Source organism: Pirellulales bacterium (genome assembly GCA_019636335.1).
Classification (GTDB): Bacteria; Planctomycetota; Planctomycetia; order Pirellulales; family JAEUIK01; genus JAHBXR01.
The window spans coordinates 1-57671 of the sequence record JAHBXR010000031.1 but is presented as its reverse complement, the minus strand read 5'-3'; the positions used below and the strand labels follow the sequence as shown (position 1 = coordinate 57671).

At 63.9% G+C, this 57671-nt stretch carries 44 protein-coding genes (1 of these 44 running past the window's edge); 26 read left to right on the top strand and 18 right to left on the bottom strand.

The genetic code is table 11. The features are described from left to right. A protein-coding gene (locus KF708_22335) for a glycosyltransferase family 39 protein (GenBank protein ID MBX3415439.1) crosses the window boundary here: on the top strand, positions 1-1498 show its 3' portion. Its footprint begins 164 nt before the window's first position; 1498 of the gene's 1662 nt are visible here — the last part of the coding sequence; its start codon lies beyond the left edge, outside the window; the stop codon is at positions 1496-1498. 198 nt (positions 1499-1696) lie between these two features. Here KF708_22335 and KF708_22330 read toward each other — a convergent pair whose 3' ends face one another. The 3 genes from KF708_22330 to KF708_22320 form a co-directional block, all read right to left on the bottom strand. Then, positions 1697-3373 carry an AMP-binding protein gene (locus KF708_22330; protein ID MBX3415438.1) on the bottom strand — a complete coding sequence of 559 codons (1677 nt, stop codon included), beginning with the start codon at positions 3371-3373 and terminating at the stop codon, positions 1697-1699. A gap of 905 nt (positions 3374-4278) precedes the next feature. Beyond that, positions 4279-5415, bottom strand: coding sequence for an LptF/LptG family permease (locus KF708_22325; GenBank protein MBX3415437.1), 1137 nt, complete (start codon positions 5413-5415; stop codon positions 4279-4281). Positions 5416-5446: 31 nt separating this feature from the next. Then, positions 5447-6772, bottom strand: a complete 1326-nt coding sequence (locus KF708_22320) for a PLP-dependent aminotransferase family protein (GenBank protein MBX3415436.1) — start codon at positions 6770-6772, stop codon at positions 5447-5449. A gap of 246 nt (positions 6773-7018) precedes the next feature. Here KF708_22320 and KF708_22315 point away from each other — a divergent pair, with 246 nt between their 5' ends. The 19 genes from KF708_22315 to KF708_22225 all read left to right on the top strand — a co-directional run bounded on the left by KF708_22315 (position 7019) and on the right by KF708_22225 (position 36935). Beyond that, on the top strand, positions 7019-7828 hold the full coding sequence (locus KF708_22315) for a ComF family protein (protein ID MBX3415435.1): 810 nt from the start codon (positions 7019-7021) through the stop codon (positions 7826-7828). A 28-nt stretch (positions 7829-7856) separates the two neighbouring features. Then, a complete protein-coding gene (hemC, locus tag KF708_22310; protein MBX3415434.1) occupies positions 7857-8777 on the top strand; it encodes a hydroxymethylbilane synthase in 921 nt (306 codons plus the stop codon). Between the two features lie 284 nt (positions 8778-9061). After that, a complete protein-coding gene (gene flgF, locus KF708_22305; protein ID MBX3415433.1) occupies positions 9062-9817 on the top strand; it encodes a flagellar basal-body rod protein FlgF in 756 nt (251 codons plus the stop codon). A 78-nt stretch (positions 9818-9895) separates the two neighbouring features. Next, positions 9896-10702, top strand: coding sequence for a flagellar basal-body rod protein FlgG (gene flgG / locus KF708_22300; GenBank protein ID MBX3415432.1), 807 nt, complete (start codon positions 9896-9898; stop codon positions 10700-10702). A gap of 54 nt (positions 10703-10756) precedes the next feature. Then, positions 10757-11962: a flagellar basal body P-ring formation protein FlgA gene (gene flgA / locus KF708_22295; GenBank protein ID MBX3415431.1), complete on the top strand. Its 1206-nt coding sequence runs from the start codon at positions 10757-10759 to the stop codon at positions 11960-11962. A 1-nt stretch (position 11963) separates the two neighbouring features. Continuing rightward, entirely contained in the window at positions 11964-12650 is a 687-nt protein-coding gene (locus KF708_22290) for a flagellar basal body L-ring protein FlgH (GenBank protein ID MBX3415430.1), read from the top strand. A gap of 25 nt (positions 12651-12675) precedes the next feature. Then, positions 12676-13767, top strand: a complete 1092-nt coding sequence (locus KF708_22285; protein MBX3415429.1) for a flagellar basal body P-ring protein FlgI — start codon at positions 12676-12678, stop codon at positions 13765-13767. Positions 13768-13816: 49 nt separating this feature from the next. Further along, entirely contained in the window at positions 13817-14152 is a 336-nt protein-coding gene (locus KF708_22280; protein ID MBX3415428.1) for a rod-binding protein, read from the top strand. 116 nt (positions 14153-14268) lie between these two features. Then, complete coding sequence (gene flgN, locus KF708_22275) at positions 14269-14751, top strand: flagellar export chaperone FlgN (protein MBX3415427.1); 483 nt, start codon at positions 14269-14271, stop codon at positions 14749-14751. Between the two features lie 40 nt (positions 14752-14791). Next, positions 14792-16489, top strand: coding sequence for a flagellar hook-associated protein FlgK (gene flgK / locus KF708_22270; GenBank protein MBX3415426.1), 1698 nt, complete (start codon positions 14792-14794; stop codon positions 16487-16489). A gap of 54 nt (positions 16490-16543) precedes the next feature. Next, positions 16544-18874 (top strand): hypothetical protein, encoded by a 2331-nt coding sequence (locus tag KF708_22265; GenBank protein ID MBX3415425.1) that lies wholly within the window; start codon positions 16544-16546, stop codon positions 18872-18874. 266 nt (positions 18875-19140) lie between these two features. After that, positions 19141-19584 carry a flagellar assembly protein FliW gene (gene fliW, locus KF708_22260; protein MBX3415424.1) on the top strand — a complete coding sequence of 148 codons (444 nt, stop codon included), beginning with the start codon at positions 19141-19143 and terminating at the stop codon, positions 19582-19584. Between the two features lie 251 nt (positions 19585-19835). Next, the gene (csrA, locus tag KF708_22255; GenBank protein MBX3415423.1) at positions 19836-20099 is read left to right on the top strand and encodes a carbon storage regulator CsrA; all 264 of its coding nucleotides are present in this window, start codon (positions 19836-19838) and stop codon (positions 20097-20099) included. Positions 20100-20661: 562 nt separating this feature from the next. Beyond that, positions 20662-23058 (top strand): flagellin, encoded by a 2397-nt coding sequence (locus KF708_22250; protein MBX3415422.1) that lies wholly within the window; start codon positions 20662-20664, stop codon positions 23056-23058. Between the two features lie 372 nt (positions 23059-23430). Beyond that, on the top strand, positions 23431-30306 hold the full coding sequence (locus tag KF708_22245; GenBank protein ID MBX3415421.1) for a tetratricopeptide repeat protein: 6876 nt from the start codon (positions 23431-23433) through the stop codon (positions 30304-30306). Between the two features lie 8 nt (positions 30307-30314). Continuing rightward, positions 30315-32138, top strand: a complete 1824-nt coding sequence (locus KF708_22240) for a tetratricopeptide repeat protein (GenBank protein MBX3415420.1) — start codon at positions 30315-30317, stop codon at positions 32136-32138. Between the two features lie 101 nt (positions 32139-32239). After that, the gene (gene fliD / locus KF708_22235) at positions 32240-35686 is read left to right on the top strand and encodes a flagellar filament capping protein FliD (GenBank protein MBX3415419.1); all 3447 of its coding nucleotides are present in this window, start codon (positions 32240-32242) and stop codon (positions 35684-35686) included. 54 nt (positions 35687-35740) lie between these two features. Further along, complete coding sequence (fliS, locus tag KF708_22230; protein ID MBX3415418.1) at positions 35741-36169, top strand: flagellar export chaperone FliS; 429 nt, start codon at positions 35741-35743, stop codon at positions 36167-36169. Between the two features lie 31 nt (positions 36170-36200). After that, on the top strand, positions 36201-36935 hold the full coding sequence (locus KF708_22225; protein MBX3415417.1) for a hypothetical protein: 735 nt from the start codon (positions 36201-36203) through the stop codon (positions 36933-36935). A 30-nt stretch (positions 36936-36965) separates the two neighbouring features. Here KF708_22225 and KF708_22220 read toward each other — a convergent pair whose 3' ends face one another. Next, positions 36966-38075: a glycosyltransferase family 4 protein gene (locus tag KF708_22220; protein MBX3415416.1), complete on the bottom strand. Its 1110-nt coding sequence runs from the start codon at positions 38073-38075 to the stop codon at positions 36966-36968. A gap of 17 nt (positions 38076-38092) precedes the next feature. Further along, positions 38093-40390 (bottom strand): tetratricopeptide repeat protein, encoded by a 2298-nt coding sequence (locus KF708_22215; protein ID MBX3415415.1) that lies wholly within the window; start codon positions 40388-40390, stop codon positions 38093-38095. Positions 40391-40708: 318 nt separating this feature from the next. Between KF708_22215 and KF708_22210 the strand changes: the two genes are divergently transcribed. The 3 genes from KF708_22210 to KF708_22200 all read left to right on the top strand — a co-directional run bounded on the left by KF708_22210 (position 40709) and on the right by KF708_22200 (position 42429). Continuing rightward, positions 40709-40918 (top strand): cold shock domain-containing protein, encoded by a 210-nt coding sequence (locus tag KF708_22210; protein MBX3415414.1) that lies wholly within the window; start codon positions 40709-40711, stop codon positions 40916-40918. A gap of 297 nt (positions 40919-41215) precedes the next feature. Continuing rightward, positions 41216-42088: an ABC transporter substrate-binding protein gene (locus tag KF708_22205; protein MBX3415413.1), complete on the top strand. Its 873-nt coding sequence runs from the start codon at positions 41216-41218 to the stop codon at positions 42086-42088. Further along, complete coding sequence (locus KF708_22200; GenBank protein ID MBX3415412.1) at positions 42085-42429, top strand: hypothetical protein; 345 nt, start codon at positions 42085-42087, stop codon at positions 42427-42429. Before KF708_22205 ends, KF708_22200 begins: the two co-directional genes overlap by 4 nt. A gap of 205 nt (positions 42430-42634) precedes the next feature. On the opposite strand, the gene KF708_22195 is transcribed toward KF708_22200, so the two are convergent. Continuing rightward, on the bottom strand, positions 42635-43570 hold the full coding sequence (locus KF708_22195) for a DUF4349 domain-containing protein (protein MBX3415411.1): 936 nt from the start codon (positions 43568-43570) through the stop codon (positions 42635-42637). A 145-nt stretch (positions 43571-43715) separates the two neighbouring features. Here KF708_22195 and KF708_22190 point away from each other — a divergent pair, with 145 nt between their 5' ends. After that, a complete protein-coding gene (locus KF708_22190; GenBank protein ID MBX3415410.1) occupies positions 43716-43973 on the top strand; it encodes a hypothetical protein in 258 nt (85 codons plus the stop codon). A gap of 37 nt (positions 43974-44010) precedes the next feature. On the opposite strand, the gene KF708_22185 is transcribed toward KF708_22190, so the two are convergent. From KF708_22185 to KF708_22130, 12 genes are all read right to left on the bottom strand, one after another. Beyond that, entirely contained in the window at positions 44011-44589 is a 579-nt protein-coding gene (locus KF708_22185; GenBank protein MBX3415409.1) for a thioredoxin family protein, read from the bottom strand. Positions 44590-44786: 197 nt separating this feature from the next. Beyond that, positions 44787-45548 (bottom strand): thioesterase, encoded by a 762-nt coding sequence (locus KF708_22180; GenBank protein MBX3415408.1) that lies wholly within the window; start codon positions 45546-45548, stop codon positions 44787-44789. Further along, a complete protein-coding gene (locus KF708_22175) occupies positions 45545-46315 on the bottom strand; it encodes a TatD family hydrolase (GenBank protein ID MBX3415407.1) in 771 nt (256 codons plus the stop codon). Before KF708_22175 ends, KF708_22180 begins: the two co-directional genes overlap by 4 nt. Positions 46316-46331: 16 nt before the next feature. After that, a complete protein-coding gene (locus tag KF708_22170) occupies positions 46332-46766 on the bottom strand; it encodes a hypothetical protein (GenBank protein ID MBX3415406.1) in 435 nt (144 codons plus the stop codon). A 32-nt stretch (positions 46767-46798) separates the two neighbouring features. Beyond that, positions 46799-48505: an NADH-quinone oxidoreductase subunit N gene (locus KF708_22165; protein MBX3415405.1), complete on the bottom strand. Its 1707-nt coding sequence runs from the start codon at positions 48503-48505 to the stop codon at positions 46799-46801. 66 nt (positions 48506-48571) lie between these two features. Further along, complete coding sequence (locus tag KF708_22160) at positions 48572-50350, bottom strand: NADH-quinone oxidoreductase subunit M (GenBank protein MBX3415404.1); 1779 nt, start codon at positions 50348-50350, stop codon at positions 48572-48574. A 92-nt stretch (positions 50351-50442) separates the two neighbouring features. Next, entirely contained in the window at positions 50443-52866 is a 2424-nt protein-coding gene (gene nuoL / locus KF708_22155; GenBank protein MBX3415403.1) for an NADH-quinone oxidoreductase subunit L, read from the bottom strand. Beyond that, positions 52866-53210 (bottom strand): NADH-quinone oxidoreductase subunit NuoK, encoded by a 345-nt coding sequence (gene nuoK / locus KF708_22150; protein MBX3415402.1) that lies wholly within the window; start codon positions 53208-53210, stop codon positions 52866-52868. The genes nuoL and nuoK overlap by 1 nt, the downstream gene beginning before the upstream one ends. 29 nt (positions 53211-53239) lie before the next feature. After that, complete coding sequence (locus KF708_22145) at positions 53240-53863, bottom strand: NADH-quinone oxidoreductase subunit J (GenBank protein ID MBX3415401.1); 624 nt, start codon at positions 53861-53863, stop codon at positions 53240-53242. 2 nt (positions 53864-53865) lie between these two features. Further along, positions 53866-55026, bottom strand: coding sequence for an NADH-quinone oxidoreductase subunit H (locus tag KF708_22140; protein MBX3415400.1), 1161 nt, complete (start codon positions 55024-55026; stop codon positions 53866-53868). 328 nt (positions 55027-55354) lie between these two features. Next, positions 55355-55864, bottom strand: coding sequence for a GNAT family N-acetyltransferase (locus KF708_22135; GenBank protein ID MBX3415399.1), 510 nt, complete (start codon positions 55862-55864; stop codon positions 55355-55357). Further along, complete coding sequence (locus tag KF708_22130; protein ID MBX3415398.1) at positions 55861-56145, bottom strand: DUF1778 domain-containing protein; 285 nt, start codon at positions 56143-56145, stop codon at positions 55861-55863. Before KF708_22130 ends, KF708_22135 begins: the two co-directional genes overlap by 4 nt. Positions 56146-56775: 630 nt before the next feature. Between KF708_22130 and KF708_22125 the strand changes: the two genes are divergently transcribed. After that, complete coding sequence (locus KF708_22125; protein ID MBX3415397.1) at positions 56776-57444, top strand: hypothetical protein; 669 nt, start codon at positions 56776-56778, stop codon at positions 57442-57444. Further along, on the top strand, positions 57441-57671 hold a 231-nt coding region (locus tag KF708_22120; GenBank protein MBX3415396.1), incomplete at its 3' end, for a hypothetical protein. The genes KF708_22125 and KF708_22120, both read left to right, overlap by 4 nt.

Sequence of the window (57671 nt, the reverse complement as noted above, 5' to 3'; positions counted from 1 at the left end):
TCGCTGGACCAAGGTCATCGTCGGCTTCTGTCTGCTGCACTTGCTGGTGTGGACCCTCATTCCCACGCTGACGCAACCCAACCTGCCGGTCGATGCGATCGAGATGTCTTTCTGGGGCCGCGAATGGGAGTTGGGATATCACAAGCATCCGCCCCTTCCCGCGTGGGAGGCCCAGTTCATGCTCACGGCGACGAACTACTCGCCTTGGAGCTTGTATCTGATGGCACAGATCTCGATCGTGGCGTGCTTCTTCGCCGTGTGGCGGCTGGCTCGCGAGGTCGCCGTGCCGGGCGTCGCCGCGGCCTCGGTCGTGCTGCTCGAATCGGTTTATTACTATACGTTCACCAGCACCGAGCTGAACCACAACGTCGTCTTGATGCCGGCCTGGGCCTGGTCGGTGACGTTGTTCTACCTGGCACTGACGCAGCAGCGGTGGCACTACTGGCTGCTGACCGGGTTCGCCGTCGGCTTGGGGCTGCTCACCAAGTACAGCGTCGGCTTTCTGCTGATCCCGATGACGCTGTTCTTCTTCCTGCGGCGCGAAGGTCGGCAGACGCTGGCCACGCCGGGGCCCTGGCTCGCTCTGGCCGTGGCCTTGGCGATCTTTGCTCCGCATGGCTGGTGGATGTGGGATCGGGACTTCATGAGCATTCGCTACGCCTTGGGGCGTGCCGACGACGGCTCGGAACTCTCGGACCATCTGCTCAATCCGTTGCGATTTCTGCTAGGTCAGGCTGGCGCGGCGGTTCCACTGTTGATCGGCTGCTGCGGCCTGCTCGGCTGGCCCTGGCGCAAGCGAAGCCCGCTCGCGCCGTCGCAGCGATTCGCGCGCGACTATCTCGCCGCCATGGTCCTAGGTCCGCTTGTCATGCATGTGGCTATCGCGTGCCTGTTCGGCATGCAAATGCGCAGCATGTGGGGTGCCCCGCTCTGGTCGTTCGCGGCCTTGGCGCTCTTCGTCTCATACGAAGTCCAGCCGACCCGCAAGGCCTTGCGCGACGTCTTCGCCTGGAGCGTTTTGGCTGGCGGAGTCTTCGTCGCAGGCACCCTGGTGAGAAACGGGCTCGGTCCCTACGCCACCGACAAGGCCAGCCGCGTCCATTTCGCTGGCGATGAGCTTGCCGAGCAGATCGAACGGGAGTGGCACGAGCGCTACGCTCGCCCGCTCGAACTGGTCGCGGGAGACTGGTGGCTGGCCGGCAACGTGAGCTTCTACGGCAACGAGCACGCGCGCGTGTATGGCAGCTTCGCGCCGGGGAGCTTCGATTTGCCTGCCGAGTTCAATCCCTGGACTGACGATTCTGAGTTGGCTCGCACCGGCGGAGTGATCCTGTGGGACGCCCGCTCCTGGGGAGACGAGCTGCGCGATGCGCTGCGCAAGAGGTTCCCCCAGGCAAGGGTGGCAGCGCCCCTCGTGCTCGACCCCGCGACGTGCGCTGATGTGGCGCCGGCGCGTGTGGGAGTGGCCTTTATTCCACCGGCCGACGCGCGCGAATGACGCCTTGCAACGCCAAGTCATGACGCTGCGCGTCATGACTGACGCGCGCAACAAAAAGGGAACCCTTCTGCAGCAAGGGTTCCCCTCACGTAAATTTGCCCCGTCCCTCCCATACTGGAGGTGATTGTTACCTTAAGAATATCGCTTTGCGCGCAGGTGTCCAGAAAAAAATCGGACATGGCGGAAAACCGGAAAACCTCAGGCCGTCTCCTGCTCGCTGAGTCCCAGCTCGTCCATCATCACTTCGCGGATCTTGAACTTCTGGATCTTGCCCGTCACGGTCTGCGGAAACTCTTCGACGAATTTCACATACCGCGGCACCTTGTAGTGCGCGAGCTCCGCACGACAGTAGGCTCGTACCGCGTCGGCATCGAGCGTGGCGCCCGGCTTGAGCTTGATCCACGCGCAGAGTTCCTCGACGTATTTTGGATCGGGCACGCCCAGCACGCTGGCCTGTTCGATCGCGGGATGCCGAAAAAGGAACTCCTCGATCTCGCGGGGATAAATGTTCTCGCCCCCGCGAATCACCATATCCTTGATGCGACCGGTGATGCGGAAGTTTCCTTCGACGGTGCGCAGCGCGAGATCGCCCGTGTGTAGCCACCCCGCGGGATCGATAGCGCGGGCCGTGGCCTCGGGATTCTTGTAATAGCCCAGCATCACGACGTGCCCCCGCGTGCAAAGTTCTCCCTGCGTGCCGTCGGGCAGGGGTTGGCCCGATTCGGGATCGACGACCTTCACCTCGACACCGGGCAGTTCGCGCCCCACGGTTTCCACGCGCCATGCCAGGGGATCGTCGGTACGCGTCTGCGTGATGACGGGTGAGGCCTCGGTTTGCCCGTAGGCAATGGTCATCTCGCGGGCACCCATCTGGTCGATCACCTGTCGCATGATCTCGATCGGACAGGGACTGCCGGCCATGATCCCCGTGCGCAGGCTCGACAGATCGCGGCCGGCGAAGCTGGCATCCTGCAACTGGGCGATGAACATGGTCGGCACGCCGTAGATCGCCGTGGCGCGGGCCTGCTCGATGGCGTCGAGCGTGGCGGTGGGGTGAAACGACTCGGCGGGCACGACCATCGCCGCGCCATGCACGGCGGCGCAAATCGTGCCCATGACGCAGCCAAAGCAGTGATAAAACGGCACCGGAATGCAGATGCGGTCCACCTGGGTGATGTTCTGACAGGCGCCGACATAGAATCCGTTCATCAACAGGTTGCGATGCGTGAGCATGGCCGCCTTGGGGAATCCCGTCGTGCCCGAGGTGTATTGAATGTTGATCGGATCGGACGCTTTCAATTCGCGTTCGCGTCCGACCAATTCGCTGGCGTCGACGTTTCTTCCCTGATCGAGCATTTCGCTCCACGACAGGGCGCCGCGCGGAGTCGCTCCCTGGATCGCCACCACGGCGCGTAGCTTGGGAAAGGCCTTCGAGTTGAGCATTCCCGGCGTCGAGTTGGTCAGCTCGGGGCAGGCCTCGTTGAGCAGGGCGAAATAGTCGGACGTCTTGAAACGATCGACGAGAAACAGTGCCACCGCGTCGCTTTGCTCGAGCACGTACTTCAACTCGAACGCGCGGTAAGCCGGATTGATCGTCACGAGCACCGCGCCGATGCGGGCCGTGGCGAATTGCAAGACGACCCACTCCGGAACATTGGTCGCCCAGATGGCGACGTGCTCGCCTCGCTGCACGCCCAAGGCGAGCAGGCCCTTGGCGGCCTCGTAGACGGCGCGGTCGAACGCAAAATAATTGAGTTGCAGCCCCAGCACGGGAAAAACCAGCGCATCGCGCTCGCCATGCCGCCGCACGGTGGCGGCGAGCACCTGGCCGATCGTCTTGCCGTCAACCCACGGCTGCTCGGACATGTCCGTCATAGTCGTCCCCCCTCGCTGCGCGCGCTGTTCGACACCCTACCTGCTCGACCGCATCTTAACCCGAAGCGTGAGCGAGGCGGAGTGTCGGGAACGCATCGCGCCAGGCAGTGCCCCGCAGGGGCAAACCAAGTTAGCCCAGGGCAACGCCCTGGGGCCTTGGATACGCGACGCCAAACATTTGAGCCCTGAAAGGGCGATCCAAACATCGAGGGACCATCGTGGTTGTGCCGTGCGTGGTTGGCGCGCCCTTTCAGGGCTTGTTTGTTTGGTTCCGCACTTTCACCCCCAGGGCGTTGCCCTGGGCTAGCTTGGGTTGCCCCTGCGGGGCGTTTTCCACGTTCACCGCGATCGAGGTGTTTTCCACGTTGACCCGATCGGCCGTTCGGCCAGAGAAACTGGCTTGCTAAGTGCGAAGCGTGCGTTTTGAAATTGTGTTGGTTCGCGCACCATGCGCACCATCGCGGACCACTCGGTCGCCGCAGGAGCAGCGGATTCTTTGCAAGCGGTGCGGTGGTGGGCACTTGCGTATCGAGGACCAGGCTGGGCGCTCGTGCTTCTCAACCGGGTATTGGTGGCCTGGTAGGAGGCGCTGGTACGCGCACCATCGCGCGAGGGCGAAGACGTTCGATGTGGCCGAGTCGAACAAGTGTCAGGTACAGGGTACCTGACTTACCACTGTACGCGAGTGCGCGGCTTGTTGCGCCGTCGATTTTCGGCCACCGCGCTGGTTGTGGGTTTTTGCGCGTCGCCACGCCTGGATCGAATCGGGCTAATTCGAGAAGCGTGAGCGAGGAAAAATACAAGGGCGATGCAACAACAATTTTGTAGGTCAGGTACGTGCGTACCTGACCTTACACACTTTCCTCGCTTACGCTTCGCGCTTGGGATATGCGTCGCCGGGGAGTCTACTGGCGCAGCGGATCGGACATGGCCACGGCCACTGGCACGAAGATCATCAGTGGCATCCAGGCGGCCAGCGCCGGATCGACCAGATAAACGGCGCCGAGGTGCTGCAGGCCGAACACGACCAGCATGAAGACGCTGGTCACGGCCACGCACATGCCCACGGCCAGGAAGACGTTGCGGTTGTCGCGCCGCATGATGAGGGGCAGCCCCAGAAAGAGCAGCGTGCCGTCGAGCAACGGCTGCACGAAGCGCGAGTGGATCGCCACGCGGACATCCGCGCCGTAATCGAGGCTCGGATTGCTCAGCCCGGCGATCAATTGCCGCGTCGAGGCGAACTGTCGCCAATTTCGGCCCCCGGCAAGCTGATCGAAATCGACCTCGCTCACGACGAAGCATTGATCGGGCTTGAGCCAGTCGGGGGCGTCCTGCGGGGTGATGACCACGCGAAGATCGGCCAGGCTGATCGACGGCAGGTTCGCGATGCCGGCGGGCAGCGTCACCTTGTCGAACAGGTAGCCCCCCGGGCGGCCCTCTTGCGGCGGCTGATAGTAGGCGTTCTCGGCCGCAAGATTCTTACCCCAGTAGTTGAGCGACGGGGGGAAGAGGAAGCTGGGGGCGACGATCCGCTTTTCGGCAGCGATGGTGGCCTGGCCCCGGATCAGGATATCGGTGTTGTTGTCGTAGCGAGGCTCGAGATCCTGCCCGGCCGTGCCGACGAGGTCGGAGGGTGTACGGCTCAACTGTTCGCTCAATCCCGGGATGACCAACTCGCGCACGCACGCGGCGCTGAGGCTGATGAGGATGGCCGCCACGATGACCGGCATGACGACGCGGCGGTTGGCGATACCCGCCGCCGCCAGGGCGGTGAGTTCGTTGTGGCGTTGGATCCAGGTCACCGTGAACATGGCCGCGGTGAGCCCGAGGACGCCGCTAGTGCGATCGAAGAAAAAGATCGAACGGTAGGCGTAGAACTGGCCCATCAAGCCCAGCAGGCTGCCGTTGCCCTCGGCATAGTGCATGAACTCGTCGAGATTGCTGAAGGCGTCGAAGACGATGTACAGACCCGTGAGGCTGCAGAAGCAGATCAGAAAGACCTGCAAAAACTGCCGCAACAGGTAGCGATCGATGATCTTCATGAGGGACGATCTTCCATGATCTGCCGAACGGTCAGGTCGCGTCTTGCAAGACTCGCTGCACGGCGCGGGCCAGGGCCTCGATGCCCAGGCCGATCCGCAACGTCGACTGGACGCCGAAGCTCAACCGAATCTGGTTGCGCGGTGGGTCGCGCGGCTCGGCCGGATGACAGTACTCCCCGGGCACATAAAGTGCCCCTTCTTCCAAGGTGCGATCGAACAACGTGCCGTGGGGTCCGGTATCGACCGACGGGGGGAGACTGAGCCAGACATAGAGCCCCCCCAAGGGGCGCAGCCAGCTCGCCCCTTCGATCGGCCGCAGAAACTTCTCGGCCGCGTCGAGCATGGCGTCGCGTTTTTCGCGATAGCGCTCGCGGAGCTGCGCCACATGCGGCTCGTAGAGTCCGCGTTCGAGCACGGCATGCACGATCTGCTGGCTGAAGTTCGGCGCGCCGAAGTCGATGTTCCCCTTCTGATTGAGCACCGCCTCGATCAGCGCGGGGGGCAAGACGCCGAAACCGACGCGGAGGCCGGGGGACAGCGATTTGGAAAACGATCCGGTCACGATGACCGTTTCGCCCGACTCGTCGAACGCGCGCAGCGAAGGGACATCGTCTCCCTCGTAGCGCAGCTCGCGATAGGCGGCATCCTCGAGGATATAGATGGGGGCCGTGCGGCTCTCGTGGCGCGACCAGCGCTGGGCGATCTCGACGAGCTGGGGGCGTCGCTCGCGACTGACCGTCACGCTGCTGGGATTATCGAAATAGCTCGTGACGTAGATCGCCTTGACGCGATTCAGCTCGCCCACCGCGGCCAACCGTGCCAGCTCCGCGTCGACCGACTCGGGCACCATGCCATCTTGATCGACCTCGACCGCAACGGCCCGTCCCCCCTGGTTATGCACGATGCCCAGGAAGACGAAATAACAGGGGGCTCCGCAGAGGACGATATCGCCCGGATCGATCAATGTATCGGCCAGCAGGAATAACAACTCGTTGCTACCCGCCGTGACGAGCACCTGTTCGAGCGCGAGACTCGCTTCGCAAGGGGGATGGCCATCGGCCGCCTTCAATCGGGCGAGCAACTGCTCGCGAAGGGGCTGATAGCCGGGGGTCGTGCCGTACTGCAACGCGGCCCGCGCACGGACGGGGTCGGAGAGCACCATGTCGGCCGCGACGTGTACGGCCTCGACCGGTAGCGATTCTTGGTCGACAAATCCCGCGGCGAGCGAGATCAACTCGGGATGGGCAAGGGCCCGGTGCATCAGATCGCTGATCGGTTGGCCGGCCGCCCACTGCGCACGCTGACTCAGGGATTGCGGCGGATCGGACACGGCGTTGGACGAGCGCTGGCGTTTCAAGGATGGCCGCCTTGCGCACCGCGGCGCGGCTGGGTCGGCGAGGCGCGGCGTGAGCTGGGGAGGTGATAAAGGAGGTTGTCTGTCGAGCCGTGGCAGCATAGGGAAACCTCTTGCGGCGGGTCAAGGTCGGACATACCGTGGCGGTGTCGATTCGCCTGCGGCTTCGGAAAGTTCGCAGGCGAAACAGGCAGGCGGCTGGCGTTGGCGCCAACGACTGCTAGCATGCGTTGACGCGAGGGGGCAGGCATGGGTTCGTCCTGGGCGAACAAAATCGCGGAGCGCGCTCGAGCTGGGGGACCATTCGGGGCCGAATATGCCGCGAAACGTGCCAGGCAAATCGGCAGCAGTGCCTTGAGCCTGCTCTTTCCGGCCCGCTGCACCTTCTGCCGGGCCGATCTCGTGGACCGCTCGGCACAACCGTTCGCCTGCGAGTCATGCGAAGGCGAACTGGTAGAAACAAACGTGCCGCGTTGCGTCCGCTGCGGCGCCAAGGGGGCGGATGCGGATGCCCAGGCGTGTGCCGATTGTCGGCGGACGAAGCTCTGGTTCGATCGGGTTGTGACGCTGGGCACCTATGACGGTCCCCTGCGCTCGGCCATCCTGCAGACGAAAACGGCCCGCGTCGATCTGTTCGCCGTCACGCTCGCTTCGCTGCTGGCGCGGCATCGCCGGGCGCTGTTGGCGGCTGCCGAGGCGGACGCGATCGTGCCGATTCCCATGCACTGGCGGCGATGGCTGCGTCGCGGCACGAACGGCGCGGCGATCATCGCCGCCCGGTTGTCGCACGAGCTAGGTTTGCCTCTGGCTCGCGATGCCCTCTCGCGTCGGCGTTCCACCCGGCTCCAGAGTGGGCTGCTGCGCACGCAGCGCTTCGAAAATGTGCGAGGTGCGTTTCGGTCGACCGGCCGCTATCATTTTCGCGGGGCAAATGTTCTGCTGGTGGATGACATTCTCACGACCGGCGCCACGGCCAGCGAAGCGGCCCGCATCCTCAAGCGTGCTGGCGCGAGCCGTGTCGTGACGGTGGTTCTGGCCCGAACGTCTGGGCTGGATTGAACGCCCTAGAAGCAATCGCGAGTACGCTGTGACGCCCACGGTTCGGATCGGAACGCGCGCCAGTGCCCTGGCACGCTGGCAGGCAGAATGGGTGGCCACCCAATTGGCCGCTGCCGGCGTGAACGTCGAGTTGATTCCCATTTCGACCATCGGCGATCGGGAGCAGACGGGCTCGATCGGCGCGATGGGGACGCAGGGGGTCTTTACCAAGGAGATTCAGCGCGCGTTGCTCGACGGGGTCATCGACTGCGCGGTTCATAGTCTGAAAGATTTGCCGACGGATCCCGTCGCGGGACTGACCTTGGCGGCGGTGCCCGAACGCGAATCGCCGCGCGACGCGCTTCTGGGCGCTCGGGCGAGCTCGCTCGCAGCGATCCCTCCAGGGGCGCGCGTGGCAACGGGGAGCCTGCGCCGCCGCACGCAGCTCTGGCATCATCGGCCCGACCTGGAGATGGTCGACGTGCGGGGCAATGTCGATACGCGTCTGCGCAAGCTCGACGAGGGAGAGTTCGATGTGCTGGTGCTGGCCGAAGCGGGGCTGAAGCGATTGGGGCTGGCCGAGCGTATAGCCTCGCTATTGCCGCTGGACGTGATGCTGCCCGCGATCGGTCAGGGGGCCTTGGGGATCGAGGCCCGCACCGACGACAAGGGGACGCGCTCGATTCTGGCGCAGCTAGACGACCATGCCAGCCACGCCTCGGTGACGGCAGAGCGATCGCTGCTAGCAACGCTGCGCGGCGGTTGCCTGGCGCCGGTCGCCGCGTGGGGCCGATTGCACGAGGGCGTGCTGCAACTCGACGCCGCGGTGCTCAGCGCCGATGGCAAACAGCGTCTGTCTGCCCGGGGAGAAGCTCCCGCCAAGGATGCCACCTCTCTGGGAGAACGCGTGGGGCAAGAGCTGCTCTCGCGGGGGGCGGCCGAATTGATCGCCGCCAGCCGCACGCGTTAAAGACTGCGCTCGGCAATTCGTGCCGAAGCGCTGCCGACACGGCGGATTCTGCGCCTCGATCGGCAAGAGCGGCGCTTCGCGCGATCTTTGCCGATCGGAGACGCGACTCGCGTCGCATGCTGTCACGCGAGGGTTAAATCTTTGTGCAACGCGACTTTTTTCGTGCTAGCACGGGGGCGTGCGAATTTCTTCTCGCGAGTTGGCACGCACCTTGCTTTCGTGCGGCCGTCATTCGTCGTTCACACGTTCCCTCTCAACTTGCTCCCCAGCAGAGCCGACGCCCGATGCCCTACGGTTTTTACATCTCGGCCGAAGGAGCCACGATTCAGAGCAAGCGGCTGGACGTGCTGGCCAACAACATGGCCAACGTCGACACGCCCGGCTTCAAGCGCGATCTGGCCGTTTTCCGTGCCCGCTACGCTGAAGAGATTCAGCAAGGAGGCGCGATCCCCGGCACCGGCACCATCAATGACATTGGCGGCGGCGTGTTGATGCAGGAGACGAAGACCGACTTCTCCGCCGGCCCCTTGCAGCGGACGGGGAACACCACGGACCTGGCGATCAACGGCGACGGGTTCTTCGTCGTTCGCAAAGACAATCAGAATTTTTTGACCCGCGCCGGCAACTTCATGCGAACCAACAACGGCGCGCTGGTCACCCCGGACGGTTACTCGGTGCTCGACGACGGCGGATCGCCGATCGTGATCGACGACGCCTTGGGCCCCTGGCAGATCACGCCGAACGGTTCGATCCAGCAGGCGGGCACGCTGGTCCCCCTGGCCATCGTGCATCCCAAGTCCTACGGCGATCTGGCCAAGGTGGGTTCGAACCTGTTCCAGCCGCTCGCTCCCACGACCGCCGTCGAAGACGAGCAGCGCCAGGTGCTGTCTGGATTTCTCGAACAATCGGGGGTGAAGCCCACGAACGAGATGATGGGGCTCATCGAGGCCTCGCGGGCCTTCGAGGCCAACGTGAACCTGATCCGCAACCAGGACGAGATGCTCGGCACGCTCATCAACCGCGTGCTGTCCGTGAAGTAATCCAATCATCAATCAGACGCCGGGCATCGCCGGCGGTTCCACTACTCCCCTCAAGCGCCACACGTCGGAAAGAGAATCATGAGTGTCCAAGCACTGTATACCGCTGCCACGGGCATGGAAGCCCTCCAGACGAAGCTGGACATCATCTCGCACAACATGGCGAACTTGAACACCACGGCGTTCAAGGAATCGCGTGCCAACTTCGAGGACCTGTTCTACCAGCACGAGATTCTGCCCGGCATTCAAGACTCGATCGGCAACGTTACGCCGACCGGTATCTCGATCGGCCTGGGTACGCGCATCCAAAGCACGCAGTTGAACTTCACGCAGGGTGCGTTCATCGACACCGGTCGCGAGCTGGACATGGCGATCGCGGGGGATGGCTTCTTCCAGATCGTCGATCCGTCGGGGCAGATTCTCTACTCGCGTGCGGGCAACTTCTCGATCAACGCCAACGGCGACGTCGTGCTCGGCTCGGCCAGCGACGGCCGCTTGATCGAGCCGGCCATCAATATTCCGCAAGACACCACCGAGATCAGCATCAGCCCCGAAGGGCTGGTCTTCGTGCGCCAATTCGGCCAGCAGCAGCTTTCGCAGATCGGCCAGATTCAGCTTGCCAAGTTCATCAACAACGAAGGTCTGCTGCCGCTCGGCGAAAACCTCTACCAGCAGACCGATGCCTCGAATCCCCCGACCGTGATCGGCAACCCGGGTCAGAACGGCCTGGGGCTCATCCGGCAGACGTTCCTCGAAGCGTCGAACGTCAACGCGGTCGACGAGCTCATCGACCTGATCACGACGCAACGCTCGTTCGAGCTCAACTCGCAGATGGTGCAAGCGGGGGATCAGATGTTGCAGCTCGTCGCCAACCTGCGCCGGTTCTAAGTCGGTTACGGCCTCGTCGTTTTACTCGCTCTTCGAACTCGCACGCTGCCCAACATGCACGTTTATTCCCGACAACTCGCGACGACGCTGGCCGCCCTGTTCGTACTGGGCGCGCCGCTGGCCGTGGCGGCCGAGATTCGCCTGCGACGCGACTGCGTTCCGGCAACGTCGCTCGTGACGCTGGCCGACGTGGCCGACATTCACGCGGCCGACGGCGCGGAAGCCGACACGCTGGGCAATATCCCACTGTTTGCCGCGCCGGCCGCCGGCAAGAATCGCTTTCTGCCGATTCGCGAGCTACAAGACTTGCTGCTGCTGCGTGGCGTAAATCTCACCGGTCACACGCTGAGCGGCGCGTCGCAAGCGGTCATCCACACGCCCATCGAACCGAAGGCCATGCCGCAGCCTGCGGCCCCCCCGGCGCCCGCCGAACGCCCGATCGCGCGTCACGAACGCGACCGGGCCGTCGAGCAGATCACCGACGCCTTGATCGACTATCTGACCGAACAGGCTGGCGCCGCCGCGTGGCAGGTGAAGGTGTCGGGCATCCAGGGGGAGCTTCGCCCGTTCCTCGCGGCATCGGTCGACCATCCTCTTGCCGTCTCGGGTGGCACCGCCCCTTGGGTCGGCGTGCAGAAGTTCACGGTGCGCCGTTCGAGCGAAGAGGGTGAGACGAGCGTTAGCGTCTCGGCCGAGGTCTCGCTGCCGGCGATGATTCTTGCCGTCTCGCGCACCTTGCCGAGAGGTTCGATCGTGCAGGCGAGCGACTTGCAGTTCCAGCCCCGTCGCTCGAACGATACGAACATCGTGGGGCTCGAGATTCCCGAAGACGCCATTGGCCGCCAGGTGACACGCTCGATTCCGGCGGGGGCCGTGCTGGCCGCGAGCGATCTTCGCGAGCCGATCGTCGTGCGACGTGGCGACGCCGTCACGGTGTACTCGCGAGCCCCCGGCATCCGGGTTCGCACGACAGCCCGCTCGAAGCAGGATGGCGGCATCGGCGACCTGATCGAAGTCGAGTCCTTCGGCACGCGAAGCACGTTCTTCGCTCGTGTCAGCGGCGTGCAAGAGGTGGAGGTCTTCGCCCAGGCCGTGTCGATGCCGCGTTCGGCGGCTGCCCCGCTGGCGACGACGGCCACCACGAGCGCCACCACGGCGAGCGCGACGACCGTACTTCCGCCACCGGCGACGACCGTTCCGACCAAGACCGTCGGCTGGCGTCGATCGACCGCTTCCCAGACGCCCACGATCGGAGAGTGATATGCGGCGACATCGTTCCAACCTGCGATCGACCTGGCTGGCCGGCCTGGTCGTGGCTGGCAGCGTGCTGCTGAGTAGCGAGGCCCGCGCTCAGAGCTCGAGCATGTTCGGCGATCCGGCGCGTCGTGCCCCGTTGACGCTCGCCGGCACGTCGTGGGGTTACATCGAGGTTCAGCCGCCCCGCGAGCTGCGGCTGCACGACCTGGTCACGGTGATCGTCGACGAGAAGTCGCAGTTGATCAGCGAAGGCGAAGTCAACCAGCGCATGCAGTCGAACATCAACGCCGTGTTGATGCAGTGGATGAAGCTCGAGAACGGCGATCTCAAGCCCGATCCTTTCTACGACGGCACGCCCGGCATTCAGGCCATCTTGAACGCCCAGCGTCGCGGGCAATCGGAATTGGAGGCCCGCGACGGCTTGAAGTTCTCGATCGCGGCCGAAGTGGTCGACATCCGGCCGAACGGCAACCTGGTGCTCGAAGCTCGTAAAGAGATCAAGAACAACGAAGACGTGTGGAACTACTCGCTCACCGGCATCGTGCGGCCGCAGGACATTCTGCCGAACAACTCGGTGTTGAGCGAGGATCTGGCCGAGCTGCGGATCAACAAGTACGAGACCGGCATGGTCCGCGACGGCTATCGTCGCGGTTGGCTGCTGAAGCTCATCGACGAGTATCGCCCCTTCTAGTTGCCTGCGAATCCACGAGCCACCGATGAAGATGAACTGCACTCTGCGAATCTCGCTCTCGAGCCTCGTTGCCTGCCTGGCCGCGTGGCTGCTGATGGCGCCGCCGGCCACGGCCGCCACGCGTTTGAAGGACATCTGCCGCGTGAAGGGGCAGGAAGAAAACACGCTGGTCGGGCTAGGGCTCGTCGTCGGCCTGAATGGCTCGGGGGATGGGGGCAAGTTCCTGCCGGCCATTCGCAGCCTGGCCACCGCCCTGCAGTTGATGGGCAACCCGATCGGCCCCGGCGGAGCGATCGAGCTCAAGGACGCGAAGAACATCGCGCTGGTGACGGTGATGGCCAGGATCCCCGCCGCCGGCGGTCGCCAGGGGGATCGCATCGAGTGTACCGTCGCCTCGATCGGCGCGGCCAAGAGCCTGGCCGGCGGCCGACTGATGCTCACGCCGCTGCAGGGTCCCGACGTGGAAAGCACCCGCGTGTACGCGTTCGCCTCGGGGGCGATCGAATTGGACAACGACCGCATGCCCACCACGGGCCGCATTCACGGCGGCTGCCAACTGGAAGAAGACTTCTTCCACCAGTACATCCGCGACGGGCTGATCACGCTCGTGCTCGACGAGAGCCATGCCGATTTCGAAATCGCCCAGGCCGTGGCCGACGCCGTGAATAAGACTCCCTTCGGCGTGCAGAGCGAACGCGGCTACATCGCCCGTGCCGCCAACCAGCAGAACGTGCTCGTGATGTTGCTCGACCAGTATCAGCAGGATCCGGTCGACTACATCTCGCAGATCATGGGACTCGAGATTCTGCTCGGCCCCGAAGTCACGACCGACTCCCGCGTCGTGATCAACGAACGGGCCGGCAGTATCGTAATCGACGGCGATATCGAGATCGGCGCGGTTGCCGTCTCACACGCCAACGTCGTGATCGACACCGAGGCGCCGCCGACGCTCGATCGCTTCGTGCCGATCAGCCCGCAACAGGAACAGACCCCCACGAAGCTGAAGGCCCTGGTCGATGCCCTGAATGCCGTGAAAGTACCGACCGCCGACATCATCGAGATCATCAAGCAGATCGACCGCAGCGGCAAGCTGCACGGCAAGCTCATTATCCAATAGTGGCGTCAGCCTCGCAGACCGTATCGCGCCCGCTAGCCAGAAGATCGCCATGCAAGTCACCGCAGCCAACAGCGCCGCCATGCTCGACCTGAACAGTTCGCCCCGCCTGGGCGAGCGCGTTCGCGCGGAAGAGTCTCGCCGCCAGGGGGCCGACGATCCGCGGCTGCGCGAGGTCTTCGACGAGTTTGTCGGCGAAGCCTTCTTCAGCACGATGCTCAAGTCGATGCGCTCGACGCTGGGCAAGACGCCGTACTTCCACGGTGGCCGCGCCGAGGAAATGTTTACCCAGCAGCTCGACCAGACGCTGACCAAGGAAATGACCAAGGCCAGTGCTCACCAGATCGCCGACCCGATGTACGACCTGTTTGCCTTGTCGCGGAAGTAAAGCCTCGCGGCGCGAGCCGCGCCACGATCGCCGACGCCGCCCCCTCGAACCGAATCCGAAAAACGATCCACCGCCGCGATCCCGCGGCGATGACGACCGGTGCAAGGAAGTCGCGTATGAATGCAGACTGGGAAGCCGAGATCGCCTCGCTCTTGAACGATCTCTCGACGGTGCAGTCGGAGCTGCTCGAGTTCCTCGGCGAGAAGCAGCGGCTGCTGGCCGCCGTCGACCTGCCCGGCATGGCGGCGCTCGACGAGCGCGAGCCGCAGATGATCGAGCGACTGCAGGCCTGCCACCGTCGCCGTGGCGAACTGCTAGCGCAGGCAACGGAAGCAGGTCGCAAGGTCGAGAGCCTGCGCGAGCTGGCCGACTCGCTCGACACCGCCGCGGCCCATCAGTTGAAGCAACCGTTGCGCGATTCGGCCCAGCGGGCGCGGCTGCTGCAGCACCAGAGCCTCACGAACTGGGTCATCGTGCAGCGCACCATGCTCCATCTCTCGCAGATCCTGGAGATTATCGCGTCTGGCGGGCGCCCCCAGCCGACATATGGAATGGACGCCGCGACGAGTTCCGGTGCATTGGTTGACCAGGCAGCGTGAGCAAAACACACAGGCCACGGCGTTTCGATAAGGTCGGTGCATGTCACTCTCGGGATCCATACGACTGGGCGCCAATGCCCTACAGGCCCAACAAATTGGCCTGCAGGTTATCGGCCAGAATATCGCGAACGCGAACACCCCGGGATACATCCGCGAAGAGGTGGTGTTCGCTCCCGCGCCCACGCAACAACTGGGTCGTTTGTTGCTCGGCCTGGGCGTGCAGGTCAACGGCATCGTGCAGAAGATCGATCACTTTCTCGAAGAGCGTCTGCGCGGCGCCACGAGCGACCGGGCGAACGCCTCGACGCAGCGCGACAGTTACCTGCAACTCGAAGGGCTGATCGGCGAACTGTCGAGTACGGATCTCAGCTCGTCGCTCAACAACTTCTTTTCCAGCATCTCCGAGATTCTCACGCAGCCGGAAAGCGTTTCCGTGCGCAATCTGGCCGTGTTGCAGGGGCGCACGCTGGCGGCCGACATTCAGCGGCTCGACTCGCGCGCCAAGCAAATCCGTTCGGACCTCAACGATCGAGTGATCGCCATCGGCAACGATATCAATCGCCTGGTGGAAGAGATTCGCACGCTCAACGTCCGCATCGCGCAGATCGAAGGGGGGGACGGTTCGAGCAGCGACGCCGTCGGTCTGCGCGACCAGCGTCAGCAGGCGCTGGCCAATCTGGCCGAGTTGATCAATTTCGACGCGCAAGAACAGTCGAGTGGCTCGGTCAACCTCTTTGTGGGGGGCGAGTTCCTGGTCTTCGAGGCCACTTCGCGCAAGGTCGAAGTCAACTACGCCTCGGATCGCGGGCTCTCGGTCGCGGAGATTCGCATTCGCGAAACGAACTCGCCGCTGCGCGTCTCGTCGGGCGAGCTGGCCGGCCTGTATGAATCGCGCGACCAGATCCTGGGCAATTTCATCGATCAGATCAACTCGTTCGCCACGAGCCTGGCCTTCGAGTTCAACAAGCTCTTCTCGTCGGGGCAGGGGCTGAAGGGGTATAGCAGCCTGACGTCGGGCTATGGCGTCAGCAATACGGCACTGCCGCTCGATGCCGTCGGGCTGCCTTTCGGCGTCGAGCATGGTGGCTTTCAGGTGCAGGTGTACAACACCGATACGAAGCTCACCGAAACGACCAACATTCGCGTCGATCTCGATGGCCTGGGGACCGATACGTCCTTGGCCGATCTGGTGGCGCAGCTCGACGCGGTGCGCGGCATCTCGGCCACCATCACCACCGATCGCCGCGTGCGCATCACGGCCGATTCGAACAACCTGCAGTTCGCCTTTGCCGACGACACGAGCGGCGTGCTCGCCTCGCTTGGCCTGGGCGTCTTCTTCTCGGGTAGCACGGCCGCCGACCTGGGCGTGCGCGGCGAATTGCTGCAGGATGCCGCCCTGTTCGCGGCCAGTCGCCAGGGGATCGGCGCCGATACGACCAATGCCGTTGAGATGGCGAACTTTCTCGACAAACCGCTCGCCTCGCGAAACGGCGTCTCGCTTGCGACGCTCTACGATCGGCTCACGAGCGAAGTGACCCAGGCCTCGGCGGCGGCCCGCGCCACGACGAATGGATTTACCGTCTTCGAGGAAACGCTCAAGGGGCAAAAGCTCGCCATCAGCGGCGTGAGCCTCGACGAAGAGGCGGTCAAGCTGATCACGCTGCAACGCGCGTTTCAGGCCACCGCCCGTTATATCACGACCATCAACGACCTGATCGGCATCCTGGTCACGGTCTGACGCGACGAACTACCGAAACACCGTTTCGCCTAGCCTCCAGAGTCTCGAGCGGTCATGGGCACGATCATCCCCGTTCCAACGACGCGCATCAGCGACCAGCTCGGCCGCCAGCGACTCCTGGCGCAATTGCAGTCCGACCAGCTCGAGCTCTTTCGTCTGCAGACGCAACTCAGCTCGGGCAGACGGATCATCCTGCCCAGCGACGACGCTCCTTCGGCCTTGCGCGCGGTCGGGCTGCAGCAGTTGCTCGAGCGCAAGACGACGGTGCAAACGAATCTCACCACGAACGCCTCTTATCTGCGGGCCACCGATACGAGCCTCGGCGGCGTGTCCGACTTGCTGGCCGAGATCCGTGGCATTGCACTCTCCGTCTCCGATTCGACCGCCAGCGATCTGCAGCGCCAAGCGGCGGTCAGCGACGTCAATCGCGCCATCGCGCAGTTGATCGATTTGGGCAACCAGCGCTTTCGCGACCGCTATCTCTTCGCTGGCACGCAGACCGCCGATCGCCCCTTTGCCATGCGGGGGGAGCATGTCGAGTACCGCGGCAACGAAGGGACACTGCTCAGCTACGCCGATCTCGACGTGCTGTTTGCCACGAACATCACCGGTCACGACGTGTTCGGCACGTTCTCGAGCTCCGTCCAAGGGACGGCGGACCTGAATCCCGTGGTCTCGGCCGACACGCCGCTGGCCGATCTTTTCGACGGCGAAGGAGTGCCGCTCGGGAGCGTGCAGATCTCGAACGGCACGACCACCTCGACGATCGATCTGAGCGGCGCGAAGACGCTGGGTGACATTGCCCGACTGCTCGAGGCCCATCCTCCGGCGGGAAGCGTTGTGCGCGCCGACCTGACGACGAACGGGCTGCGCGTCGCGCTCGACAGCGGCGATCTGCGGCTGGTCGACGTCGGGGGAGGCACGACCGCCACGCATCTGGGAATCGCGCGCGCGGGGGGCTCCGGGCCGGGCCCGGTCGTGAGCACCGATCTCGCGCCGCGCGTCACCAAAACCACGCGGCTCGACGACCTCCTGGGCGTGCGGGCGACGGCCTCGATCACCTCGACCGGCACGAACAACAATCTCGTCTTCCAGGCCAGCCAGCGTGGCCCCGAGTTCAATGATGTCACGATCCTCTACGTCGACGGCGGGCCGGGCGCCGCTGGCGCGGAGACGGCCGTCTACGACGATAGCGATCCCTCGAACAAAACGCTCACCATCACGATCGCCTCGGGCACGACGACCGCCAATCGCGTGATCGAGGTCGTCAACGCCGAGGGGACGTTCCGCGCCAGCCTCGATCGACACGAAGGCGCGAACAGCGGCGAAGGGGTCGTCACGGCGACCACGCTCGATCCCGGCGCAACGGCCACGACCAGCGGCGGCAGCGGAGTCGAATTCGATCAGGCGTCCGGGCTGCGGATCGTGAATGGCGGCGTGACCTATAACATCAGCTTCGCCGGCGCCGTGACCGTCGAAGACCTGCTCAACCAGCTCAATGGCTCGCAGGCGGGCGTCCTGGCCGAGATCGCCGCCGACGGCAAGAGCATTAGCATTCGCTCGCGGCTGAGTGGCGCCGATTTCTCGGTAGGAGAGAACGGCGGAGCCACGGCCTCGCAATTGGGCGTACGCACGCTCACCGGCGCCACACGGCTGAAGGACTTGAACTACGGCATCGGCGTCATTCCGCTCGGCCCCGACGGCGCACCGGTGCCCGACGCGCTGGGAGCCGACTTCGTGATTCGCCGCAAAGACGGCGTCGAGCTCGAGATCGACGTGAACGGCGCGACGACGATTCAAGACGTGCTCGACCTGATCAACCTGCATGCGGATAACCAGGATCCCGCCACACGTGTTACCGCACGGCTGGCCGCATACGGCAATGGCATCGAGCTCGTCACCACCGATGCGACGCCCGGGGCCTCGATTACGGTAACGTCGACGAATCTCAGCCAGGCAGCCGTGCAGTTGGGGCTGATTCCCGCGGGCGCGACGTCGGCCAGCTCGAACGGCACCGACCAGCTTACCGGTCGCGACGTCAATCCGCAGCAAGTGGATGGCGCGTTCACGGCGTTGATCCGCTTGCGACAGGCGCTCGAAGTGAACGATACACGCGCGATTGCCCGCTCGATCGAGATGCTCGACAATGCGTCGACCGCTTTCTCGTTCGCCCGGGCCGAATTGGGGGTTCGGCAGCAATCGCTCGATTTGATGCAGGCACGTCTCGAAAACGAGGTGATCGAGCTGAAGTCGACCCTTTCGGACGAAATCGATGCGGACCTGGCGGCGGTCCTTTCGGAGTTGGTCACGCGGCAAGCAGCCATGCAGGCCTCGCTGCAATCGATTGCCCAAACCTTCCGTCTTTCCCTATTGGACTTTCTGTAAAAGTTTTTTCTGGCCCCACAGATTGGCTTTTTCCGATGAAACCAATGTGCGCCAGTGATAGCTGACGCTCGCCAGGTGTTTCTTCGCGGATCCAACCCGAGGTGGCGTTCTCGCTCACCTGATAGGGTGGGTGATATGCCAACGAGCACCGGGTGACGTGCCGCGAGGCGGAGCCAAGGACAAAAGGCTGCCCTCGAGGCCACACGCTTCGCTCCTTACGGAGCCCATCGACGCCAGGCTTTCCGAGGGCGGACTTGGGGACGAGCATGATGCAGATCCAAACTACCCGCTTCGGTGCGGTCACGATCGAGCCGACAGATGTGCTGCGGTTTCCCGCGGGACTCTTCGGGCTCGAGCTGTGCCGCCACTGGGTGCTGATGTCCGATGCCGAGAACGACTTGCTCGGCTGGTTGCAGAGCACGGTCCAGCCCGAAGTGGCGCTGGCCGTGGTGAGTCCGCGCCGTTTCGTGCCCGATTACCAGGTGCGTGTCCTGCGTCAAGAACTCGCCTCGCTGGAGCTGTCCGGCGTGCAGGATGCGCAGGTGCTGGTGATTGTTGGGCAGAACGACCGCACTATTACGCTCAATCTGAAAGCCCCGTTGCTCCTTCACCTCGAACGGCGTCTAGGCCGACAAGTGGTGAACAATGCCGAGGTTGCCATTCAGCACGAGTTGTTCGAGCCCCGACCAACGCTCCGCAAGAGCGCCTGACGACGGCGCGAGGGGCTAGCGTCCCTTTCGCCACCCCGCCGCACGACGCCCCGACCGACGACGACCTGCCCGCCCTAGCTCGATCCGAGCGTTGCTCGATCGACGCAGACCGATACAACCCCACCCCCGGCCCCCGCCGCCAGGATATCCATCGCTTGCCCCGCGCGAGTGGCGCCGTTCTCGAGCTTCGTCGAGAGCAGGATTGCCCGCCGGCGGTGAGCAAGAGGCGCCCGACCAACAAGGAGTCCTCGATGCTGGTCCTTTCCCGACAACGCGATGAGAGCATCATCATCGGTGACAACATCGTGATCACGATTGTTGACATCCGGGGGGACAAGGTGCGTCTGGGAATTAACGCCCCCACCGAGATTCCCGTTCATCGACGCGAGGTGTACGAAGCCATCCAGCGCGAGAATCTCCGCGCCAGCCGCCTCGATCCGTCCGACACGAAGGACCTGGGCAAGAGCGTTTCGCGCGGCACCGGTCGAACCGGTGGTACGAACAATAACGAATAGCGCGATGCGGCGGGCCTTGCTCGGCAGGTCTTGCTGGTTCTTCCGAGGGAATCGACCAGGGGGAATCTCAATCTGCGCCGTCGCGGCCAGATTTGTTTACCTGACTGGCCAAAGATCCCGAGAAGGACCATAAGGACACATTCGGACGACAGGCACCGCCGGCCACGAATTGCCTAAAGTGCGCAATCTGTCTGGACGATAGTGTCTAGCAGCAGCCACGGCTAGAGATCGGTCTCGCCCCCGTGGTGCGGTGCATGAAGGTGGGATTAGCGCGACGAGCCAAAATTTTTGGTGCCTGCGCGACCACCTGCGTCCAACCGTGAGCTATCCGTTTTAAACCGGTTTGCGATACCGGCGAGAGACGAAAGCTCCTGCCCTTGCGAACCGACCCTGCCTGAGCCCCACCCGACCCCACAAACCCGACGCAGAACCTCTGCGAGTTCCGCTGCCTGGCTCCCGGTGAGCTAGCGGCGAACCACCGACAAGCTGATCCGGAACGTCCGACTCCCCGCTCTCCGGTCGCGCTTGAACAGAGCCGTCCTACCCTGGAGGATTGTCTGGCATGACGCGTATCAACACGAACATTAGTTCTATCGTGGCCCAGAAGACCTTGGCACGGTCGAACGCCGAGTTGCAGGTCGCCCTGACGCGACTCAGCACGGGCTTGCGGATCAACGTCGGCAAAGACGATCCGGCCGGTTTGATCGCCAGCGAAGTGCTGCGCAGCGACATCATCAGCGTGCAGCGTGCGATCACCAATAGCGAGCGAGCCAATCAGCTCATTGCCACGGCCGATAGTGCCCTGGGCCAGGTCAGCGCGCTGCTCAACGATATCCGCGGCCTCGTCTCCGAGGCGGCGAACACGGGTGCATTGAGCGACGCCCAGATCACGGCCAACCAGTTGCAGGTCGACTCCTCGCTCGAGTCGATCGACCGTATCGCCCGGACGACGGCCTTCCAAGGCAAGCGTCTGTTGGACGGTAGCCTCGACTTCATCACGACGTCGATTCCCACGATCGGCACCAACGCTTCGGTCACGGTCGGTACCGACACGAGCACGCGTGCCGCCGGTTCGGGGGGCTCGGTCGACAACGCCTTCGCGGCGGCGACTTTTTCGCTGGGGACCACGGACAGTGACATCGCCATCACGGCCAACACGGCCGGGACCGCCCGCAACGACGTGACGATCATTTTCCAGAGCGGTGCCGCCTCTGGTTCGGAAACCGTCACCTTCACGGGTACCGCGCTGACATTCACCATCGCCAGCGGCACGACCACCGCCAACACGATTATTTCGACGCTGAACGCCAACGGTGGCGCCGCCCAGGCGGCCTTCACCGCGACGACCGCGGGGGGTGGCGCCGGCACGGGCGTGTACAGCGCGTATTCCACGGCCGTGACGGCTGGCGGCGTCGACGGCGACAAGTTCCTTCTCAGTGCCCGCACCACGGGCTCGGCCTTCTCGGGCGTCAGCCTCGTGTTCGCCAGCGGCGGCACGGCTGGCGCGGAAACGGTCAGCTATGACTCCGGCACGAAGGTCCTCACCGTGACGATCGACGACGGCGTCAGCACGGTGAACCAGGTACTCTCGGCCATCAATGCCGCGAGCGGCGCCAACGGCGTCTTCAGCGGGGCGTTGGCCTCGGGCAGCAACGGCCTGGCGGTCGTGTCGGCCTCGACCACCGCGGCGGCCGTGACGACGGGTGGCACGAACGCGAACAACCTGTTCATCCTCAGCGCCCAGAACGCCGGTAGCACCTATAGCGGCGTCTCGGTCCGCTTTACCAGTGGTGCCACCGCCGGTTCGGAACAGGTCAGCTATAACAGCTCGACCAAGACGCTCATCGTGCAGATTGCGGAAGGCGCCTCGACCGCCAGCCAGGTGATCTCGGCGATCAACGCTCAGAGCAGCGTGTTCAGCGCCGGGCTCGCCACGGGTAGCGACGGCACGGGCACCGTCAACCTGGCCGACACGGGGCTCACCAGTGGCGGTTCCTCGGGGCCCTCGCTGCAAGGCTTGCAGATCGATCAGGCGAACTTCGGTACGCAATCGTCGATCACGGTCACCGTCGACATCGACACGCAGGCCACTCGCGGCGAGCTCCGCTACTCGGGCGGTGCCCTGACGGCCGAGCTGAACCTCGAGATCGGCGGTCAGGATGGCTTTGAAGTGTTCAACTTCGGCAACGGCAGCACGATCTCGCAGATCGCCGACGCCATCAACCTGGTCTCCGATGCGACGGGCATCAGTGCCACGGTGTCGGGCTCGGACCTGGTCTTCACCACGAACGACTACGGTTCCCGCGCCTTCGTCTCGGTCAAGGCCCTCACCGGCACGTTCAGCACGAACGATGGCGTGGGCAACGGCAGCACGCGAGAAGTAGGCACCGACGTGTCGGCCCGTATCAACGGCGTGCAGGCCAAGGGTGACGGTCTGTTGGCCTCGATCAACACCTCGACGCTCGACCTGAGCTTCACGGTGAGCCAGGATTTGGGCGCCGGCTCGTCGGTGAACTTCAACATCACCGGCGGTGGTGCGAACTTCCAGCTCGGTCCGGACGTGGTCTCGAACCAGCAGGCCCGCCTCGGCATCCAGGGCGTCAGCACGGCGACCTTGGGTGGCATCAATGGCACGCTCTTCGAACTGCGTAGCGGTGGCTCGAAGTCGCTGGCCACCGACGTGATCGGTGCCGCCAACGTGGTGGAAGAAGTCATCACCCGCGTCACCTCGCTTCGCGGTCGACTGGGTGCCTTCCAGAAGACGACGCTGGAAACGAACATCTTCACCCTCAACGACACCCTCGAGAACCTGACCGACGCCGAAAGCTCGATCCGCGACGCCGACTTCGCCGCGGAAAGCGCTCGACTCACGCGGGCACAAATCCTCGTGCAGTCCGGCACCACGGTGCTCTCGATTGCCAACTCGAACCCGCAGAACGTGCTGGCCCTGCTCCGCTAAGCCAGACGCGTTCCTCACGAACGATACCTCAACCGTCGGTCCGCCTTTCACGAGGCGGGCCGGCGGTTTTTTTATTGACTGATCCGCAGCGTGGCCGGCCCGAACCGCTACACGTCGAAGACAGATACCCGATTCTGCCAGCACTCTTGCGCTAGCATCGGTTCGGACCATCACTGGCGAACAGGGCGCAATGCTGGCGAACACCACTTTTAGCGAAAGCGACCCTCTAGTCCGCAAAACCGGAATTCCCGGTCGAGTCGCTCCCGCGCCGAGGCCGACCCTCTTATTGAAGTGCGCGCTGAGCGCGCCCTGTGGCGAGCCCTGGATACGGTCGTCCCAGACAAGGCTTCACCGCGTTCGGGAAGAAACATCGTGACGCACGACGAAGCACTACGACAGGCCCGAGATTACCACCGTGCCCGTCAGTATCATCTGGCGGAAGGTCTCTACCGACACCTGCTGCGAACGGAACCCGAATATGCCGGCGCACACGAAGGGCTGGGGCGTCTCGCGCTCGAGACGAAACGCCCCGAGCTCGCCGTCGAGCATCTGGCGCGCGCGGTCTCGCTCGATCGTGGCAATAGCCTGAGCGCCGCGCTGCTGGGCATGGCACACGCCGCGGCTGGCCAACTCGGCGAGGCCGAGCGTCATCTGCGCCGTGCTCTCGAGATCTCGCCCGACTTGCCCGAGGCGCACATCAACCTGGCCGGCACGCTCGAGCGACAGGGGCGCTTTGCCGAGGCCCTGCCCTTCGCCCAGCGCGGCGTGCAACTGGCGCCACACCACCCCCGCGTCCACTGCAACCTGGGAAATATTCTCTATCACTTGGGAAGGGTAGAAGAATCGATCGCCACCCAGCGGCGGGCCGTCGCGCTGGATCCGAGCTTTGCCAAGGCACATTGGTCGCTGTCGCAATCGCTGCTGGTCGCGGGGCGTTTCGAGACCGGCTGGGATGAATACGAGTGGCGCACCGTCGAACATCGCCTTCCGCGGGGGCTCTCGCCGGCCCCCGCTTGGGATGGCTCATCCCTGGCAAACCAATCGATCTTCCTGCACGGCGAGCAAGGCATTGGCGACGAGATCATGTTCGCCTCGTGCCTGCCCGACGTGCTGCAGCAGGCCGCTCGGGTAACGATCGCCTGCCGAGACCGGCTCGTACCGCTTTTTGCGCGTTCCTTTCCGCAGGCCAAGGTTTGTGCTCTGTCCGCCAGCGGTACGGGCATGTCGCTCGATATACCGGCGAGCGACTGGCAAAGCCCGCTCGGCAGTTTGCCGCGCTGGTATCGTCGTTCGTGGGAGAGTTTTCCGCGCGAGCGCACTTATCTCGTCGCCGATCCGCAGAAGATCGCCGCTTGGCGCGAGAAGTTTTCCGCGCTCGGCCGTGGATTGAAGATTGGCATCGCGTGGCGTGCCGGTGGTCTGGCCAAGGAGCAATTGCGCCGCACTACGGAGCTGCGGGACTGGCGTCCCCTGTTGACCATACCAGGCGTACAGTTCGTCAACTTGCAGTATGGCGACTGCCGCGAGGAACTGACTCGTGTTTCGCAAGAATTCGGTGTCATGCTCCACGACTGGCCCGAGTGCGATCCGCTGCGAGATCTGGACGAGTCGGCGGCGCAGATTGCCGCGCTCGATCTGGTCATCGCGGTGGGCAACACCACGGTGCATCTCGCTGGCGCCCTGGGTGTGCCGACTTGGGCCATTGTCCCGCGCGTGCCCGGGTGGCGGTGGCTGCTCGAAGGGGGCGAGCTGCCGTGGTACTCGTGTGTGGAGCTGTTCCGACAATCGCGCGATGGCCAGTGGCAAGACGTCTTCGCCGACGTCGCCGTGCGTTTGCAGCAGCGTCTTGCGCCGGAGAACACCCGCTCGGCAGGTTCCGATTCAAAGGCCGAAGCGCTTCCCTTCGATGCCATCCATGCCCGGCATTGCGCTGGAGATCTTGCAACCGCCGAAGCGGGCTACCGCGAGATCCTGCGCCGCGAGCCGGGTCACGCGGATGCGTTACACCATCTCGGCGTGCTCTGCTGCCAGACGGGCCGACACGAAGAATCGTTGTCGTGGCTCGATCGCGCGCTGGCGATCGACGATTCCGACGCGCTCGTCCATTTTCACCGCGCCTCGGCGCTCGAGGAGCTAGGCCGCAAGCGTGAGGCGATCGCGGCGCTGCAAATGGCCGTGGCCATGAAGCCCACGTTCGCCGAGGCCTACGTACGACTCACCGGACTCCTCGAAGCGGAGGGGCGCTTCGGCGATGCCCTGCCGATGTCGACGCGCGCGGTCAAGTACGCGCCGCGAGACGTGCGTGCCCGCTATGGCCACGGCACCGTGCTGTTCCACCTGGGCAAGGCGACCGAGGCGATCGAGCACCTCGATCTGGCGGCCGAACTCGACCCCAAATTCCCCTACGCCCCCTGGAACGGCGCGATGGCGCGGTTGCAGTTGGGCCGTTTCGACGAAGGCTGGCAACGCTACGAGTGGCGTGAAGCCGCCGGCGTGGCTCATCTCGATCGGTGCGATGCTCCGCGTTGGTCGGGCGAATCGCTCCGTGGGAAACGCCTGGCCGTGCTGGCCGAACAGGGCGTGGGGGACGAGGTAATGTTCGCCTCGCTCTATCCCGACTTGTTGTCCCAGGCCGAGCGATGCACGTTCACCTGCAGCCCGCGGCTCGAACAACTGCTGCGACGATCGTTCCCGCAGGCGACGATCTGTGCCTTTGCGCGGGGAGCAGGGCGCACGTTCGTTCCGCCCGAGCGCGTCGACTTTCACCTTCACGCCGGCAGCGCTCCCCAGTATTTGCGTCGCGACCTGGCCAGTTTTCCACGTCGTGCCAGTTACTTGGTGCCCGATGCGAAACAGGTCGACGCATGGCGCCGACGATTCGCCGAGTTGGGACCGGGGCTCAAAGTGGGCATCTCCTGGCGCGCTGGGGGCCTGGGCAAGGAGCAACGGCGCCGCACGGCGCCGCTCGAACAATGGCAGTCGCTGCTGCGCGTCGAGGGGGCGCAATTCATCAACCTGCAATACGGCGAATGTCAGCGCGAACTGGACGAGGCCCGCACGAAATATGGCCTGACGATTCACCATTTCGCCGAGGTCGATCCGTTGGGGGACCTCGACCCCGTGGCGGCACAAATCGCCGCACTCGATTACGTCCTCTCCGTGGGCAACACGACAGTACACCTGGCCGGCGCGCTCGGCGTGCCCACGTTGGTGGTGCTGCCCCAAGTACCGGGCTGGCGTTGGTTGCTCGAGGGGGACCAGATGCCCTGGTATGGCGAGGTCGAGCTGCTGCGGCAGAGCAAAGCCGACGAATGGGGCCCTGTCTTCCGCAATGCCGAAAGTCGCCTGCGGTCGCGCATCCGCGCTCGGCACGAGTCGGCTCCCCCTTCGTCGAGTTCGAAGTCGGCGAAACCCGCCTCGCGCAAGGAACTAGCCCGTGTCGAATCGCTGCTGCTCGAGGCCGGACGCTATCACGATGCGCGCGATTTCGCACCGGCCGAGGACCGCTACCGGCGGCTCCTGGCCCGCGTGCCGAATCACACCACCGCGCGGCATCGTCTGGCGATTCTGCTCTTGCAGACAGAGCGCTCGGCCGAGGCGCTCGAGCACCTCACGGAAGTCTTGAAACTCGAACCGAATCACTACCTCTACCACCACCACGCGGCGACCGCGCTCGTCAATCTCGAGCGACTTGACGAAGCGGTCGCCCATCTCGAGAAATCGATCGCCGCGCAGCCGGGCTTCGCCGAGTCGCAACTCAATCTGGGGGGGCTGCTCGAACGGCTCGGGCGGATTGCCGACGCCCTGCCCGTCTGCCAGCTCGCGTACGAGCTGGCGCCGAAGTGCGCGAAAGCGGCCTACAACCTGGCCAACGTGCTGTTTCACCTGGGCCGCGCGGAAGAGGCCCTGCCCATCTACCGCCAGGCGTGTGAGCTCGAGCCCGAATACGCCAAGGCACAGTGGAACACCGCCATGACTCTGCTGCAGCTCGGGCACTTCGCCGAAGGCTGGCAGAAGTACGAGTGGCGCGAAAAAGCCGGCGAGGTCGTGCTCGACCGTTGCCCGCGCCCGCTGTGGGATGGTTCATCGCTGACGGGCAAGAACATTCTCATTCTTGCCGAACAGGGGATCGGCGACGAGGTGATGTTCTCCTCGTGCTTTCCCGACGTCGTGGCGCAGGCCAAACATTGCGTCATCGGCTGCCAGCCACGCCTGGCGAAGCTTTTTGCGCGATCGTTCCCCCAGGCCACCGTTCACGGTTTTTTGCGTTCGGACGGCAATCAATGGGTGCCCCCCGTGCCGATCGATTGCTACACGCCGATGGGGAGCTTGCCGCTGCGCTACCGGCCGACCTGGGAGAGTTTTCCGAAACGGACGCATTATCTCGTGCCCGACGCCGAAAAAGTTCGTCAGTGGCGCGAGCGATTCGCCTCGCTGGGAACTGGCCCGAAGATCGGTATCTCGTGGCGTGCCGGCGGCGTGGCCAAGGAACAATTGCGGCGCGCGACGCAGTTCGAACTGTGGCGACCCTTGATCGAAACACCGGGCGCCCATTTCATCAACTTGCAGTATGGCGACTGTCAGTTGGAACTCGAGCAGGCCGAGCGGCAGTGGAATGTCAAAATACACGAATGGCCCGAGGCCGATCCGCTGGGCGAGCTCGACTCGGTCGCGGCGCAGATCGCCGCGCTCGATCTGGTAGTCGCCGTCGGGAACACGTCGGTCCACATGGCGGGGGCGTTAGGCGTGCCGGCCTGGGCCATTCTGCCGCGCGTGCCCGGCTGGCGCTGGATGCTGCACACCGATACGATTCCCTGGTACACGAGCGTGGAGCTCTTCCGCCAATCCGAAGCGGACGGCTGGACGGGGCTTTTCCAGCGGATCTCGGCACGGCTGAACGGATTCATTGCCGAGCACACCGCGCGCACCGCAACGAAGAATCGGCCGGCCGGCGGCGCGCTGCCTGCCGCAACAGCAGCCAACGAAACCACACCCCCGCCGGCGAAAACCGGGAAGAAGTCTCCCGCGAGCAATCCTGGCGAGGCCGATCGTCAATTCGCTCGCGCGGTCGCCTTGCGCGATTCGGGACGGTTCCGCGAGGCCACGCACGCCCTGGAACGGGTTCTCGAATTGCGTCCCCACGATGCGGCCGCTTGTCAGCAATTGGGCGGCATCTACCGTGCCGAGGGGCGGAACAACGACGCCCTCGCCTGGCTGTCGCGCGCCGTGCAATACGAGACCGATCTGGCCGCCGCGTGGATCGAGCTCGCGCAGCTTCAACTCCAATTGGGTCGCTGGCCGGACGCCGTCACGTCACTGGACCGCGCGCTTGAACTCCAGCCAGGCGATGCCAACCTGTTGAACTGCCTGGGCGCGGCTTTGCAGCAATGTGGTCGCGCCGACGAGGCGATCCGGAAGCTCGTCGAGGCGACGGAACTTGCGCCCCGTTCGGCCGAATGTTGGAACAATCTCGGCTGTGCGCAGCAGGCACTCGACCGAGACGAGGAGGCGATCGAAAGCTTTCGCCATGCTTCGGACCTCGCCCCTCGCCTGGCCGAGCCTTACTTCGGTTGCGGTACTTCGTTGCGCAAGCTCGGTCGACTCGACGAGGCATTATGCGCGTATCGCACGGTCGCCGAGATCCATCCCGAGCTGGCCACGGCTCAACTCGATCTGGCCAGCATGCTCCAAGAGTTGGGAGATCACGAACAATCGCTCGCCCACTATCGGCGCGCGGCCGAGTTGAATCCTCGCCTGTGGGGGGCCCAGATGGGGCTGGGGAACGCGCTCGACGAACTCGACTGTCCGCTCGAGGCACTGGCGGCCTTCGATGCGGCGATTGCCCTCGATCATCGCCAGCCCGAGTTGCACTACAACCGAGCCAACCTGCTGCGCAAGCTCGAGCAGTTCGACGATGCGGTGAAAGCCTACCGGCAAGCGCTCGCCTTGCGTCCGAACTATGCCAAGGCGCATACGAATCTCGCCAAGACCTTGCGTTCGCTGGCGAGGCCGGCGGAAGCGGTGGAGCACTACCGTGCCGCGCTGGCGGCCGGCTTCGACCCGGCCAGTGGCCAGATGAACCTGGCCATGGCCCTGTTGGAAGCGGGCGATATCGCTGGCGCTGCTGCCGCCTACGATCAAGCACTGGTGCATCAACCTGGCTATACGCCGGCGCTGGTGAGCCGCGCCATGATCCATTTGCTCGAGGGCCGGCTGAGCGAAGGCTGGCGCCAGTACGAGCAGCGCTGGCAGAATCAACCTGTGACGCAGCAGCCGAAGGCCCGACTCGATCGTCCGATGTGGGACGGCGCGTCGCTGGCGGGCAAATCGATCTTCGTGCAGGCCGAGCAAGGTGTGGGCGACGAGATCATGTTCGCCTCTTGCCTGCCCGACTTGATCGCGCACGCGCGGCATTGCGTGGTCGAGTGCGATCCGCGTCTCGTACCGCTCTACGCGCGATCGTTCCCCACGGCCACCATTTGCGGCACGAAGGGGGCCGAGGAGCTGAACACGGTCCTGCGCGACCAACCGATCGACGTGCAAGTGCTCGCCGGCAGCCTGCCCCGTTTTCTGCGGCCGGAGTTGGCCAGCTTTCCGGAACGCGTGTCGTATCTGACCGTCGATCCGGCGGAGACCGACCAGTGGCGCGCGCGCTTCGCGTCGCTGGGACGCACCTGGAAAATCGGCATCGCCTGGAGCGGCGGCGCGGACGTCGACGAGCGCCGCTTGCGCTCGACACCCTTTGACGCCTGGAAGGAACTTTTCGAGCTGCCTGGTGTTTCGTATATCAACTTGCAGTATGGCGAACAGCGACGCGCCATTCGCGGACAGAAGCTATCCATCGCGATCCACGATTGGGACGACGTCGATCCGTTGATCGATCTCGATGGCCAGGCAGCGCAGATCTCGGCGCTCGATCTGGTCATCTCGGTGACGAACGCCGGCGTACACCTGTCGGGCGCGTTGGGAGTGCCGACGCTGGTGCTGCTCCCCTATGTACCGAGTTGGCGCTGGATGCTGCGCCGCGCGGACAGCCCCTGGTACCCCAGCGTACGCCTGCTGCGACAGGAGTCGCCCGGCGATTGGACCGCCCCCTTCGCCAAGGCGCTCGAGCACGTGCGGACGTTCCTTGCCAGCGGCGAGCCAGAGTGCGGCCCCGTGCAGTACCGCGTCGACAGGGCGGCGCCGCGGCCCCACGCCCCTCAACTCGGCGACACCAGGCAACCTATGAAGCGGGGCGGCCGATGAAGCCCAGCGTGGCTGAATTATGGGCGCAGGCCGCCGAGCAGCACCGTCGCGGCCAGCTCGACGCAGCCGAAGCAAGCTACCGCGAAATACTGCGGTTCGAGCCGCGCCATGCCGAGGCATCGCTGCAGCTTGGCATCTTGCTGCGCGAGCGCGGCGATGTGGTCGCCGCCGCGCGCAGCTTGTCGCGCGCCGCCAGGCTGCACCCGGGCGACGCGGCCATCCACTTCGAGATCGGCTCGCTGCTGGAGTCGCTCGCCCAGCACGATCGCGCGCTAACACACTACAAACGTGCTCTGGCGATCGAACCCGGTCACGTGCAGGCGTTGATCCGCGGAGGGGACTGCTGGCTGTCTCTCGCGAGTGCCGATCGGGCCTGCCTTTGGTACCAGCGCGCCCTCGAAGTCGCGCCGGCGAGCATGTCGGCGCGCAACAATCTGGGCAGCGTCTACCAGGCCCAGGGCAAGCTGGAGGACGCGCTGCGCGAGTATCGCCACGTTCTGGCCGAGCACCCGGCGGCGTTCGAAACGCGCGTGAATCTGGCGACGGCGCTACATGAGTTGGGAGACACGACCGCGGCCCTCGTAGAAATTCGCTCGGCGCTTCTGCTGCGGCCCCAGGATGCCAAGGCCCTGACGAATCTCGGCGTGCTCCACGAGGATCTCGGCGAACACGAGCTTGCCCTGGCCACGTACGAGCGTGCCCTGGCGGCGAATCCCCAAGATGCCGATGCGCACCTCCATCGGGCGCTGCTCTTGGTACAGCAAGAGCGCTTTGCCGAAGGCTGGGACGAATACGAGTGGCGTTTCGCGACACGCACGAATCAGCGTGCGCGACGCTTTGCCTGCCCCGCCTGGGAGGGCTCGTCGCTCGCGTCACAGCATCTTTTCGTGCATGCCGAGCAAGGCATTGGCGACGAGATCATGTTCGCCACCTGCCTGCCGGAGATCATCGCGCGGGCGAAGCACGTCACACTCACTTGCGATCGTCGTCTGGCTACGTTGTTCCAGCGCTCGTTTCCGCGGGCGACCGTGTTCGGAGTCGAACGGGGCGGGGAGCCTTGGCGCGAGCTTGCAGCGGATGCCGATTGCCATGTGCCGGCGGGCAGCCTGCCTCGCTTCGTGCGCCGCTCGGAGCGTGACTTTCCCAGGCGAGGGGCACTGCTGATGGCCGATGCCGCGCGCGTCGAGCATTGGAAAGCCCGTCTGCAAGAGTTGGGGCCAGGGCTCAAAGTGGGGATCTCCTGGCGGGGAGGCGCCGACAGCAAGCTCCTCGACGGCGCTGGTCAGGGAGCGGGCTATCGCGCGTGCGCGCGTCGCCGGTCGTGCCTCTTGGGGCAGTGGAGCGAGTTGCTCGCCGTGCCCAACGTGTGCTTCGTCAACTTGCAGTACAAGGCCACGCGCCAGGAGTTCGAACAACTGCCGGCCGAGATCCGCCGGCGCATTTACTCGTTCGACGAAGTCGATCTGCGCAACGACATCGACGAGCTGGCGGCCTTGGCGAGCTCGCTCGATCTGATGATCTCGGTCGGCAATGCCACGGTCCACCTCGCCGGAGCCGTGGGCACGCCCACGTGGGCGCTGTTGCCGCGTCACTGGGGGTGGCGATGGCTTGGCGATCGTAGCGATTGCCTGTGGTATCCGCGCGTACGACTCTGGCGGCAGCGCACCGACGGAGACTGGCCCGAACTATTAGGGCGGGTCCAGGGCGCCCTGGCGGCCCTCTCGGCTCAGCGCAGGCTGGCTTTGCCTTCGGCCGAAGCAAGACTGCCCCGCTGCCCGGCGGGATTATCGGTGTCATCGTCGCAGCCGGCACGTACGGCAAAAATTTCCTAACGATTCGGCTCTCGCCAGTCGATTCCTATGGGATACGGGCCGCTAGCAATGCGCGCCGAGCGCACCATCAGCCGGCCAGAACGCGAGACGAACCGCGCGACATGGGACGCATCACCAGCAACGTCGGCCTCATCAGCGGCATACCGATCCAAGAGACGGTCGAGAAGCTGATTGCGCTGCAGGCGCGGCCGCGCGATCTCATCGTCGACCGCAACAAGGGGCTCGAATCGCAGCAGGTCGCACTGACCGAAATCTCGGCCATGCTGCTGTCGATGCAGTTGGCGGCTCGGCGGCTCGGCCAAAGCACGCTTTTCCAGCAGCGTACCGCCATCAGCTCGAGTCCCGACCTGGTCAGTGTCACCGCCAGCAACAACGCCGCGCTCGGCGTTTACCAATTCACGCCGTTGCGGCTCGCCCAGTCGCACCAGGTAATCAGCACGCCGATCGCTAGCAAGACAAGCGCGCTGCCCACGGGCAGCTTCTCGTTCGGCTTCGGTGGCTTCGTTAATGGCGATACGAATCTCGATGTGCTCGGCGGAGGCACGGGGCTCGAACGGGGCAAGATCCGCATCACCGATCGTAGCGGCGCCTCGGCCGAAATCGATCTGACGCGGGCCCGCACGACGAACGACGTCCTCACGGCGATCAACTCGAACGGCACGATCTCGGTGCGGGCCGAGCTGCACGGCGATCGCCTTCGCCTCGTCGATCTCAGCGGCGAGAGCGTCGCGAACCTGCGCGTGCAGGAAGTGGGGGGCGCCACGGCCGCCTCGCTCGGCCTGGCCGGCATCAATGTCGCCGCCAGTCAGGCCGATGGCCAGGACGTCGTCAGGCTGTTCGATCAGTTGCGTCTCGATCGCCTCAACGGCGGCAACGGCGTCCGTTTCGACCATCTACTGGCCGACATGGAGGTACGTTTTCGCGATAGTAGCAGTCCGCTGACGATCGACTTCGCCCGGCTCGCACGCAGCGGCACCCGGGCCACGACGACGACCGACGCGCTCGACCCAAACGCCCGCGTCGTGTTCACCGCGGTCGAGGGAGGCAGCGCCTACGAGGACGTGGAGATCGTCTTCGAGGACGACGCCAACATCACAGCGGGCAACGAAACCGTCTTTTACGACGACAACGATCCGCAAGACAAGCGGCTGGTGTTCAAGATCGACGCCGGCAACACGACCGCCGCGCAAATTCGGGACGCGCTCAATCGCGATGCCACGGCGAGCAAGGCGTTCAAGGCAGCGCTACCTTCGGGCGCCAACGGTACGTCGGCCGTCTCGGTCACCGATACGGCCGTCACGGCGGGCCCGCCGGCCACGGCCACCACGCCAGGCCATAGCGGCGCCCATGCGCAAATCGCGTTCACGGCGGTCCAGCCTGGAAGTGGCTTCGATGACGTGACGATCGAGTTCCAGTACAACCCGTCGGTGAACCCCGGCGAAGAGACGGTTCAATACGACGACAGCGATCCCGACAACAAGCGTCTTGTCTTCCAGATCAACGACGGCGGCACGACGGCGGCGAACGTGATTGCCGCGTTGAACAACGACCCGGTTGCCGGGCAGATCTTCCACGCGGCGAACGCCAATGGCAACGATGGATCGGGGCTCATCCTCGACACCGATACCACGATCACCTCGGGGGGGGCGCTCGTCGAACCGCTGGCCGCCACCAACGAGCTGACGCTGGGCGAGGTACTGGCCGTGCTCAACGCGGCCGACCCTGCCCGCTTGCGCGCTGAGATTGCCCCGGACGGCGACCGCATCCTGCTCACCGATCTCACGGCCGACAACGGCGGCACGTTCGAGGTCGTCAGCCTGAATGGCTCGAAGGCCGCCGAAGATCTGGGCCTCGCCGCGGCCGCCAGCAGCGACACGATCACGGGCGGGCGCCTCTTTGCCGGCTTCAACACGGCACTGCTGCGAAATCTGAACGGCGGCAAAGGGTTGGGCACCCTGGGCACGCTCTCGCTCACCGACCGAAGTGGCGCCTCGGCCACGGTCGACCTGTCGACCGCCGAGACCCTGCAAGAGGTCATCGATGCGATCAACGCGGCCGGCATTGGTATCGAAGCGGCCGTGAACAGTGCCCGCAACGGAATTTCGCTCGCGGATACCACGGGATCGACTGTCAGTAATCTAATCGTCTCGAACGTCGTGCCTGCCTCGCAGACGGCCGAGAAGCTGAGCCTGGCGATCAACGCGACGGTCACGTCGGTCAACAGTCAGAGCCTCCGTCTGCAATCGATCAGCGAGAATACCCTGCTCTCGTCGTACAACGGCGGAGCGGGAGTCACGCGCGGCACGGTCAAGCTCACCGACACCGCGGGCGTTTCGGGCACGCTGAACCTGGCGGACGAATCGATCCAGACGATCGGCGACGTGCTCACGGCAATCCGCCGGCTGGGCATCGGCATCGAAGGGCGCATCAACGAGCGCGGCGACGGTATCCTGCTGGTCGACACGGCCCACGGTTCCGGCACGATGGCCGCGAGCGAAGGGTCGTCGAACACGGCCCGCGATCTGCACCTGCTGGGGCAGATGACGATCCAGGTCGTCGACTCCGTGCCGACCAAGGTGATCGATGGCACGACGACCTTCACGGTCGAGCTCGACGGCACGCGGACGCTCGACGATGTCGTTTCTTTGATCAACAGCAAGGGGGTGGGGGTCACGTCGACGCTCTTCAACGACGGCTCGCTCAGCGGCTCCTATCGCTTCACGCTCTTGTCATCGAAAACCGGCACGGCGGCAGAACTGCTCATCGATACGTCGAACGCGTCGTTCAACTTCAGCGAGATCTCGCGGGCTCAAGATGCGCTGTTGTACTACGGCGCCGGGTCGGGCCCTGGGGGCGTGATTGCCGCCTCGAGTTCGAACGGCTTCGCCGATCTCGTCGGCGGTCTGTCGGTGACGATCCTGGGCACCTCCAGCTCGTCGGTCAGCGTCAGCGTCTCGCAAAGCGACGCCAACCTGACGACGGCGGTGCAGTCGTTTGTCGACTCGTACAACAAGATTCGCACGCGCATCGATACGCTCACGGCCTTCAACGCCACGACGGGCGCCAAAGGCGTGCTGCAGGGCGACTCCAATCTGCAGCGACTCGAAGGAGCGCTCGCCGAGGTGTTGAGCGGCCGCTTTGCCGGCACAGGTGCGGTGCAATCGCTGGGCGTGCTCGGCATCAAGCTGGGGGAGAACGGCCAACTGAGCTTCGACGCCAATGCGCTGAAAACTCGCTTTACCAACGACCCGACTGCCGTCGAGCAACTCTTTACCAACGCCAACTCCGGCGTGGCGTTTCGCCTCGACGAATTGGTGAAGCAGTTCGCCGCTTCGGACAACGCGCTGCTGGTCAAGCGTTTGGAGACGCTCGACAACAAACTCATTACCAACAACGAACGCATCGACGTGCTGAACGTGCGTCTCGACAAGTCACGCGAACGGCTGCTACTCACCTTCTATCGGCTCGAAGAGTCGATCGCCAAGATACAGGGCAATCTCTCGGCACTCTCGGCGCTGCAACCGCTGAAACCGATGGTTTCGGCCTAAACCGACACGAACATGGCACTCCGCACCTTTCGCGGAGAAGGAGATTCAAACCATATGCATCACGCGACCCGCGACAACTACCTCGTCACCGAGGTCATGACCGCCACGCCGCAGAAGCTGCAGCTCATGCTGATCGAGGCGGCCCTGCGATTTGGTCATCAGGCGCAGGTGCTCTGGCAAGAGGGGCGCGACGACGACGCCTGCGAGGCGATCATTCGCTGTCAGCAAATCGTCAGCGAGCTGCTCTGTGGCCTGAATCCCGAGCACAACCCCGATCTCGTCCGCCGCGTGGCGGGCGTTTACCTGTTCGTCTTTCGCGGACTGACCGCCGCCCAGTTGGAACGCGATACGCAGCGGCTGGCCGACGCCCTGTCCGTGCTCGAGGTGGAGCGCGAGACGTGGCGGCAAGTGTGCGAACAACTCGGGACGACACGAGCCGCGGACATGGGGATGGAAGCGTCGCAGATGTCGTTCGAGGCGTAAGGCAGATCCTTGATTGAGAAAGGCACGCACGATGCTACGCATTTTTATCGGATGGGACTCGCGCTTCCCGGAGCCCGCGGATGTCTTGCGCTACAGCCTCTTGAAATACTCTTCGATCTCGCTCGACATTCGCTATCTGAAATTGAATGAACTGAGCCTGGGCCGGCCGGTCGATCCACTCGCCTCGACCGAATTCACCTATACCCGCTTTCTCGTGCCCCACTTGTGCAATTTCCAGGGCAAGGCGTTGTTCCTCGACAACGACATGCTCTGCCTGGGGGACATCAAGGAGATCGACGATCTGGACATGCGGCCCTACGCCCTGCGCGTGGTACAGCATGACTATCAGCCGACGAACTCGGTCAAGATGTATGGCTGTCCGCAGACGAGCTATCCGCGCAAGAACTGGTCGAGCATGATGCTCATGGACTGCGCGAAGCTCAAGCTGTGGACGAAGCAATGCGTCGAGTCGCAGACGGGCGCGTATCTGCACCGTTTCCAGGATATCGACGACGCGCAGATCGGCGAGCTGCCCAAGACGTGGAACACGCTCGACTGGATGGACCAGACAACCAAGCTGATCCACTATACGAACGGCGGACCGTGGTTCGACGACTATAAGGACCACCCGCACGCCGATGTGTGGTACCAGATGCGTGACGAGATGCGCGCCGTCGAGCGTCGTCGCGTGGTCCCCGCGCCGAACTTCGCCAATGGCATGGGCACCACCGTGTCGATCCTACCCTCGGCGCCATCACCGCGTTAGGGACACACCGTCCCTCCGCAACTCCGGCCGCTATGCTGACGCCAGCCACGCCGCCCATTCGCGCGCGCGGTTGGCCCAGGTGTATTCGGCATTCATGGCAGTCACCTGGCGCGCCAGGTGGTTAACAATCTCGTTGCGCGCGTCGCGCCAGCGGGCGAGCTCCTCGCGCGCGGCGGCGAGAAAGCGCTCGGCGTATCCGGCGGGATCGTCGACGAGCGGCACGAGGCGGGCCCAACCTCCGGTCGTCTCGGGCAAGGCGCCGTAGTCGCTCGTCACTACCCGGCAGCCCGCGGCGAGGGCCTCGATCGCCGCGATGCACGACGTCTCGGCGAAGTGGTTCGGGTAGGCGAGCATCGTCGCGCGGCGCAGCTCGGCCGCCAAGGCAGGTTGCGTGAGCGAACCGACCCGTTCGATGCCCGGCGTCTCGTCGCAGGCGCGATACAGGTCGGCGTAGCGCCGGCGATCTTCCTCATCGCCCACCTGATAGACCTGCATGCTCGAGAAGACGCGCAATCGCAGGTCAGGCAGTTCGCGTCGAAGTTGGGGAAACATCCGCACCAGCACATCGAGTCCACGAAACGGCGTGCTCGTATAAGCCAGGATGGGGGGCGCTTCTTTCGCGGCGGCAAGCGTCTCGGCCGAGTCGAACATGCGTTCAAAAGCTGGCGCCATGGCATTCCGCATGACGCACGTTCGGCGCGCATCGAGGGCGAACTCTCGCCGATAGCAGTCGCGTTGCCAGTCGCTGACGAATGCCACGGCGTCGAAACAGGCGCCCACTTCGCGCGACCGTAGCGGCGCCACGGCGGGCTGATCGTGCGCGTGTTGAGTCCAGAGGATGAGCTGCGTGCTGGGAGAAGCGTAACGCCGCAGCTTCAGGGCGGGCTCGGTGGCGTTCAGCACGACCATCGCGTCGAGGCCGGCCAGCCAGTCGGGGCGAGCTTGCGTGACGGGCCGAAACTCGACGCCGCGCACGGTCCGCGTCGCGCGCACATGATTCAAAACCAGCACGCGGTGTCCGTCGCGGGCCAACTGCTCGGTGAGATAGCAGAGCGCCGACTGGGAGCCCCCCAGCGGCCGCGTCGCCGGCGTGTCGCCGTCGTAGTCCCAGGGGGTGAAATCCACAAACGCCCATCGCATCGAGGCGGTCCTGCCTGTCACGTGCATGCCACTCGGTCGCGTGCTTCCGCGGCCGCCCGCTCCCAGAAGTCGACGGTTTCTCGCACGGCATCCTGGTCGTCGAACAGCAGGTGATTCGAGTCGGCGATTTGCCGCGACCACGCCTGCCGCCAGGGTGGGTCATTCGCCAAGCGTACAGCGGTCGCCACGTAGTCTCTTGGTGTATCGATCATGCCCACGGGCATGGCGAGTCGCGCGTAACAGGCGGCCCCCCATCGTCCGCGATGAAACTCGCCACGCAGCGAGACGAGCGGCAAGGCCTGGCCGAGCACTTCGGCCGTCGTGTTCGCACCGCCACCGTAATGGGGTGTATCGAGCAGGACATCGGCACTACGCAACAGCCGCGGAAAATGCTCGGATGAGACGCGCGGCAGGAACAGGATCCTCGTGGCGACGTCGGGCAAGCGGCTTCGCAGGCGATCGCGCACGGCCGCCGTAACGTGTTCCTCGCGCGAGGCGATGGCCGCAAACACACCGCGGCGATCGGTGCGCAGGATCTCGCCGACGAGATCATCGAAATCGGGATGGAACTTGGCCAGGTTTTGCGGACACAGATACACCGGCGATGACCCGGGCAGCCCCAGCTCCGCTCGCGAGGGGTGCTCATGCACCATCGGCGAACGCGCATAGCAGGTGGGCAACGTCGTCAGTCGCACCAACCGCTCGCTGTAATGGCGATCGCTCGCATCACTTTCGAGCAACTCGCTCGACAAGAAATAATCGACCGCCGCCATGCCCGAGGTTGTGGGCCAGCCCCAACTCGTCACCTGGACCGGCGCACAGCGGAACAGGGGCAAGAAATAGTTCACGCTGTCCGTACCGATTTCCCAGAAGTGCAGCACGTCGAACTGCGCGGCGCGCAAGCGCTCGACGGCCTGCGGAAAATCGCCCGGCAAAACCAGGAAATCGACCCGCTCCGTCACGAGCGTTTGCCGCAGTCGCTTCAGCCCCGAGGCATGGCAGACGACGGTCGCACGCAGGCGCCCCATTTGGCTGTGCTGCAAGATGCCGGACATGCCGCGCAGGAAGACTCCTTCGTGACCGGCAGTGACGACCAACCCGATTCGAGGCAGTCTGCTGTGCCGTCTCATCTCGCCGCGCCACGGTGGGACATGCGCGGCAAAGAGGCTGGCAAACTGCTCCTTGAGCGTTCGATCGTCGCGTCCGTGATAGGGCAGACAGAACGGTGGTTTGCAGAACGAGCTTGGAATATCGGCCGGATGGAGTTTTGCCTCAGAGCGTGACAGCTCTGCCAGGCGTTGGGCCAGGCGGGTGCGATACTCGTCGATCTCGCCCACATCGCGAAACACGGTCTGGCCGGCGCAACAGGCCGCGACCTGGCGCAACAGGTTCCGCGGTTCGAGTTGGGCCGCGCGTGCGAGACGCCGCACTCCCGCCGCCGGTCCCAGCGTGTGGCTCTCGGCCAGCCCGAGTTGCACGTGGGCGGCGGCGTGATCGGGCATCAGCGCGATGGCTTGCCGGCCGTGCATGGCAGCGTCTGCATAGCGGCGTTGCCGGTAATAGAGCGAGCCCAACTGCAAACGTAGCGCGGCGTCGCCCGGCAGCAGTTCGATCGCTCGCAGGTAATGGGCTTCCGCCTCGACGAGCTCGTCCACTTCGACCAACACATGGGCGAGGTTTTGATGCGCGCGCGCATCGTCGGGTGAGGATTGCAGAACATCGCGGTACAGCTCGATCGCCTGGACCGACTCGCCCATCTGATGCAGCACGGTGGCCAGATTGAAACGTGCCTGGGGATGAGCCGGCGCGAGTCGCAGGGCTTGTTGATACGCCTCGGCCGCGGCACGAGGATCGCCCAACTTCTGGCGCACGATACCAAGGCCAATGTGCGCCGGCACGAAGCGTGCATCGTGCTCCCGTGCGATTTGAAAGTGTTGGGCCGCCTCGTGCAGTCGCCCCGACCGGCGCAGCAACGTGCCGAGTTGGACGTTCGCCTCGAGAAAATCGGGGGTCAGACGCAGTGCCTCGCGATAGGCCCCCTCGGCCAGATCGAGTTGGCCCGCGTCCTCGTATGCCCCGGCCAGGTTGAAGTACACCGTGGCGTCGCTCCCTGCCAGGGCGAGGGCCTGCTGCAGACGGGTAATCGCGGCCGCCGTGCGACCTGTCTGGCGTTCGAGCGCCCCCAAGAGATGGCAAAGCTCGGCGTTTTGCGGCGAATCGGCCAGCAGCCGGCGATAAATCGCCTCGGCCTCATCGAGCTCGCCTGCGGCGTGCAGTCGACGGGCCGTTTCGAGTTGGACGGACGAACTGGACAACCGGTTTCGCTCCTTCGAAAACGGAGAGTTGCCGAATTGTAGACATTCGCCGCGTCGAGGGGGAAGTTCAGACCGGGGGGGGGCGGCGCGTCGATCGGACCTTCGTGCCTGACCCGCGTGCCGCGATTTGCTTGATTAGTTGACCGCCTTGCGGCACACTTTAGGCATCCCTGCGCCGCCGTTGACCCGAAGGCGACTCGCGGGAGCCCAACTTTCCGAAGCTGGGCGCCGTGCCGGGCACGATGGCTGCGTAGGCATGAAGAAGCGTGATTTCGGCGAGTCCGCGTGGCTCGCAACCATGTTTTAAGGGTCTTTGCGATGCCAGCGGGCAAGGTGAAGAAAATCGTGTTCGAGAAGGGGTTTGGTTTCGTCCAGCCCGACGGTGGCGGAGACGACGTGTTCTTCCATCATTCGTCACTGCGCGACATTCGGATCGAAGATCTCGGCGTGGGTGACACGGTTACCTACGATGTCGAGCAGGGCAAAGAAGGCAAGGGTCCCCGCGCCGTGAACGTGACGCGCACCTAGCGTCGTCCGGCCGGCGGCCCGGGGCGCCGCATGCGTCTTGGAAGGGACTTCCTCGTGAACACCCCGCGTCTTGCGGGGTGGTCGCTCTCTTTCTTTCGCCTCACGGGGCAGTTTTTTTCTCGAGGACATCGCCCAAGTCGGTTGCCCGGGGGCCTTCTCTTCCGGTTACGGTGTCGGCGGGCGGGTGGTCGTTGACCGCTCGTGGTAAGAGGGCCTATCATCCGTGTCTCGGGCGTGCGCCGTGCCAAACATGCGACTAGCGCCCCCCTCGACCAATCCTTTGGGAGCGATTTCGTGATGAGCGTGACGAAGCAGTTGATTCGCGTCGGCCATAGCCCCGATCCCGATGACGCGTTCATGTTTCATGCCCTGGCGAACGACAAGATCGACACGGGGGACTATGACTTTCGCCACGAACTGGTCGACATCGAAACGCTCAATCGCCGGGCTTTTTCGGGCGAATTGGAGCTGACGGCGGTCAGCTTGCACGCCTATGCCTACCTGACGGATCAGTATGTCCTGTGCCCCTGCGGCGCCAGCATGGGAGACGGCTATGGCCCGATGGTCGTTTCGAAGGGAGATCTCTCGCTCGACGAGTTGCGCGACAGCGACCTGGTGATCGCCGTGCCCGGCACGCTGACGACCGCTTTCCTGGCCTTGCGGATGTGCCTGGGGCGCGACTTTCGCCATGTCGTGGTCCCCTTCGACCAGATCATCGACGCCGTCGAGCAGGGAGAGCACGAAGGATCGAAGGTCGACGCGGGGCTCATCATTCACGAAGGCCAGCTTACCTATGGTGATCGCGGCTTGAAGCTCGTCGTCGATACCGGCAAATGGTGGCTGGCCGAGACCGGCTTGCCCCTGCCGCTGGGGGCCAACGCCGTGCGACGCGATCTTGGTCCGGATGCCATCCGCGACGTCACGCGTCTGCTGAAGGAAAGCATCCGCTACGGTCTCGAGCATCGCGCCGAGGCCTTGGCCTACGCCCTGCAATACGGCCGCGATCTCGATCAGCGGAAAGCGGACGAATTCGTGGGCATGTACGTCAACGACTGGACGCTCGACTTTGGCCCGCGGGGGCGTCAGGCCGTGGCCGAGTTGCTTGCTCGCGGCCATGCCAGCGGCGCCATTCCCAAGCTGGTTGTCCCGGAATTCGTCGAGGCCCCATGAGCCAGCTACCGCGTGACACGCAGGAGACGAACGGCAGTCACGCGGGGCTTCCCGAACCGCCGCAGCCCCCCGCGCCGCGGACGAGCGTCTGGCCACTCATTTTCGCCGGCATTTTTGCCGTGCTCGTCAGTGGCGTGTTGTTCGTGCTGACGCTGGGGGCGTTTGGGCTGTTGCTCATCGCGGCAGGGGGCATCCTCCTCGTCGCCGCCCTGCACTATTTCCTTTGGGGGCGCTGGCTCGGCGAGGCCATTCGCCGCGAAGTGGCCGAGGAAGAAGCCGAAGAGGCTCGCCGCGCTGCCTTGCGACAACGCGACGAAGCCGGGTCAGGGGGCAGTGGTTAGTGGTCAGTGGTCAGTGGTCAGTGGTCAGTGGTTAGTGGTTAGTGGTTAGTGGTTAGTGGTTAGTGGTTAGTGGTTAGTGGTTAGTGGTTAGTGGTTAGTGGTTAGTGGTTAGTGGTTAGTGGTCAGGGGACAGTGGTCAGTGGTCAGGGGACAGGGGACAGGGGTCAGGGGCTGAAGCGATTTACCCGATCATTCGTGCTGCTGCTTAATCCTGCGGACGCTGTGTGGCGGCACGGCTTGCCTCGCGCCGCACGTGGTTCGACTGGCGACGTGCCTTCCAACCATAGACGCCCGGCACAAGCATGACGGCCCCCACCACGCCCCAGGGAAGGAACGAGACCAGGGCGAGGGTGAGGCTCTCCGCGGTCGACTGGATGCCGGCGAGCGAGCCCTCGAAGGCACGCCGCGCGCGAGTGACGAAGCTGGGCGCTTGCGGCGGTTGGTAATCGCGAATCTCGTTGATCGTCAGGTTCACGGTGGTCAGCGACGTCAGATCGGCCAGGACACGCATCCGCCCCTGCATCCGCTCGAGCTCTTCGCGCACGCGCGACAGCTCGCGCTCGATCGCGATGACCTCTTCGAGCTTGCCGGGGCGTTCTTCGAGCAGCTTCAGCAGGCGTTCTTCCTCTTTGGTCTTGTTGCGGATGCGTGCTTCGACGTCGTAATACTCTTCGCTCACGTCCTGCGAATTGGTGCCCGCCCGCACGAGCTCGCCCAGGCCCTTGGTGGCGCCGACGAACTCTTCGAACTTTGCCACGGGAATGCGAATGCGCCAGGTGGCCGAGCGATTCGAGCCCGCCGTGCCCGAGAGGGTCGAATCGGCAATGTATCCGTTGAACTTCTTCACGAGCGCCACCACTTCGTCCGGCAGTCCGCTGAAATCCTCGACAACGAGCTCGACGTCGGCCGAGTAGATGATTTTGCGATTGAAACCGGGGGGTACCGTGGCGGCCCCTTCGGCCGGCACCCCCTTGGCCAACACGGCGGGCTCGAGGGCCGGCGCCGAGGTCGGCGCCGCGCCGCGCGATGCCAACGGGGCCGAAGCGGCCATTTCGAGAAAATCCTGGGCGTTTTCCGCCGTTCCACAGCCCGTGATGAGCAAACACAGGAAACCGATCGGGCGCAGGGGAATGCGCAACATCGAAGTGCCTCTCTTCCAAGAGAAATGAGCGAAGCCAGCGCGGCCCAGAATAGGGCGTCGAGAGTTGGACGACCGTGGCAGGGAGTAAGTTCCACAGCGGAGAGGATTTTTTTCCTGTCCACTACCGGCGTGATATAATCTGCGCATGATGCCGAAACTATCAGCAGAAATCGTCGAGGCACTGCACAAGCAGCCGGGTCAGGCGCTGCGAGTCTCGGACGATCAGGATCGAGAATTCTTTCTGATCGTTCCGGAAAGCGCCATCCCCACGCTCTGGGATGAGTTCTTGCGTCAAGAAATTCAAAAGGGGCAGGCAGCCATCGCACAGGGTGACGTAGCGGAATGGGATATTGAAGCTACGATCGCCGAAGCAGTGCGTCGTGCGGCCTTGCGCAAGCAGTAATGCCGCGTATCCTTCGATCCTCAGTCTCGACGCATCCTTACTTGAAGTAGTCCGGCTCGTTGCCCGGGGTCCACTTGATGTTGCAGCCGATGCTGGGGGTCTGCTTCTCCGGCACCGCCTGACCGGCCAAGAGTGCGTCGAGGGCAGCGCGCAGGTCGGCGCCCGTCACGGGCTTGCCGCTGTCGGGACGGCTGTCGTCCATCTGTCCGCGGTAGGCCAGCTTCTGCTCGCCATCGAAGATGTAGAAGTCGGGCGTACACGCGGCGCGATAGGCCTTGGCCACCTCCTGCGACTCGTCGTACAGGTAAGGAAACGTATAGCCGCGCAGCTTTACCTCTTCGGCCATCTTGGCGGGGGAATCATCGGGATGACTCGCCACGTTGTTCGAGCTGATTCCCACGACCGCCACGCCGCGGGCCTGATATTCCTTGGCCAGCGACGCCAGTCCTTCCGCCACGTGCTTCACGTAGGGACAATGATTGCACATGAAGATCACCAACAGCGCCGGCGCGCTGGCCAGGTCGGCCAGCTTGACCGTCTGGCCGTTCGTGTCGGGCAGACTGAAGTCGGGCGCTTTGGTGCCCAACGGAAGCATGGTGCTGGGGGTGAGTGCCATGAGACGAGTCTCCTCTCGGTTTGCGCGGAGCAGGCAGATCGGTGTGTCTGGATTTTAGCACCACAGGAGCGTGCTGTCAGGCGTAGATCAGTCGTTGAGTGCCGACCGTATTCGTTATCACGCGGAGCCGCGTGAGCCTTTTCTATTCTCTGTCCGGCACGCGCGTGCCGGATCGTGCTTTTCTGCGCGAAAAGCGTTTATCGCACGAAGCGCTCGCAAGCCGCGCGCAGTTGTGCGAGAAATTCTCGTTCGCACGAGTGCAAGAAGAAATGGTCGCCCGGCAGCATGTGGTAGCTGAACTCGTCCTGCGTGTGCTCGCCCCAGGCGGCGATCTGCGGCTCGGGCCAGTCGGGATCCGCCGCTCCGCCGAAGGCCACGATCGGACAGCGCAACCGTTCGGCCGGGCGAAACACGTACGTCTCGCACACGGCGAAATCGGCGCGAATGATCGGGACGAGGCGCGCCATGCGTTCCGCATCGGCGAACATCTCGCGCGAGGTGCCCCCCAGGCGCAGCAGCTCGTCGACCAGCGCGGCTTGCGGGGCCGCGTGCAGGGCCGGCCCCGGATCGGGAAACTCCGGCGCTCCGCGTCCGCCCGTTGCAAGCAGCGCCGGCCGGCAGCCGCGCGCCTCGAGCCAGCGTGCCAGCTCGAAGGCGAGGAGCGTTCCCATGCTGTGACCGAAGATGGCAAACGGGCGATCGACGAGCGGCTCGAGCGCGTGACCGGCCACCTCGACCAGCGAGCCGACGCGAGCCAAAGGCCGCTCGTGGCGCCGATCGGCACGTCCTGGCAGTTGCACGGCGCAGACTTCGAGCGACTCGGGGAGCGCGTTTTGCCAGTGGCGAAAAATGCTCGCCGAACCGGCGGCGTAGGGCAAGCAGAAGAGCCGTGCCGCGGGGGGACTGGTGCGTCGGACGCTGCGCACCCAGGGGGTGCCGTAATGGTTGTCGAGCATCATGGCAGGCGGAAAAGTCGACGGGCGTTCTCGGCCGTTTGCCGCGATAGTTCGTCTACCGAGAGACCTCGCGCCTCAGCCAGACAGCCCGCAGTGTACACCAGGTGCGAGGGCTCGTTGCGTTTGCCGCGCAAGGGATGGGGCGAAAGGTAGGGGCTATCGGTTTCGATCAGCAGACGGTCGGCCGGTACGGTGGCCGCCACGGCGCGCAGGGCGTCGCTCTTCTTGAACGTGACCATGCCGGCGAAACTGATATACAGACCCAGCTCGACGCACTCCGCGGCCGTGTCGCTGGCGCCCGTGAAGGAGTGCATCACGCCGGCAAGCGGGGCCCGCGCGCGTGCCTCGCGCAACATGGCGAGGACGTCCGCGTCGCTTTCGCGCGTGTGGACGATAAAGGGCAAGCCCGACTGCTGCGACAGGCGCAGATGGCGGTCGAAATAGTCTTGCTGCACCTCGAAGGGAGAGTAATCCCAGTAGCGATCGAGCCCCGTCTCGCCCAGGGCCACGACGCGATCGTGTCCCACGAGGGCGACGACCCGCTCCCAGTCGCCCGGCAGCGCGGCGCCGCAATAATTGGGTTGAATGCCCACGGCGGCATAGAGCGCGGGATACTGCCCGGCCAGGGCCACGGTCTGCTCGCTCGACTCGGCGGTGACGCCGACGCAGAGCATCGTGTCGACCCCCGCCGCCACGGCGCGTTCGATGACCGCGGCACGATCCGCGTCGAATTCTTCCTGATCGAGATGGGCGTGGGTATCGATCAGCATCGCGCCGAGGGGTTCGTCACGCGACAGGCTTGGCCGTCAGCTCTTCGAGCGATTCGAGATGGCCGCGCTCGCAACCGAGCACTTCTTCGGCCAGCGCCCAGGCCTCGCGGTCGTGCGAGAGACGGCGCACGCAGGTCTCGATCGTGGCGATATCGCGCTGCGTGGTACGAATCAACTCGCCCAGCAGGAAGTCCATCGAGAGCATGTGCAGATCGGTGTACTCCATGGGAAAGGAGCACGACTGGGGCAGGCCGCCACGCGCGTCGATCAAGTCGGCGATGCGCCCTGACATGTATTCCTGATCGGCGACGATCTGCTCGAGCACCTCCGTCGCGCGATCGTCCCCCGGGCGATGCCAGGGGGAAGTGCCCTCGAGGTAACGCGAGAGCGAGGCACACTCGACTTCGAGCAGGCGGTTCAATACGTCGATCGTCGTGCGTCGGTCGCTCATCGCGGCAGAAAATCTCTCAGGCGCGTTCGGGCTTACAGCAGGTTGGCCGCCGCGGCTCGAGCCCACTCGAAGAGCCCGTTGCTCCACGGACCCAGCAGTAGCACGGGCAGCGTCACGATGACCATGTAGACACCCGCCACACTCGTCAAAGGCAGGCTCACCGGTAGCCGATCTTCCGGCTCCGGGTCGAGCGTCATCGTCTTCACCACCTTCAAGTAATAGAACAGACTGATGACGGTATTCAAGCCTCCGACCAGCAGCAGCATCCACAGATGGGCATCGGCCAGGGCGCCAAAGATGGCGAACTTGGCAACGAAACCGGCCAGCGGGGGCAAACCGATCAGGCTGAACAGAATCGTGCTGAACAGCACCACCACGCCGGGGCACTGCTTGATCAGACCGGCATAATCGGCGATCTCCTCGCTACGCATGGCATTGCGCAGAAAAGCCACGATGGCGAACGCCCCCAGGTTCATGAACAGGTACGTGCCGATGTAGAACGCCACCGACATGACGGCGTATTGAGCGTTCGCCGGCGAGGAGCCCATCAGCACGATCGCCGCCGAGACCGGCAGCATCATGTAGCCCGCATGTGCGATCGTCGAGTAGGCCAACAGCCGCTTGATGTTCGTCTGGCCGTAGGCCGCCAGGTTGCCGAACGTGCAGGTGATGGCGCCGATGAAGCCCACGAGCATGGCCATGAAGCGCCGCACCGGAGCGAGGGCGGCCGTCTTGGCGCCGACGCCGCTTGATGCGACGACCGCCGGCGCTGCGTCACTGGCGCCTTCCTCTTGGAGCGAGACCGTCTGCACGACCGTGGCCTGTGCGGTCATCGCCACCTCGGACGACGGTTCGACGTGGCCGATCCCGATCGCCACTCGCAGCAACAGGGCAATGGCGGCCCCCTTCGAGGCCACCGACAGGAAGGCGTTCACCTCGGCACTGGCTCCCTCGAAGACGTCGGGACACCAGAAGTGGAACGGCACGGCCGAGAGCTTGAAGGCAATGCCGACCATGACCATCAATCCGCCCAGGACCAGCGCCATGTAGCGGTCGGCGCCGCCGCCACTCTCGAGCAGTTCGGCAAAGCGGATCGCCATCGTGGGGAGGTGTACGGTGCCCAGCACGCCCGCCAGCAGGCTGATGCCATAGAGCATGATGCCCGCGGCGCCGGCGCCGTACACGGCGTACTTGATCGCCGCTTCGCTCGCCTGACGACGGCCCTTCAACTGGCCGGCCAAGACGTAGGAAGGCACGCTTGCCATTTCGACCGCCAGGAAGACGATCAGCAGATGATTGGCCGAAGCCATCAGGCACATGCCCACCGTGGCGCCCAGGACGAGCGTATAGAAGTCGACGCCGTCTTCACGGTCGGGAATGCCCGATAGTTGCGTGAAGCAGACGAACAGCACGACGAAGAAGGCCAGGAACGCGCGGAAGTAGATCGTCAGCGCGTCGTAAATCAGCAGGCCGGTGAACAGCTCGGTCGACTGGATCTTGCCGTCTCCACCGAGGTAGTTCCACGGAGCGGCGTAGTAGAGAGCGATCAAGGCGCCGAAGAGCGGAAACCAGTTCACGATCGGCAGCACGAACGGCTCTGCCTTGCGCGGCGTGATGACCCGCGTCAGCAACATGACGATAATCGTGATCGTCAGGGCCAGTTCGGGACGAAACGCCGGCAACGACACTTCGACCGTGTCGTGAACCAGATGCCCGGTGATGTCTGCAAGGCTTGGCACGCGTTACGTTCCTGAAGGCGATACGTTCGATGGGGTGAATTGGAATCAAACGACGACGTTCAAGGGCTACCGAGCGCCGGTCTCGAGGGGCGTCACGACGGCGACTTCGGCCTGTTCGGCCTCTTCCGCTTGTTCCGCCTTGAGACGCGGTTCCTTGACTTCCTTGGTCCACACGGCCAGTTCGTCGACCGTCTGGTTCACGCTGGCGGTCATGTAGTTGAACACGCTCTGCGGATACACACCGAACAGAATCGCAAGGATCACGAGTGGCACGGCGATGCCCAGCTCGCGCGGGGTCACGTCGTGCAGGTGCTCGCCGTGGGGGCCCTTGTATTCGGGACCGAGGTAGACCCGTTGTAATGTCCAGAGGATGTAGCCCGCCGTGAGAATCACGACCGAGGCGCAGATTACGGCCAGCGTGCGGTTGAAGTTCCACACGGAGAGCGTGACGAACACCTCGCCGATGAAGCCGCACAAGCCCGGCAACCCCAAGCCGGCAAAGAAGATCACGAAGGCCAGGCCGCTGTAGACCGGCATGCGGGCGAAGAGCCCGCCGAACTCGTTGAGATTTCTGTGGTGGACGCGGTCGTAGACGACGCCGACCATAAAGAACATGCCGGCCGAGCTGATGCCGTGAGCGATCATCTGGAACATGGCGCCGTTCATTCCCTGCTTCCAGTAATCGGCAAAGAACTCGGTCCCCGCCGTGGCGCTCCACACGCCCAGGCCCAGCACGACGTAGCCCATGTGGCTCACCGAGCTATAGGCCACGAGGCGTTTGAAGTCCTTCTGGGCCATCGCCGCGAAGGCGCCGTAGACCATGCTCAGCACGCCGATGAAGCAGACGAAGTACATCAGGTCGTAGCCACCGTCGGGGCAGATGGGGTAGCAGATGCGGATGATGCCGTAGCCGCCCAGCTTCAAGAGGATGCCGGCCAGCAACATGGAGATCGGCGTGGGCGCCTCGACGTGAGCGTCGGGCAGCCACGTGTGGACCGGTACGCTGGGCACCTTGACCGCAAAGCCGACGAACAGGAGCAGGAAGGCCCACCACTGGATGTTCTGGCCGAAGAGGATCTCTTCGTCGAAGACATTCGTCGTCTGGCCGAGTTGCGAGAGGGCCAGCAAGTTGAACGTGTGAGCCGGTCCCGCATGGTCGCGGATGGCGGCGATCTCGGCCTGCTGTTGCTCGGCTTCGAGACGAGCGCTTACCACGCCGCTACCGACGAGCTGCTCGTCGGTGAGTTGCTTCAGGTCGCTGTTGAAATAGAGCATCAACAGCGCGATGAGCATGAACACGCCGCCCAGCAGCGTGTAGAGGAAGAACTTGATCGCGGCGTATTCGCGGCGCGGGCCGCCCCACACGCCGATGAGGAAGTACATCGGCAGGAGCATGACCTCCCAGAAGACGTAGAACAGGAAGAAGTCGAGCGAGACGAAGACGCCGAGAATGCCCGTCTCGAGCGTGAGAAAGAGCAGGCAGTAGGCTTTGACGTGTTTCGAGATCGGCCAACTGGCCCACATCGACAGCACGAACAGACCGGTGGTGAGGAGCACCAGCGGAAAGCTGATGCCGTCGAGCCCCATCGCGTAGTTGATATTGAACGCCGGGATCCAGGGCAACGAGAAGCTGTTCTGCATCTCGGCGGTGTGCAAGCGGAACTGTTCGGCCGTGCCGTCGACCACCGGATCGCCCGTGCCGGGAATGGCCAGCCACGCGGTGAGCAGAAAGACGACCACGGTCACGGCGAGCGACACCAGCCGCAGCGTGTCGTGGCTTTCCTTGGGAATCACGACCCACATGATGAGGGCGGCCACCAAGGGGAGGAAAACGATCAGGCTCAACAGAGCAGCGGCGGACATAGCACTTGTTTCCGAAAGTTATTGGCTCGGGCGTTCCGGCAGGATCGAACCACGCGGCGACTCGCCGCGTGACGTTAGCCCCCGGCGACGGCAAAGCTCCAAAACATGCTCACCAAGACGAACAACCCCACCGTGCCTACCACGATGAACATCACGTACTGACGCAGCCGGCCGGTCTGGATGCCGCGCAGCGATTGCGCCACCGAATAGGTCCATGCCGCCAGCACGTTCACCAGACCATCGACGACCGTGCGATCGAAGGCATCGTCGAACCGTGCAATGGCCTTCGTCCAATGGGCCGTGCTGTCGATGAAGGCGTCGATCCATTTGCGATCGAAATCAGAGATCAACTTCGAGACGAACATCACCGGCCGCACGAAGATGAAGTCGTACAACTCGTCGAAGTACCACTTGTTCACCAGGAAGCGGTAGATCGGGCTGAACTGCCTGCGGGCATCCTCGGCGTCGAGCCAGTGCATGCCGTAGAAGGCGAGCGCCAGCAGGAAACCGACGATCGCCGCCGAGGTGGCCACGAGGGTCGCCTCGACGTGAATCTCGTGGGCGTGCGACAGATGCTCGGCCGGATAGGCGAGCGAATCCCACAACACGCCGGCGCCGACTTCGCCCGCGGGACGAGCCTGCTCGAGCAAGTTCTGCAGGCTGAGATCCGTAAACGGCAGATCCCAGGCCACGCCCACGGCAAACACGGACAGAATCACCAACGGCACGTACATGATCTTGGGAGATTCATGGGCGTGATCGTAGGCGTGATGGTCGCGGGGCTTGCCGGCGAAGGTCATGAACCACAGCCGGAACATGTAGAACGACGTCAGTGCGGCGCCACCGGCCGCGGCGTAATACAGAATCGCGTGCGTCGAATTCGTCGAGGCGAACGAGAGGTGCTGGGCGAGAATGGCATCCTTCGAGTAGAAGCCGCTAAAGCCGATCACGAAGGGAATGCCCGCCCCGGCAATGGCCAGCACGCCGACGAGCATAGTGTAGGCGGTCCAGGGCATTTTCTTGCGGAGCCCGCCCATCTGCGGCATCTCGTTCGTGTGGACGGCGTGGATCACCGAGCCGGCGCACATGAACAACAAGCTCTTGAAGAACGCATGCGTGAAGAGGTGGTACATGCCGGCGAACCAGCCGCCGCCGCCCAGGGCCAGCATCATGTAGCCCAACTGGCTGACGGTCGAATAGGCGAGCACGCGTTTGATGTCGGTCGCCGTAATGGCAATGGTCGCCGCCAGGAAGAGGGTGATGGCGCCCGTGTAGGCGATGACCAGCAACACCTCGGGGGTGAAGACCGGATAGAACCTGCCCACCAGGTAGACGCCCGCCGCGACCATCGTGGCCGAGTGGACGAGCGCCGAAACGGGCGTGGGACCTTCCATCGCGTCGGGCAACCAGACGTGCAGCGGGAACTGGGCACTCTTGCCCACGCAGCCGCAGAAGATGCCCAACCCGGCGACGATCAGCAGACCGTAGCCGAACTTGTTGTTGCGCCACTCGTTGATCTTCTCGGGCGTGGGGGCCTCGCCCGCGGCGATCTGCTCGACGGCGGCCGACTTGACCATGCCGTCGGGGGTCGTCAGAGCATATTCCGGACCGGGGCGAACGAGACTGAAGATCCCCTGCTGGCCGTCGATATCGCCGAAGTTGAACGTGCCGAGGCTCCCCCAGATGGCCATCAGGCCGATGATCATGCCGAAGTCGCCGACGCGGTTGACGATGAACGCCTTGTTGGCCGCGTTCGAGGCACTCTTGCGCTCGATGTAGAAGCCGATCAGGAAGTAGGAGCAGATGCCCACCAGTTCCCAAAAGACGAACACCATCGCGATGTTGCCAGCGATGACCAGCCCCAGCATGCTGAAGCAGAAGAGCGACAAATACTGGAAGAAGCGATAGAAGCGTCCCTTGCGGTGCAGGTGATGCCCGTTGGAGAGGGTCACTTCGTGGTCGGTGATGTCGTGCAGTTCATCGTGCATGTACCCCATGGCATAGAAGTGGATGCACGAGGCAATCAGCGTGACCATCGCGAACATACAGACGGTCAGCGCATCGATGTGGTAGCCGATATCGATGCGAAGCGAATCGAAGATGCCCAGGGGATACCAGACGCCGGCGATGTACTTGGGCGGGACGGGGGCATGGGCCGCATGCGCGTCGTGGCCGTGCTCGTCTGCTGCATGAGCGTTGGCCGCGTGCTCATCCGCCGCATGCGTGTCGTGACCTTCCGCCGCGTGCGCGTCTTCTTCGTCGTGCGCCACTGCGGCAGGGGCGCCCTCGGGCAGGGGACCGACTTCGCTCAGCCAGAGGCCCAACGAGGTGAGCGAAAGCAGGAACGAAGTCAGGATCGCGCCGGTGGCGACATAGCCCGCCAGCACGCCCGCTTTTCCCATGCGGGAACCGAAGAGCACGATAAGCGTGAAGGAGACCAGCGGCACGAGCCAGGCCAGTCCCAACAGCGTCGGCAGTGTTGAAGCGAGATGGTCCATCAGCCCTTGAGCTCATCGGCCCGGTCGAGATCGACCGTGGCGTGGTTGTTGTACAGATTCAGCACGATGGCCAGCGCCACCGCGGCCTCGGCGGCAGCCAGCACGATGACAAACAGCGCGATCAACTGGCCGTCGAGCCCCAGCGAGAATTGCGAGTCGGCCCGCAAGGTGGGATTGCTGAAGGCCACGAAGTTCACATTCGCGCCATTCAGCACCAATTCGATGCCCATCAAGACCCCCAGGGCGTTGCGTTTGGTGGCCATGCATACGGCGCCGCAAACGAACAGCACCGCGCCGACGATGAGGAGCGGTGTCACGCCGAGGGGTGCGGTTAGTAGATTCATGATCGATCGCCTGGATTGCAATGCGTCTGTCAGACCGCGTCGGCACGCTTCTTGGTGCGGGCGAGATATGCCGCTCCGACCAACACGACCAGCAGGTGCAGCGACACGATTTCAAACGGCAGCAGATAGCCCGACATGCCTTCGCGGACGGTGGGATTGCTTTGCTCGAGCTGATCGACGCGGGCACCGAGCATGCCCATGCCCAACCGCGTCGCGGTATGCGTGATTTCATTTTGCGTGGCCGCGACGGCCGCCACCTGCTCGGCATCGCCCGGGGCGGGTATGGCGGGGCCCTGCCACGCGTCGACACTGATGGCCGTCTGCACGAGGACCGCCAGCAGCGAACCACCGACGATGACCGCCAGGATCCACTCGCCAGAGCGTGTCTTCATGGTGATGAACGGGCCCTGGGCCGTGAGCATCACGCCGAAGACCAGTAGCACGAGCGTGCCACCGACGTAGATCATCAACTGCATGGCGCCCACGAAATCGGCGCCTGCCAGAAAGAACAGTCCCGCCGTCGCGCCCAGCGAAAGAATCAGGTAAAAGGCCATTCGCACGATGTTCTGCGAAATGACCACCGCCACGGCGAAGAAGCAGGCGACCGCCGAGAACAGCAGAAAGAAGAACGATTGCCAGTTGATCGGATCCACGTTCACTCTCCCTCGACGGCAGCCGCGGCTGCACTGGCACGATGGTCGACCAACTGCTCGCTGGCGGGCGCCACGCTGGCGGCTTCCGCGGGAGCAGGCTCGGCCGCGGGTTGCTCGTTGGCCACGGGGGCCAACGGCGGATAGGTTTCCTCGCGCACCAAGGCGTAGGGGGTCGAACGCAGCACCAAGCCGCCGGGCAAAAGGAGGGTCCAGACCGTCGCCCCCAGGAACATCACCGCGGCGATCGGCGTGCAGTATTTGAGGCACGTCTTCATCACCTGGTCGATGCGCAAGCGAGGCACCGTCCAGCGAACCCAGATCATGATCGTGACGCCGACCACCGCCTTGCCGACGAAATTGACCAGGCCCAGGAAATTGCCGATCCAGCCGACGAACGCCCCATTCTCATAGGTGAGACCGAGCCAGGTGGTGATCGGAATCGGGCCGTTCCAGCCGCCGAAGAACAAGATCGCGGCCAGCGCGCTGACCGTGAACATCGAGCCGTACTCGGCCATGAAGAACGACAGCCAACGGAAGCCGGAGTATTCGGTGTGGAAACCGGCGACGAGCTCGCTCTCGGCCTCGGCCAGGTCGAAGGGGGCGCGATTCACGCTGGCCGTGGCACAGGTGAAGTAGACCCAGAATGTGATGAACGTGAAGGGATCGTGGAAGATGAACCAGTTGGTGAACAGGCCGGCTTGCATCTGGCCGATCGCCACCAGGTCCATCGTGCCCGCGATGAGCACCGGCACGACGATGCACATGCCGAGGGGGACTTCGTAGCTCACGACCTGTGCCGCCTCGCGCATGCCGCCGAAGAGGGACCATTTCGAGGCCGAGGCATAGCCGGCCAGAATCACGCCGAAGACCTCGATCCCCATCACCGCGATGATGAAAAACACCGCCACGTTCAAGTGCTGCGGCACCCAGCCATAGCTGAACGGCAGCGCGAGAAGCGCGGCATACGAGGCGGTCAGGCTGATATAGGGAGCGGTCAAGAAGAGCAGGCGATCGGCCTCGGCCGGCCGCAGGTCTTCTTTCGTGATGAGCTTTAAACCGTCGGCCAGCAACTGCAGCCAGCCGAACTTGCCGCCGCAGCGAGTGGGACCGAGGCGGTCCTGAATGCGGGCACTGACCTTGCGCTCCATCCACACGAAGACCATCGCCCCCACAAAGGGGACGGCCAGCAGCAGGGCGCACTGAATCAACCCTGTGGCCAGGTAACCAAGCCACGAGGGGAGGCCGATCGTCTCAATGAAGAACTGGGCCACGTTGGGTTCGTCCTAAACCGGGCGGTCCTGTGCGTGGTAGGCACGGAACAGGGAGTCTGGCAAGCTTGCGTACGGTCTGCCTAGCTAGCAGATGCCACGCCAGCGTCCCGCAAGATCGTGAAATATTGCACAAGCCACTACCTAAGTACAAGCCCCCGCCGAGCTTTTTCTGACCGATGTTGGTGGCGATTGACAATCGTTTCCGACCGACATCCGTCCGTTATGGCAATCTCAAGAGCGCGCGGATCGTGCGCGTAGAAATGTACAGATGACGAGGGGCGTCCGTAAGCGGCTTGAAGCCATATTTCAGGTAGAATTTGCGCGCGGCATCGTCGATCGTGTCGACCTCAACGGCCCGGATGCCGATTTCATCTGCCAATGGCCCCACTCGGCGCAGGGCATGGATTAAGAGATACCCCCCCAATCCTTGCCCACGCACGCATTGATCGACTGCCAGGGGGCCAATCAGCGCCACCGGTACGTCGAGTCGCGACACCCCTTTAGATTCATCCGCGGGAAGCGACTCATGCGAAACATGATGGCTCGAGAGCGCGTAGTAGCCCAAAACGGATGAATCGCCTGGCCTTACCGCTACGAAGGTGCGAGCAAGGTCCTTGCGGTCGAACTGACTGGCTCGGAGTTTGAGCCAATCATCCAGCATCGCGTGGCCGCAACTGAAAGCTGCGCGGTCGTGGTCGGATCTCAATCGCTCGATCCGCCATTGCGTCATTCTTCTTCGACTTCGCGACGATACTGCTTCGCGGCCTCTTTGAGGGCACGATTCGGCTTTGCGGACTTGTCATCCAGGATGGCCATGAACGCTTCGCGATCGCGATCGGAAAGCACCGTAACTTCTCGCGATTGAATGACTCGGTGGGCTGTCTGCACCAAGGTCGAAATCGCAAAGTCGCTGACGGTCTGACCAAGCTCGGCAGCGGCCTCTTCGATGATTCTCTTGAGTTCCGCCGGCAATCGGAAATTAAGCCGCGCATCATGATTAGACGTACTCATCTCGAGATCCTCACGACTTAGGGCCAAGCCCGTACGGCAATTGTACGTCAATTTGCCACACATTTTTCAGGTGCGTTCGAGGGTTCAGGTCGCATTCTTTCGGGCTTCCTTGGCTCAAAACGCAAATATGAATCTGCAACTTTCAATTTAACTGTATACTTTCAATATAACTTGCAAGTGCCAATTATTGGTTGGAACCCCATGGCTAGACGCATGCTACCCACGATTCCTGGTTTCTTCGAACTCGAGCGGGCAAAAGTGGACCTAGTGAGCAATGACCGGCGATTGGCCCTCAAAGTCGAAAATGAATTATCGAGCGGTCGGGCCTTCTACTTTGCCCTACTGCAAACGGCGCTCTACCTAAACAAACATCCAACCCTTGAGCGAGCCTGCCTGATACTGATTCGACCGCAATTGTCCGAGGCGAGACTCCGCAAGGAATGGAAGGAACTCACCGAAGTCCTAGGTCCGCAGGTCACCGATCGAATGCGGTTGCTTGTTGTTGGGACAGAACGAAGTTGGTGCCTACCGTCAGATCCCCAAATCCAAGCGCTGTCCATTTCACTTGACTCGAGCAAGGCGGAAGAACGCCACTCGGGTCTCCGTTCCTTTCGTAGTAGACGCCCAGGAATGAAAGACTACGAAGTATGGAAGGTGATGCTGAACAGGTGGCTCCTCAAACAAGGGCCAATCGCAATCGGAGAACTCGCCGCGAACGTCGGCTGCAGCTACCCAACGGTACGCCAAGCGCTGGCAAGACCTGCACTTCGCAAACGTCTGAACTATCGATCAAACCGCTCGGCCGAGCTTACGGCATTTCCACACGATGCCTGGGATGAAATCTGTGTCTTGGGGCAATCAGCGCGACTTGCGTATCGCTTCCAAGACGCTTCGGGAGATCTCACGTCGCCCCTGCAATTGATGCAGCGTTTGGAAAAGCTTCGACCAGGTGGCGCGGCGGTCGGTGGAGTGCTGGCAGCACGCTATTGGGATCCAGATTTGGACCTACACGGAACTCCACGCCTGGATGTCGTATTGCACGCTCCAGCGGCCAGGGTCGACTTGGGATTCGTGATGCGTCTCGATCCTGCACTCGAATTGATCGAGGATACTTCCCAATCAGCGCTGCTGGTCGTGCAGCCACTTTTTCGAGCCAAGTCGTTGTTCGCCGACAATCCATCTGGCCAACTACCATTTGCCGATCCGGTCGAAACAGCTCTCGGTCTCCTCGACCTGGAACTAGTGGCTCAGGCCAATCACCTTTTGACGGCGCTCCGCCCGGAAGCTCGGCTAATATGAATCGACTTGACCCGGAAACGCTCTTTCAGCGTCTTGCAACCGATCTACCACCGACGCTGAGGAAACACCTGTTCGTCACCGGGAGCCTGGCCGCGGCTTACCACTTCCGAGACCAACTGATTGGCCGCGCGGTCAATACGAAAGATGCCGACCTCGTCGTACACCCTGCGGGGGACACGGAATCATGCTGCCGAATTGCCCAGCAACTGCTGCAATTAGGATGGCGT

Coding starts and splice junctions, on each gene's coding strand:
- flgA (MBX3415431.1), top strand. CDS start 10,757: ATGCACGTTTATTCCCGACAACTCGCGACGACGCTGGCCGCCCTGTTC.
- KF708_22135 (MBX3415399.1), bottom strand. CDS start 55,864: ATGACGCAATGGCGGATCGAGCGATTGAGATCCGACCACGACCGCGCA.
- KF708_22180 (MBX3415408.1), bottom strand. CDS start 45,548: ATGATGCTCGACAACCATTACGGCACCCCCTGGGTGCGCAGCGTCCGA.
- fliD (MBX3415419.1), top strand. CDS start 32,240: ATGGGACGCATCACCAGCAACGTCGGCCTCATCAGCGGCATACCGATC.
- KF708_22200 (MBX3415412.1), top strand. CDS start 42,085: ATGAGCCAGCTACCGCGTGACACGCAGGAGACGAACGGCAGTCACGCG.
- KF708_22170 (MBX3415406.1), bottom strand. CDS start 46,766: ATGAGCGACCGACGCACGACGATCGACGTATTGAACCGCCTGCTCGAA.
- KF708_22175 (MBX3415407.1), bottom strand. CDS start 46,315: ATGCTGATCGATACCCACGCCCATCTCGATCAGGAAGAATTCGACGCG.
- flgN (MBX3415427.1), top strand. CDS start 14,269: ATGAATGCAGACTGGGAAGCCGAGATCGCCTCGCTCTTGAACGATCTC.
- KF708_22330 (MBX3415438.1), bottom strand. CDS start 3,373: ATGACGGACATGTCCGAGCAGCCGTGGGTTGACGGCAAGACGATCGGC.
- KF708_22130 (MBX3415398.1), bottom strand. CDS start 56,145: ATGAGTACGTCTAATCATGATGCGCGGCTTAATTTCCGATTGCCGGCG.
- csrA (MBX3415423.1), top strand. CDS start 19,836: ATGCTGGTCCTTTCCCGACAACGCGATGAGAGCATCATCATCGGTGAC.
- KF708_22250 (MBX3415422.1), top strand. CDS start 20,662: ATGACGCGTATCAACACGAACATTAGTTCTATCGTGGCCCAGAAGACC.
- KF708_22315 (MBX3415435.1), top strand. CDS start 7,019: ATGGGTTCGTCCTGGGCGAACAAAATCGCGGAGCGCGCTCGAGCTGGG.
- KF708_22265 (MBX3415425.1), top strand. CDS start 16,544: ATGGGCACGATCATCCCCGTTCCAACGACGCGCATCAGCGACCAGCTC.
- fliS (MBX3415418.1), top strand. CDS start 35,741: ATGCATCACGCGACCCGCGACAACTACCTCGTCACCGAGGTCATGACC.
- KF708_22285 (MBX3415429.1), top strand. CDS start 12,676: ATGAAGATGAACTGCACTCTGCGAATCTCGCTCTCGAGCCTCGTTGCC.
- KF708_22225 (MBX3415417.1), top strand. CDS start 36,201: ATGCTACGCATTTTTATCGGATGGGACTCGCGCTTCCCGGAGCCCGCG.
- flgG (MBX3415432.1), top strand. CDS start 9,896: ATGAGTGTCCAAGCACTGTATACCGCTGCCACGGGCATGGAAGCCCTC.
- KF708_22205 (MBX3415413.1), top strand. CDS start 41,216: ATGAGCGTGACGAAGCAGTTGATTCGCGTCGGCCATAGCCCCGATCCC.
- nuoL (MBX3415403.1), bottom strand. CDS start 52,866: ATGGACCATCTCGCTTCAACACTGCCGACGCTGTTGGGACTGGCCTGG.
- KF708_22280 (MBX3415428.1), top strand. CDS start 13,817: ATGCAAGTCACCGCAGCCAACAGCGCCGCCATGCTCGACCTGAACAGT.
- KF708_22190 (MBX3415410.1), top strand. CDS start 43,716: ATGATGCCGAAACTATCAGCAGAAATCGTCGAGGCACTGCACAAGCAG.
- flgF (MBX3415433.1), top strand. CDS start 9,062: ATGCCCTACGGTTTTTACATCTCGGCCGAAGGAGCCACGATTCAGAGC.
- KF708_22140 (MBX3415400.1), bottom strand. CDS start 55,026: ATGGTCTTCGTGTGGATGGAGCGCAAGGTCAGTGCCCGCATTCAGGAC.
- fliW (MBX3415424.1), top strand. CDS start 19,141: ATGATGCAGATCCAAACTACCCGCTTCGGTGCGGTCACGATCGAGCCG.
- KF708_22185 (MBX3415409.1), bottom strand. CDS start 44,589: ATGGCACTCACCCCCAGCACCATGCTTCCGTTGGGCACCAAAGCGCCC.
- KF708_22125 (MBX3415397.1), top strand. CDS start 56,776: ATGAAAGACTACGAAGTATGGAAGGTGATGCTGAACAGGTGGCTCCTC.
- KF708_22290 (MBX3415430.1), top strand. CDS start 11,964: ATGCGGCGACATCGTTCCAACCTGCGATCGACCTGGCTGGCCGGCCTG.
- flgK (MBX3415426.1), top strand. CDS start 14,792: ATGTCACTCTCGGGATCCATACGACTGGGCGCCAATGCCCTACAGGCC.
- KF708_22195 (MBX3415411.1), bottom strand. CDS start 43,570: ATGTTGCGCATTCCCCTGCGCCCGATCGGTTTCCTGTGTTTGCTCATC.
- nuoK (MBX3415402.1), bottom strand. CDS start 53,210: ATGAATCTACTAACCGCACCCCTCGGCGTGACACCGCTCCTCATCGTC.
- KF708_22325 (MBX3415437.1), bottom strand. CDS start 5,415: ATGAAGATCATCGATCGCTACCTGTTGCGGCAGTTTTTGCAGGTCTTT.
- KF708_22210 (MBX3415414.1), top strand. CDS start 40,709: ATGCCAGCGGGCAAGGTGAAGAAAATCGTGTTCGAGAAGGGGTTTGGT.
- KF708_22220 (MBX3415416.1), bottom strand. CDS start 38,075: ATGCGATGGGCGTTTGTGGATTTCACCCCCTGGGACTACGACGGCGAC.